At 68.8% G+C, this 56,234-nt stretch carries 57 protein-coding genes and 3 pseudogenes (2 of these 60 running past the window's edge); 33 read left to right on the plus strand and 27 right to left on the minus strand.

Annotation, left to right across the window (positions count from 1 at the left end; genetic code table 11):
* The 4 genes from GBA65_RS03680 to GBA65_RS03695 all read left to right on the plus strand — a co-directional run.
* On the plus strand, positions 1-440 hold the 3' portion of the coding sequence (locus tag GBA65_RS03680) for a helix-hairpin-helix domain-containing protein (protein WP_166395431.1). The gene continues 604 nt to the left of window position 1, outside the view; only the last 440 of its 1,044 coding nucleotides appear in the window; the start codon falls outside the window, past its left edge; the stop codon is at positions 438-440.
* Positions 430-2,250: a DEDD exonuclease domain-containing protein gene (locus GBA65_RS03685; protein WP_166395432.1), complete on the plus strand. Its 1,821-nt coding sequence runs from the start codon at positions 430-432 to the stop codon at positions 2,248-2,250. Before GBA65_RS03680 ends, GBA65_RS03685 begins: the two co-directional genes overlap by 11 nt.
* Positions 2,251-2,307: 57 nt before the next feature.
* Positions 2,308-3,006 (plus strand): response regulator transcription factor, encoded by a 699-nt coding sequence (locus GBA65_RS03690; protein WP_166395433.1) that lies wholly within the window; start codon positions 2,308-2,310, stop codon positions 3,004-3,006.
* Positions 3,007-3,076: 70 nt separating this feature from the next.
* Positions 3,077-4,888: a sensor histidine kinase gene (locus GBA65_RS03695; protein ID WP_166395434.1), complete on the plus strand. Its 1,812-nt coding sequence runs from the start codon at positions 3,077-3,079 to the stop codon at positions 4,886-4,888.
* A gap of 146 nt (positions 4,889-5,034) precedes the next feature.
* Here the strand turns inward: GBA65_RS03695 and GBA65_RS03700 are convergent, their stop codons facing one another.
* Positions 5,035-5,712: a site-2 protease family protein gene (locus tag GBA65_RS03700; protein ID WP_166395435.1), complete on the minus strand. Its 678-nt coding sequence runs from the start codon at positions 5,710-5,712 to the stop codon at positions 5,035-5,037.
* A 155-nt stretch (positions 5,713-5,867) separates the two neighbouring features.
* Positions 5,868-6,605 carry a hypothetical protein gene (locus tag GBA65_RS03705; RefSeq protein ID WP_166395436.1) on the minus strand — a complete coding sequence of 246 codons (738 nt, stop codon included), beginning with the start codon at positions 6,603-6,605 and terminating at the stop codon, positions 5,868-5,870.
* Between the two features lie 289 nt (positions 6,606-6,894).
* Here GBA65_RS03705 and GBA65_RS03710 point away from each other — a divergent pair, with 289 nt between their 5' ends.
* From GBA65_RS03710 to GBA65_RS03755, 10 genes are all read left to right on the plus strand, one after another.
* Positions 6,895-8,067, plus strand: coding sequence for an AI-2E family transporter (locus GBA65_RS03710; protein WP_166395437.1), 1,173 nt, complete (start codon positions 6,895-6,897; stop codon positions 8,065-8,067).
* Entirely contained in the window at positions 8,064-8,579 is a 516-nt protein-coding gene (locus tag GBA65_RS03715; RefSeq protein ID WP_166395438.1) for a CDP-alcohol phosphatidyltransferase family protein, read from the plus strand. The genes GBA65_RS03710 and GBA65_RS03715 overlap by 4 nt, the downstream gene beginning before the upstream one ends.
* On the plus strand, positions 8,543-9,223 hold the full coding sequence (locus GBA65_RS03720; RefSeq protein ID WP_166395439.1) for a hypothetical protein: 681 nt from the start codon (positions 8,543-8,545) through the stop codon (positions 9,221-9,223). The genes GBA65_RS03715 and GBA65_RS03720 overlap by 37 nt, the downstream gene beginning before the upstream one ends.
* The gene (locus tag GBA65_RS03725; protein WP_166395440.1) at positions 9,220-10,032 is read left to right on the plus strand and encodes a hypothetical protein; all 813 of its coding nucleotides are present in this window, start codon (positions 9,220-9,222) and stop codon (positions 10,030-10,032) included. The genes GBA65_RS03720 and GBA65_RS03725 overlap by 4 nt, the downstream gene beginning before the upstream one ends.
* A 414-nt stretch (positions 10,033-10,446) precedes the next feature.
* The gene (locus GBA65_RS03730) at positions 10,447-12,042 is read left to right on the plus strand and encodes a C40 family peptidase (RefSeq protein ID WP_166395441.1); all 1,596 of its coding nucleotides are present in this window, start codon (positions 10,447-10,449) and stop codon (positions 12,040-12,042) included.
* Between the two features lie 165 nt (positions 12,043-12,207).
* Positions 12,208-13,104, plus strand: a complete 897-nt coding sequence (locus GBA65_RS03735) for a slipin family protein (protein ID WP_407691059.1) — start codon at positions 12,208-12,210, stop codon at positions 13,102-13,104.
* 166 nt (positions 13,105-13,270) lie between these two features.
* Positions 13,271-13,702: an ATP-binding protein gene (locus tag GBA65_RS03740; protein WP_166395442.1), complete on the plus strand. Its 432-nt coding sequence runs from the start codon at positions 13,271-13,273 to the stop codon at positions 13,700-13,702.
* A gap of 123 nt (positions 13,703-13,825) precedes the next feature.
* Positions 13,826-15,073: a glycosyltransferase gene (locus tag GBA65_RS03745; RefSeq protein WP_228281654.1), complete on the plus strand. Its 1,248-nt coding sequence runs from the start codon at positions 13,826-13,828 to the stop codon at positions 15,071-15,073.
* Positions 15,074-15,113: 40 nt separating this feature from the next.
* Positions 15,114-16,613 carry an alpha,alpha-trehalose-phosphate synthase (UDP-forming) gene (locus GBA65_RS03750; protein ID WP_166395443.1) on the plus strand — a complete coding sequence of 500 codons (1,500 nt, stop codon included), beginning with the start codon at positions 15,114-15,116 and terminating at the stop codon, positions 16,611-16,613.
* Between the two features lie 9 nt (positions 16,614-16,622).
* Positions 16,623-17,096 (plus strand): hypothetical protein, encoded by a 474-nt coding sequence (locus GBA65_RS03755; RefSeq protein WP_166395444.1) that lies wholly within the window; start codon positions 16,623-16,625, stop codon positions 17,094-17,096.
* Here GBA65_RS03755 and otsB read toward each other — a convergent pair.
* The 12 genes from otsB to GBA65_RS03810 form a co-directional block, all read right to left on the minus strand.
* Complete coding sequence (otsB, locus tag GBA65_RS03760; protein WP_166395445.1) at positions 17,093-17,881, minus strand: trehalose-phosphatase; 789 nt, start codon at positions 17,879-17,881, stop codon at positions 17,093-17,095. The two genes, GBA65_RS03755 and otsB, sit on opposite strands and share 4 nt — an antisense overlap.
* Positions 17,882-18,023: 142 nt before the next feature.
* Positions 18,024-18,224: a DUF2273 domain-containing protein gene (locus GBA65_RS03765; protein WP_166395446.1), complete on the minus strand. Its 201-nt coding sequence runs from the start codon at positions 18,222-18,224 to the stop codon at positions 18,024-18,026.
* An 8-nt stretch (positions 18,225-18,232) separates the two neighbouring features.
* Entirely contained in the window at positions 18,233-18,805 is a 573-nt protein-coding gene (locus GBA65_RS03770; RefSeq protein WP_166395447.1) for an Asp23/Gls24 family envelope stress response protein, read from the minus strand.
* Complete coding sequence (locus GBA65_RS03775; protein ID WP_166395448.1) at positions 18,805-19,383, minus strand: Asp23/Gls24 family envelope stress response protein; 579 nt, start codon at positions 19,381-19,383, stop codon at positions 18,805-18,807. The genes GBA65_RS03770 and GBA65_RS03775 overlap by 1 nt, the downstream gene beginning before the upstream one ends.
* A complete protein-coding gene (locus GBA65_RS03780; RefSeq protein WP_207956119.1) occupies positions 19,370-19,672 on the minus strand; it encodes a Rossmann-fold NAD(P)-binding domain-containing protein in 303 nt (100 codons plus the stop codon). Before GBA65_RS03780 ends, GBA65_RS03775 begins: the two co-directional genes overlap by 14 nt.
* A 29-nt stretch (positions 19,673-19,701) precedes the next feature.
* Positions 19,702-20,184, minus strand: a complete 483-nt coding sequence (locus GBA65_RS03785; protein WP_166395449.1) for an Asp23/Gls24 family envelope stress response protein — start codon at positions 20,182-20,184, stop codon at positions 19,702-19,704.
* 63 nt (positions 20,185-20,247) lie between these two features.
* Positions 20,248-20,508, minus strand: coding sequence for a GlsB/YeaQ/YmgE family stress response membrane protein (locus tag GBA65_RS03790; protein WP_166395450.1), 261 nt, complete (start codon positions 20,506-20,508; stop codon positions 20,248-20,250).
* 136 nt (positions 20,509-20,644) lie between these two features.
* Complete coding sequence (locus GBA65_RS22740) at positions 20,645-20,869, minus strand: hypothetical protein (protein ID WP_207956120.1); 225 nt, start codon at positions 20,867-20,869, stop codon at positions 20,645-20,647.
* Between the two features lie 11 nt (positions 20,870-20,880).
* Positions 20,881-22,002 (minus strand): NCS2 family permease, encoded by a 1,122-nt coding sequence (locus GBA65_RS03795; RefSeq protein WP_207956121.1) that lies wholly within the window; start codon positions 22,000-22,002, stop codon positions 20,881-20,883.
* A gap of 194 nt (positions 22,003-22,196) precedes the next feature.
* On the minus strand, positions 22,197-23,063 hold the full coding sequence (locus tag GBA65_RS03800; RefSeq protein ID WP_166395451.1) for an ABC transporter permease: 867 nt from the start codon (positions 23,061-23,063) through the stop codon (positions 22,197-22,199).
* Complete coding sequence (locus GBA65_RS03805) at positions 23,053-24,138, minus strand: ABC transporter ATP-binding protein (protein ID WP_207956122.1); 1,086 nt, start codon at positions 24,136-24,138, stop codon at positions 23,053-23,055. Before GBA65_RS03805 ends, GBA65_RS03800 begins: the two co-directional genes overlap by 11 nt.
* A gap of 35 nt (positions 24,139-24,173) precedes the next feature.
* On the minus strand, positions 24,174-24,854 hold the full coding sequence (locus GBA65_RS03810; protein ID WP_166395452.1) for a hypothetical protein: 681 nt from the start codon (positions 24,852-24,854) through the stop codon (positions 24,174-24,176).
* A 217-nt stretch (positions 24,855-25,071) separates the two neighbouring features.
* On the opposite strand from GBA65_RS03810, the gene GBA65_RS03815 reads away from it, so the two are divergent.
* The 8 genes from GBA65_RS03815 (at position 25,072) to GBA65_RS03850 (ending at position 31,519) form a co-directional block, all read left to right on the plus strand.
* Positions 25,072-25,716 (plus strand): hypothetical protein, encoded by a 645-nt coding sequence (locus GBA65_RS03815; RefSeq protein WP_166395453.1) that lies wholly within the window; start codon positions 25,072-25,074, stop codon positions 25,714-25,716.
* Positions 25,717-25,733: 17 nt separating this feature from the next.
* Positions 25,734-27,098 carry a cytochrome ubiquinol oxidase subunit I gene (locus GBA65_RS03820; RefSeq protein WP_166395454.1) on the plus strand — a complete coding sequence of 455 codons (1,365 nt, stop codon included), beginning with the start codon at positions 25,734-25,736 and terminating at the stop codon, positions 27,096-27,098.
* Between the two features lie 29 nt (positions 27,099-27,127).
* Positions 27,128-27,811, plus strand: coding sequence for a QcrA and Rieske domain-containing protein (locus tag GBA65_RS03825; protein WP_207956123.1), 684 nt, complete (start codon positions 27,128-27,130; stop codon positions 27,809-27,811).
* Positions 27,812-27,826: 15 nt separating this feature from the next.
* The gene (locus tag GBA65_RS03830; protein ID WP_166395455.1) at positions 27,827-28,633 is read left to right on the plus strand and encodes a cytochrome b; all 807 of its coding nucleotides are present in this window, start codon (positions 27,827-27,829) and stop codon (positions 28,631-28,633) included.
* A gap of 86 nt (positions 28,634-28,719) precedes the next feature.
* Positions 28,720-29,202 (plus strand): cytochrome b family protein, encoded by a 483-nt coding sequence (locus GBA65_RS03835; RefSeq protein WP_166395456.1) that lies wholly within the window; start codon positions 28,720-28,722, stop codon positions 29,200-29,202.
* A gap of 13 nt (positions 29,203-29,215) precedes the next feature.
* Positions 29,216-30,595: a cytochrome ubiquinol oxidase subunit I gene (locus GBA65_RS03840; RefSeq protein ID WP_166395457.1), complete on the plus strand. Its 1,380-nt coding sequence runs from the start codon at positions 29,216-29,218 to the stop codon at positions 30,593-30,595.
* Between the two features lies 1 nt (position 30,596).
* Positions 30,597-30,743, plus strand: a complete 147-nt coding sequence (locus GBA65_RS03845; RefSeq protein ID WP_166395458.1) for a hypothetical protein — start codon at positions 30,597-30,599, stop codon at positions 30,741-30,743.
* Between the two features lie 143 nt (positions 30,744-30,886).
* Positions 30,887-31,519 carry an LON peptidase substrate-binding domain-containing protein gene (locus tag GBA65_RS03850; protein WP_166395459.1) on the plus strand — a complete coding sequence of 211 codons (633 nt, stop codon included), beginning with the start codon at positions 30,887-30,889 and terminating at the stop codon, positions 31,517-31,519.
* A 6-nt stretch (positions 31,520-31,525) separates the two neighbouring features.
* Here the strand turns inward: GBA65_RS03850 and GBA65_RS03855 are convergent, their stop codons facing one another.
* From GBA65_RS03855 to GBA65_RS03875, 5 genes and pseudogenes are all read right to left on the minus strand, one after another.
* Positions 31,526-32,542: a mechanosensitive ion channel family protein gene (locus GBA65_RS03855; protein WP_166395460.1), complete on the minus strand. Its 1,017-nt coding sequence runs from the start codon at positions 32,540-32,542 to the stop codon at positions 31,526-31,528.
* A gap of 1 nt (position 32,543) precedes the next feature.
* Entirely contained in the window at positions 32,544-33,581 is a 1,038-nt protein-coding gene (locus GBA65_RS03860) for a D-alanine--D-alanine ligase family protein (protein WP_166398319.1), read from the minus strand.
* A gap of 76 nt (positions 33,582-33,657) precedes the next feature.
* Positions 33,658-34,220 (minus strand): annotated as a pseudogene (locus GBA65_RS03865) (HD domain-containing protein).
* 115 nt (positions 34,221-34,335) lie between these two features.
* On the minus strand, positions 34,336-35,025 hold the full coding sequence (locus GBA65_RS03870) for a uracil-DNA glycosylase (protein WP_166398320.1): 690 nt from the start codon (positions 35,023-35,025) through the stop codon (positions 34,336-34,338).
* Positions 35,022-36,230 carry a 2,3-bisphosphoglycerate-independent phosphoglycerate mutase gene (locus GBA65_RS03875; protein WP_207956125.1) on the minus strand — a complete coding sequence of 403 codons (1,209 nt, stop codon included), beginning with the start codon at positions 36,228-36,230 and terminating at the stop codon, positions 35,022-35,024. Before GBA65_RS03875 ends, GBA65_RS03870 begins: the two co-directional genes overlap by 4 nt.
* Before the next feature lie 139 nt (positions 36,231-36,369).
* Here GBA65_RS03875 and GBA65_RS03880 point away from each other — a divergent pair, with 139 nt between their 5' ends.
* Together GBA65_RS03880 and GBA65_RS03885 are read left to right on the plus strand one after the other, a co-directional pair.
* Positions 36,370-36,741 (plus strand): VOC family protein, encoded by a 372-nt coding sequence (locus tag GBA65_RS03880; protein WP_166395461.1) that lies wholly within the window; start codon positions 36,370-36,372, stop codon positions 36,739-36,741.
* Positions 36,742-36,798: 57 nt separating this feature from the next.
* Complete coding sequence (locus GBA65_RS03885) at positions 36,799-37,707, plus strand: MBL fold metallo-hydrolase (RefSeq protein ID WP_166395462.1); 909 nt, start codon at positions 36,799-36,801, stop codon at positions 37,705-37,707.
* Between the two features lie 79 nt (positions 37,708-37,786).
* On the opposite strand, the gene GBA65_RS03890 is transcribed toward GBA65_RS03885, so the two are convergent.
* The 3 genes from GBA65_RS03890 to GBA65_RS03900 are packed head-to-tail and all read right to left on the minus strand — an operon-like array spanning position 37,787 to position 40,819.
* Positions 37,787-39,196: an NAD(P)(+) transhydrogenase (Re/Si-specific) subunit beta gene (locus GBA65_RS03890; RefSeq protein WP_166395463.1), complete on the minus strand. Its 1,410-nt coding sequence runs from the start codon at positions 39,194-39,196 to the stop codon at positions 37,787-37,789.
* Between the two features lie 3 nt (positions 39,197-39,199).
* Entirely contained in the window at positions 39,200-39,505 is a 306-nt protein-coding gene (locus tag GBA65_RS03895) for an NAD(P) transhydrogenase subunit alpha (RefSeq protein ID WP_166395464.1), read from the minus strand.
* On the minus strand, positions 39,506-40,819 hold the full coding sequence (locus GBA65_RS03900; protein WP_166395465.1) for an NAD(P) transhydrogenase subunit alpha: 1,314 nt from the start codon (positions 40,817-40,819) through the stop codon (positions 39,506-39,508).
* Between the two features lie 181 nt (positions 40,820-41,000).
* On the opposite strand from GBA65_RS03900, the gene GBA65_RS03905 reads away from it, so the two are divergent.
* Positions 41,001-41,624: a class E sortase gene (locus GBA65_RS03905; protein ID WP_228281656.1), complete on the plus strand. Its 624-nt coding sequence runs from the start codon at positions 41,001-41,003 to the stop codon at positions 41,622-41,624.
* A 146-nt stretch (positions 41,625-41,770) separates the two neighbouring features.
* Positions 41,771-42,373 carry a class E sortase gene (locus GBA65_RS03910; protein ID WP_166395466.1) on the plus strand — a complete coding sequence of 201 codons (603 nt, stop codon included), beginning with the start codon at positions 41,771-41,773 and terminating at the stop codon, positions 42,371-42,373.
* A gap of 136 nt (positions 42,374-42,509) precedes the next feature.
* Here GBA65_RS03910 and GBA65_RS03915 read toward each other — a convergent pair whose 3' ends face one another.
* Complete coding sequence (locus tag GBA65_RS03915) at positions 42,510-42,968, minus strand: (2Fe-2S) ferredoxin domain-containing protein (RefSeq protein ID WP_166395467.1); 459 nt, start codon at positions 42,966-42,968, stop codon at positions 42,510-42,512.
* A 138-nt stretch (positions 42,969-43,106) separates the two neighbouring features.
* Here GBA65_RS03915 and GBA65_RS03920 point away from each other — a divergent pair, with 138 nt between their 5' ends.
* The 5 genes and pseudogenes from GBA65_RS03920 to GBA65_RS03940 all read left to right on the plus strand — a co-directional run bounded on the left by GBA65_RS03920 (position 43,107) and on the right by GBA65_RS03940 (position 48,617).
* Positions 43,107-43,997, plus strand: a complete 891-nt coding sequence (locus GBA65_RS03920; RefSeq protein ID WP_166395468.1) for a Ppx/GppA phosphatase family protein — start codon at positions 43,107-43,109, stop codon at positions 43,995-43,997.
* A 30-nt stretch (positions 43,998-44,027) separates the two neighbouring features.
* Positions 44,028-46,116, plus strand: a pseudogene (gene ppk1, locus GBA65_RS03925) (polyphosphate kinase 1).
* Between the two features lie 272 nt (positions 46,117-46,388).
* Complete coding sequence (locus tag GBA65_RS03930; protein WP_166395469.1) at positions 46,389-47,075, plus strand: CYTH domain-containing protein; 687 nt, start codon at positions 46,389-46,391, stop codon at positions 47,073-47,075.
* Positions 47,003-48,100, plus strand: a complete 1,098-nt coding sequence (locus GBA65_RS03935; protein ID WP_166395470.1) for a CHAD domain-containing protein — start codon at positions 47,003-47,005, stop codon at positions 48,098-48,100. The genes GBA65_RS03930 and GBA65_RS03935 overlap by 73 nt, the downstream gene beginning before the upstream one ends.
* 4 nt (positions 48,101-48,104) lie before the next feature.
* Positions 48,105-48,617: a SixA phosphatase family protein gene (locus GBA65_RS03940; protein ID WP_166395471.1), complete on the plus strand. Its 513-nt coding sequence runs from the start codon at positions 48,105-48,107 to the stop codon at positions 48,615-48,617.
* Between the two features lie 3 nt (positions 48,618-48,620).
* Here GBA65_RS03940 and GBA65_RS03945 read toward each other — a convergent pair whose 3' ends face one another.
* The 3 genes and pseudogenes from GBA65_RS03945 to GBA65_RS03950 all read right to left on the minus strand — a co-directional run bounded on the left by GBA65_RS03945 (position 48,621) and on the right by GBA65_RS03950 (position 50,407).
* A complete protein-coding gene (locus GBA65_RS03945) occupies positions 48,621-48,863 on the minus strand; it encodes a hypothetical protein (protein ID WP_166395472.1) in 243 nt (80 codons plus the stop codon).
* A gap of 124 nt (positions 48,864-48,987) precedes the next feature.
* Positions 48,988-49,092: pseudogene (locus tag GBA65_RS26060) on the minus strand (hypothetical protein); the annotation flags it as partial.
* A 505-nt stretch (positions 49,093-49,597) separates the two neighbouring features.
* Positions 49,598-50,407 (minus strand): enoyl-CoA hydratase/isomerase family protein, encoded by an 810-nt coding sequence (locus tag GBA65_RS03950; protein ID WP_166395473.1) that lies wholly within the window; start codon positions 50,405-50,407, stop codon positions 49,598-49,600.
* A gap of 126 nt (positions 50,408-50,533) precedes the next feature.
* On the opposite strand from GBA65_RS03950, the gene GBA65_RS03955 reads away from it, so the two are divergent.
* Entirely contained in the window at positions 50,534-51,226 is a 693-nt protein-coding gene (locus GBA65_RS03955) for an MBL fold metallo-hydrolase (protein ID WP_166398323.1), read from the plus strand.
* A 120-nt stretch (positions 51,227-51,346) separates the two neighbouring features.
* Positions 51,347-54,754 carry a pyruvate carboxylase gene (locus GBA65_RS03960; protein ID WP_166395474.1) on the plus strand — a complete coding sequence of 1,136 codons (3,408 nt, stop codon included), beginning with the start codon at positions 51,347-51,349 and terminating at the stop codon, positions 54,752-54,754.
* Positions 54,755-54,966: 212 nt separating this feature from the next.
* Here GBA65_RS03960 and GBA65_RS03965 read toward each other — a convergent pair whose 3' ends face one another.
* Positions 54,967-56,234, minus strand: partial view of a PAS domain S-box protein gene (locus GBA65_RS03965; RefSeq protein WP_166395475.1) — the end only. 1,693 nt of this gene lie beyond the right edge of the window; 1,268 of the gene's 2,961 nt are visible here — the last part of the coding sequence; its start codon lies beyond the right edge, outside the window; it ends in the stop codon at positions 54,967-54,969.

Raw genomic sequence — 56,234 nt, forward strand, 5'->3', positions numbered from 1 at the left:
CCGCCCGTGCCCGCGCTTTGGGCGACCCCGACCCGCTCGGCCCCAACGAGCCGCCGGGGCACACGACGCTGCGCAACGCGAACCTCCTGCACCCGGTGCCGATGACGCCGTCGCTGATGGGCCGGAGCGTCTACTACCCGGAGCAGGTGGCGCTCTTCGCGGATACTTTGAAGCGCGTGCTCGTCCGGGGCGAGAAGCTCGCCGGGGTGCGCGCCCTGCGCATACACCGCGGCAAGATCTTCCACATGGTCAAGCTCCCCGGGGTGGGGGAGAAGACGCGCGCCCGGGTGCTCGCCAGCGGGCTGCTGGATCACGAGTACACCTACGGGAACCTCGTCGCGGTCGAGGGGGTCACGGAGACGCAGGCCCGCACGATCGCCGAGGCCGCGATCAACGAAGGCATGGTCAACGGCAACGGGACGGAGGTCCGTGCCTCCTAGCTTCTACGGGTTCGTCAAGGACCGTGGACCCGTGGGGGCGGAGGAGATCTCCACCGAACTGCTCCGCCTCCCCGAACTCAACGGCGACGCCCGCGCGCACGTCGAGAAGCTCGTGGAGGGGGACCCGAGGTTCCGGTGGGACGCCACGGGCGCCCTCCGCACGGTCGACGCAGAGTCGCTCCCGTTGGACGAGGCCCCCTACGTCGTCTTCGACGTGGAGACGACCGGCTCCTCCGCGGGGAAGGGCGGCATCACCGAGATCGGGGCCGTCAAGGTGCAGGGCGGGCTCGTGGTGGACAGGTTCTCCTCCCTCGTCAACCCCGAGCGCCCCATCGAGCCGTTCGTGGTCCGGCTCACCGGCATCACAGACAGGATGGTCTCGGGCGCGCCGACCTCGTCGGAGGTGATGCCGCTCTTCGAGGAGTTCGTCGAGGGGGCGGTGGTGGTCGGGCACAACGTCCACTTCGACTGCTCCTTCGTCGCCGCCGCGCGGGGCGGGGAGCCCCTCCCGAACCCCATCCTCGACACCCTCAAGCTCTCGCGCACGCTCGTGCCCGGGCTCAAGCGCTACCGGCTCGCCTCCCTCGTCTCGCACTTCGGGATCCGGACGGTCCCCAACCACCGGGCGCTAGCCGACGCCGCCGCGACGGCCGAGGTCTTTTTGAAGCTCCTCAAGCTCTTGAAGTCCGCCGGGGTCGGGAGCGTCGGCGAGGCGGTCGGCTTGAAGGCGTCGCGCACGCGGGTGAAGCCGCAGAAGGGGCACCTGGCCGAGCCCTTGCCGCGCACGCCCGGGGTCTACTACTTCGTGGACAAGGACGAGACCGTCCTGTACGTGGGGAAGGCGAAGGACCTCAAGGCGCGCGTGAGGACCTACTTCAACGGCGGCGACGGGCGGCGCAAGATCGGGCGCCTCGTCCAGGAGGTCGCGGAGGTCCGCTACACGGAGACCGAGACGGAGCTGAAGGCCCTGATCTTCGAGGACCGGGAGATCAAACGCCTCCTCCCCCGCTACAACCGCGCCGGGCGCGGCCAGAAGGCGTCGTGGTTTCTGGAGCTCGACGGGAACGAGCCGTACCCCCTCCCGAAGAGGGTCCCCCGCACAGAGGAGGCCCGCGAGGGCGTAGTACGCCTCGGCCCGTACCGCAGCGCCGGCGTGCTCGATACCTGCGTGGAGGCTTTGGGCAGGATCTTCCCCCTCAGAAGGTGCGACGGGGACGCGGGGGGCGAGGCCTGCTTCTACGGCCAGATGGGCCGCTGCGCCCCGTGCATGGGGATGGGCCGGGATGAGTACCGCGAGGCCGTGATGGAGCCACTCGTGGCGCTGCTGCGCGGCGAGGGCGGCGAGGAGCACCTGAAGGCCCTTGTCGCCGAGCGCGGCAAGCTCGCCGCCGCCCTTGAGTTCGAGGGCGCGGCGCGCCTGCGCGACCTTATAGCAGGCATACAGCGCATCCGGCTCGCCCGCTCCATCGTGAGCGCCGAGGGGGTGCAGGCGGTCGTGGCCCCCTCGACCGAGCCCGGCGTCGTCGAGGTCTTCGTCCTCTCGAACGGGCGCCTCGTCGCCCACGGGGGGTTCGAGCCCTCGGACGCGGAGGGCCTCGAGCTCTTCGCCGCGGAGGCTCTCGACGGCTACGACGACGAGATCGTCGGCCCCCGGAAGGCCGACGAGGCGCGGGTGGTCGCCTCCTACCTCAAGAGGCAGGGCCAGCCCGTGGAGGCCGTGCGCCTCTCGGCGGCCGGAGACCTCGCCGCGACCGTGCTCCGGGTGGCGGAGTTGGCCGAGGCGGCGGCCGGGGATTCCGCGGGGGCATGATAGAATAAGCGCCATATGCTAGGGATTTTTAAGGTACGACGAAGGACCGGTTAGGGCATGGCGCAGGGTGTACAGGGGGCGACGCGCAGGATACTTCTGGTGGACGACGAGCCGTCCATCCAGAAGATGCTCGTACACGCCCTGGAGCGAGAAGGCTTCGCGGTACACGCGGTGGGGGACGGGGAGGCGGCGCTCGAGGCGTTCTCCTCCTACGAGCCGCACCTCATGATCCTGGACATCATGCTGCCGAAGATAGACGGGACCGAGGTGTGCCGCAGGATACGGTCCCAGAGCGAGGTCCCGATCATCATGCTCACCGCCAAGGACGACGAGATCGACCGGGTGGTGGGGCTGGAGCTCGGGGCGGACGACTACGTGACGAAGCCGTTCGCGGTCAGGGAGCTCGTGGCGAGGGTGCGCGCCATCATGCGCCGCGTCTCCGTGCCGGCCGGCAAGAGCCAGGAGGAGCTCTCCTACGACGGCTTGAGGATCCACCTGCCCAGCCGCCGCGTGAACGTCGCCGGGAACGACGTGGACCTGACCTACACGGAGTTCGAGCTTCTGGTGACGCTCGCCTCCAGCCCGGGGCGCGTCTTCTCCCGGAGCACGCTGCTGACGCGCGTGTGGGGCGACGAGTTCCGCGACGAGCGCACCGTCGACGTCCACATACGCCACCTGCGCGAGAAGATCGAGCGCGACCCCCGAAACCCCGAGTTCATCCACACCGCACGGGGTGTCGGATATGTCTTCCGTTAAGGACCGACTCTTTACCGTCAATAAGCGCGCGGAGAGGGGGCTCTCCGCAAGAAACGGGAGCAAGGGGGTCTTGGATCCCCTGACCGGGCTCCGGCGGAGGCTCGGGGCGCTGAGGCTCGGCAAGAAGCTCCAGCGCCCCCGCGTAAGCATCCAGGTCTGGCTTACGGCGCTCTTTCTGTTCGTCACCGCGCTCGCCTGCGTGACGGCGTACTCCATCGTCACCGGGACCATCGGGGAGATCCTGGAGCGCTCGGCGGAGCGCAGCTTCGAGCAGGCCGTGGGGAACCAGTTCGAGGACCAGACGCAGCCGGGCGACCCCTCGATCACCGAGCAGAGCATAGCGAGGTTCGCGGCCAACCGCGGCGTGAGCTGGGGCATCGTGCGCGGTGAGACGGGGGAGCGCGTGAGGGGCAACCTCACCGACTTCGACCGCGGCGTCGTGACGGAGGCGCTGGCGGCGCGGCAGTCCGAGACGGGGCTGATGGCCATCGGGGGCAACGAGAGCGGGGACCGGACGCTCGCCACCTACGCCTCGCCCATAGAGGTGACGGGCGAAGAGAACGCGGCCCTCGTCTTCTCCAGGGTCTACACCGAGAGCGACCTGAACGTGGACACGGCCCTGCAGAGGATCAACCGGCTCGCCCTCCTCGCCGGCACCCTCGCCCTGCTCATCTCCGGCTTCTCCGGCTACGTGGTGGCGAACCTGATCTCGCGCCGCCTGAACCGCCTCGACGGCGCCGCCCGCCGCCTGGCGTCGGGGAACTTCGACGAGCGCATCACGACCCGCGTGGAGGACGAGGTCGGCTCCCTGGGCGCCACGTTCAACGCGATGGCCTCCTCCCTCAAGGGCGCCTTTCGCCAGCTCCAGCAGGAGAAGACGCGAAGCCAGGCGATCCTCGACGGCATGACCGACGCTGTGGTGGGCGTCGACCGCGACCTGAACGCGACCTTTTTGAACCCCCGCGCCCGCGAGCTTCTGGAGAACTCGGAGCCGGCCTTCCACGAGCGCTTGCAGGAGGTCCTCGCCAAGAGCCGCTTCTCCGGCGGCCCCGTCGCGGAGCCGGAGGTCGAGGCGGGGGATCGGATCATCGAGGTCCGCGCCGCCCCCCTGGAGGACGGGGCGCTCGCGATCCTGCGCGACGTCACCGAGGAGCGCCAGGTCGAACGGGCGAAGGCCGAGTTTATCGCCAACGCCTCCCACGAGCTCAAGACCCCCCTCTTCGCCCTCTCGGGCTACCTGGAGATGATGGAGGACGAGGAGGACGAGGAGACGCGGCGGGACTTCCTCAAGGCCATGCGCGGCGCCACGGAGCGCCTGCAGAACCTCGCCAAGACCCTCCTCGACCTCTCGCGCCTCGACGCGAACGCCGTCACCTTCCGGCTCGAGGAGGTCGACCTCGAAGAGCTCCTGCACGGCCTCAAGCGGGACTTCGCCTACACGGGGCGCGAGATCCGCCTCCACCTCGAAGGGGACGTCCCGCCGGTGAGGACGGACCCGACCCAGCTCCACCGCATGCTCGCCATCCTCCTGGACAACGCCCTGAAGTACTCGGGCGGGCCGGAGGGCACGGCGCCGGTGGACGTCCACCTCCGCCGCGAGGACGGGCACGCTACGGTCAGCGTCCGCGACCGCGGCTGCGGCATCCCGCAGACCGAGATCCGGCACATCTTCGAGCGCTTCTACCGCGCCCAGGGCTCCTCCCGCGCCGACGGCACCGGCCTCGGCCTCGCCCTCGCGTGGGAGATCGCGCAGCACCTCGGCGGGGACATCTGCGTCGAGAGCGAGCCCGACGTCGGCAGCACGTTCACCGTCGAGCTCCCCCTCGACGACGGGGCCGAAGGGCTCGAGGAACGGGCGCCGCAGCGCTCAAACGTCTCCTAGACCGCGCCCGTATTTCCTCTACCGCAAACTAACCTTTGGATGTAAAATAGGTTTCGGGGCAACCCTTGGTTCGTGGATTCTCCCCCCTCCCCGCGGACCGGTGTTGCCCCACTTTCGTCCCTTGATTCTCCCTTACGAACCGCACCCTAGAACAGCGGCGGCGGGGGGACGGGCACCCCCAGCAGCGCGAGGGCCAGGTAGAGCGGCTGCAGCATGGACGAGATGATGAAGCTGAGGGGGGAGACGTAGAACGGCGGCACCCTCGACAGGAAGTAGCCGAGCAGCACCAGGCCCAGCAGGACGTACGGGCCGTACTCGTTCATAAAGCCCACGAAGCCGTTCAGGGCGCGCGGCAGGAACGGGTAGAGGATCTTGGAGCCGTCCAGCGGCGGGATGGGGATCAGGTTGAACACGAACAGCAGGGCGTTCGTGAACGCGAAGGCCGCTATCGTGACGAGCAAGAACCCCTCCTGAAAGACCGCGAGCCTGTACAGCGCCGCGCAGACCACGAGCACGGCGAGGTTCGAGGCCGGACCGGCGAACGCCACCGCGACCGGGCCCCACACGCCGCCCCGGATTCTGGAGGCGTCCACCGGGACCGGCTTCCCCCAGCCGAAACCCGCGACGACGAGCAGCACGCTCCCCAGCGGGTCGAGGTGCTCGGCCGGGTTCAGGGTGACCCGCCCCTGCCGGTAGGCCGTGCTGTCGCCGAGCCGCCAGGCCGTGAACGCGTGGGCCGCCTCGTGCACCGTGATCCCCAGCACGAACCCCATGATCAACATCACCGCGAAGAGCGGGCTCAGGTTGAAGGCGCTCAGCAACACGAGGCGTACCCCACGGCTTGGCGAGACGGCGGAAGCGTCGCAGCGAGCCCCAGAGAGTAGGCCCTCGGGACGCGAGCGAGCTCTCTACCCGCAGGAGAACCGGGAGGCCGAAGTGTCGAGGGGCGTGGTCGCGGAAGCGGCTTCCGCAAGCCGCTCTAGTCGACCCTGGAGGCCGAGACCGTGACGTGGTTGCCCGAGCCTGAGGTGTACTCCGCGAGCTGGGGCTTGAGGACCTCCGCCGAGTCGGCCACGCTCCCGAGCGCGGTGATACCGGCCGTCACCGGGGCCTTCGGACCGACCTCGGCGTCGATATCCCCCACAAGTGAGACGGAGACGCGGAGATCCGGCGCGTCCACCGGCTTTATCTCGACGACCTTCGCCCCGTCCTGGAGCACGGGGTCCGGGCGTATCGCGACCACGGTCCCGTTCACCGGGGAGTAGACGGTCGTGCCGGCCTCGGCCCCTACGTCAAGGGCGCCGGTGCGCGAGCCCAGCCTGGAGGCCGGGGGCATGACGTGGTAGCGCAGCTTCTCCGGCGTCGAACCCGTCGTCACGAGCCCCAGAAAGACGTTCGCCGAGAGGTTCTCCCCGCGCGGGGACATCTCGATGAGGCTCTCGCCCTCCGGGTGGTAGCCGAGGCCCGTGATCTCCTCCGGGCGCACCGGGCTCGAAATCGGGAGCCCCGCCGCCTCGGCGAGGACCGTGTCCGTCTCGGCGCTGTTCGGGTCTATGGGGAGGGCCTGGTTCTCGGCCCCCGAGGTCTGGGCGAACGCGGCGACCACGACCGCCAGCGCGGCCAGAACGGCGAGGCCGACCGCGAGCAGCCTCCGGCGCCTGTATACCTTCGGGTCGCGCGTGCGCCGCGGTACGCGCCTCCCCGCGGGACGCGGCACGGGAGACCTGGAGCCCTCGGGGGCTCGGCGGGCACGCACGGGGCGCCGCCGGCTCTCTTCCAGAACCGACGCGCCCGTGTACCCAAACCCAACATGTTGGGCACGTTTTGTGTTGCCCCCTCGCATACTGGTGCGGCACTATACGTAATTTGGGCCATCGTGTAAAGGGACTTGGCACTTTCTTGTTATCCGCTTGGCACCCACCGGTATCTATATAGAAGTCGAGAGGGGCCACCCGGGACGGGAAGGCATATACTCAGGGGACGTCTCGCGGAGGTTTAGGAGCCGGGTGCCTACGACGAAGAAGCTGGTCGTCTCGACCTACCTACAGTACATCTTCATCGCGGTGGGCGCCCTGCTGCTCTTCACGTTCGTCCGCCAGATCGGCGGCGTCCTCCTCACCTTCCTGCTGGCCGGGGTTCTGGCCTACGCCCTGAACCCCCTCATACGCCGCCTGGAGACCTTGGGCGTCCCCAGGGTAGTGGCCGTGCTCGGGGTGTTTCTCGGGCTCACGGCGGCGGTGCTCCTCGCGGCGCTCGTCCTCATAATCCCGGCGGTCGGGCAGATACAGGCCCTCGTGCGCGACCCGACGGCGTTCGCGGACGGGGTGGCGGGGCTCGTGGAGCGTGCGCGCGAGCTGCCCTACGTCGGGGAGCGCGTCTCCTCCATAGACCGGGAGAGGCTCGTCGAGCTCGCGAGCAGCAACGCGCCGTCGGCAGGACAGATCCTGAATGGCGCTCTCGGCTTCATAGGAGGGGTTTTCGGGGTCTTCGGCACGCTGCTCAACCTGCTGCTCATGCTCATCATCTCCATATACCTGCTGCTCGACCGCGAGAGGATCTCGCGCGCCACCCTGCGCGCGGTGCCCCGGACGGTGAGGAGCCAGGCGGCGGGGCTCTTCCGCGCCGTGGAGGGGGCGCTCGTCAAGTACCTCAGGGCGCAGCTTCTGCTCTGCGCGATCATGGGCGTGCTCGGCTGGGCCATCGTCTACTTCACCGGCGGGCGGTTCGCGCTCCTCATCGGTCTGTGGGTCGGCCTGACGGAGATCATCCCCGTCCTCGGCGCTTTTCTGGGCGCGATCCCGGCCGTCCTGATCCCGCTGTTCATGGGCGACTTTACCCAGGCCCTGATCGTCGCGGCCCTCTTCCTCGTCGCCCAGCAGCTGGAGGGGAACGTCCTCGTGCCGCGCGTCATGGGCGGCACCACCGGCGTCCATCCACTGTGGGTGCTCTTCGCGACCCTCGCCGCCACCGCCCTCTACGGGATCGTGGGCGCCGTCTTCGCGGTCCCCATCGTCGCCATAATCTCCGCGGCCTGGCGCTACCTCCGCGAGACGCTCGTCTTCGAGCGCTGGGGCAAGGCCCCCGTCCAGGTGCTCGCCGGGGGACCCGACGAGGCTCGCGAGGCCGTGCCGGCGGGCGAGGGGCAGCGGAGCCCCGCGGAGACGGAGGATCCACGATGAACCTGCCGCACCGGGAACCGGGTCAGCCCTACCCCTACAAGGCCGCCCTGCGGGGCCTCCTGCACCCGCTCGTCAGGCTGCTCGCGGCGCTCAGGGTCGGGCCGGACCAACTGACGGTCGCGGGCTGGGCGTTCTCCCTCGTGGCGGCGACGCTCTTCGCGACGGGGTACGTGAGGGTCGCCGGGGCCGTCATGCTCTTCGCCGGCCTCTTCGACGCCCTCGACGGCGCGGTCGCCCGCGAGTCCAACCGGATGAGCCGCTTCGGCGCCTTCCTCGACTCCTCGCTGGATCGCCTCTCCGAGTCGGCGGTCTTCGTGGGCATCATCTTCTACTTCGCGTCCGTCGGCACCCCCTACGAGGCCCTGCTGGCCGGGGTCGCCATGACCTTCTCCCTGGGCACCTCCTACACCCGCGCCCGCGCGGAGGGCCTCGGCATTCCCTGCGAGGTGGGCCTCCTCGAGCGCGCGGGAGGGTCGTGCTCCTCTCCTTCTCCTCCATCGCCGGCTTCCTGACCGTCGGCCTGGTCCTCGTGGCCGCGGGGCCCTCGTCACCACGGTCCAGCGCATCCTCCACGTCCGCCGCGCGACGAGGTAGGGCCTCCCGGCGTGCCAAGGAGCAGACGCGCCCCCAGCCCCGCCAGCAGCCCCGCGGCGCCGCTCCCGACTACGGGGGCAAGGTCTCGCACGAGACGGAGGCGACGGCCCGGCGCGCCGCCCGCCCGGACCTCCCGTACCCCTCGGGCGACCCGCTCTCCGGCGTCGCGCTGGTCGCGCACCCCGCGCCGAGCACCGCCGGCTCCGCGCGGCTCGCCGACGCCCTGCGCCGCAGCCTCGCCGCCGTGGGCCTCGACGCCGCGTACCTCACCTGGTCGCCCTCCGGCCCCCTGCGCGAGGAGCTGCTCTCCCTGGAGCCCGCGGTCCTCGTGGCGGTGGGGCCCGGCGCGGCGCGCACGATCGACGAAGCGGGCCACGCGCTCGTCAAGACCCCCTTCCTGCGGGCCACCGAGGGGGCGTACTTCCCCTGGACCAGGGGCACGACGGGCCTCCTGCTCCCCGACCTCGCGCCCGCCCTCGAGGACGATGAGGCGAAGCGCCGCTTCTGGCGGGCCTTCCTCGCCCTCCGCGACCTCGCCCCCGACGGAAGCGCCCGCGCGTGACTACCGCAACCCCCGGCGAGCGCCCGCGCGCGACGCCCTTCGCGGCGGTACCCGGCCTCCCCCTCGCGATCCTCGGGCTCGTCGGCCTCGCGGCCGTCGTTGGGCTGCTCCCCTTACTCGGCGACGAGGACGTCACCTTCCCGGAGCAGATCCTCTCCTACGTCCTCGCCATCGTCCCCTCGGGCGCCCTCGTCTACGGCCTCCTGGCCTCCCTCGACGCGCGCCTCCGCACGCCTCTTCTCCTGCTGGCAGGCGCCGCGGCAGGAGCCGGGGGCGCCCTCGCCGCCTACCTCGGGGGCCGGCCGGAGGACCTCGGCGTGCCCGCGGCCCTGCCGCTCGCGCTGCTCCTCCTCGCAAACGCCCTCAGGATAGCCGCCGCCGTCTCGCTCGCCCTCGCCCTCGCCCGCCAGGTCACCTCCCTGGGGGCGGCCCTGCTCGTCGCCGTCGCCGCCTCCGCCTCCGACCTGTTCAGCGTCTTCGCCGGCCCCACGAAGGCCCTCGTGCGCGAAGACGCCCCGATCCTGGACTTCCTGCTCCTGATCTACCCGACCTTCGGCTACCCCCTGGGGTTCGCCCTCGGCGTCGCGGACTTCGTCTTCCTCGCCCTCTTCGTCGCCCTCGCCGGGTACCTCGCCCTGAAACCCCTCGCTACCCTCTTGCTGGGTTGCATCTCGGTGCTTGCAGCCATGCTGACCGGCCTGCTCCTCGGCACCGCGCTCCCCGCCCTCCCGTTCGTCGCCGTCTCCTTCCTGGCCGCCAATGCTTCGCCGCTTTGCAGGGCTTTCTTCACCGACCGTAAGCCCCGCTGACGCCCCCCTCGGGGGTTGACACGGAAGACGGTTTCTTGCGCGTCCGTTAAGAGTATTAAGATTTATTAAAAAACCGTTTCGGCAGGGAAACAAGAATTCCCTTTATCTAAGCCACGTTCTCCTTCTACGTCATTTGTACCTATGCAAAGTCGGCGTTGCGCAAGGCGGGGGCTTCCCTAAAGTGCCGAGCTTAGGAGGGGGGATACGAATGGATCCCCTTTAAACACAAATTCATAAACATTGCGAAGGGGAAGGAGCCCGTACGCCATGCTTCGAAGGGTTAACTTGGTGGTGCTTCTAGGTCTTATGGTGGGCGCGGTGTTCGCGTTCGGGCTTACAGCCGGTGCCGCGCCGGGCGCCGATGGCGCGCAGGATGAGGTCGCAGAGGCCCAGCAAAGGCTCGCGGAGTTACGAATGGATGCGGGCACCGCTTACGAGGCACACGGCAACGCCGTCTACCAGCTCGGGGAGCTCGACGAGGAGATAGCCGCGACGACGGAGGACCTGAGCGTCACCGAGGAGGATCTCGTGGAGGCGCAGGCCCGACTCGAGGACCGGGCCTCCACGATGTACAAGAGTGGCAACGTCGGCTTCGTCGACGTGCTCGTCGGGGCCGAGAACTTCTCCGAGTTCTCCAACAGGCTCGAGCTCTGGGTGCGTCTCCTGGCCCGGGAGCGGGCCGAGTTCGATCGGGTCCGCGAGATCCGGGACACGCTCGCCGAGAAGAAGGCGCTCCTCGAGGCGACGCGGGATCAGCGCGTCGAGGCCCTCGGCGAGGCGGACGCCCAGCTCGACCGGGCCTCCACCCTGGAGGAGGACGCGCAGGCCTACCTCGACGGCCTGAACGCCGAGCTCCAGGCGGCCCTGGAGGCCGAGCAGGCCCGCCGGGTCGAGGAGGCGCGGGCCGCCGGCGAGAGGTTGCGGGCCGAGATCGCCGAGGCCGAGCCCGAGGCGGTGCAGGCGGTTCAGCCCATCCGCCAGCCGGAGCCCGTCCGGATCGAGGACGTCCCCGCCGAGGCGATCCCCGCCGGCGTCGTGACCGAGGTCCCCGAGAAGACCGTCGAGGCCGAGCCGGTCGCCGCGACCGTCCCCGAGCCCGTCGAGACCCCCGAGGTCGACCTCGCCGCCCAGGATGCGGCCGAGAGGCAGGCCGCCAGGGCCGCAAGGCTCGCCGCCGAGCAGCGTGCCGCCGAGCAGGCCGCCGCCGAGCGTTACGCGGCTGAGAAGGCCGCCGCCGCCGAGGAGGCCAGGCTCGCCGCCGAGCAGGCCGCCGCCGCCGAGCAGGCCGCCGCCGAGAGGCAGGCCGCCAGGGCCGAGCGCCGGGCGGAGCTCGCCGCGCAACGCGCCGCCGCCGAGCAGGCCGCCGCCGAGCAAGCGGCTGCCCAGCAAGCCGAGGCCGAGCGCCTCGCCGCCGAGCAGCAGGCCGCAGCAGCGCAGGACGCCGCGGCGCAGCAGCAGTACGAGGCCGAGCAGGCCGCCGATCAGGCCGCGGCCGACCAGTACGAGAACGAGAGGCCCGGCAACGTGGGCGGCGGGATCACGGCCGGCGATCAGTACGACGGCGGCGGCACCGGGGCGGGCGCGGGTCTCCAGGCCTCGCCGCAGCAGCCGGCTCCGGCGGCCCCTGCGGCCCCGGCTTCCGCCTCCGGCAGCGCGGTCGTCGCCGAGTCGGCGAGCCACATGGGCACCCCGTACGTCTTCTCCCCTCCGGGCCCCTGCTCCGCCAACGTCGCTGAGGACTGCTCCTGCCACACGATGCTCGTCTACCAAGCCTTCGGGATCTCGCTCCCCGACGATCCGGTCGCGCAGTTCGGCATGGGCGTCCCGGTCTCCGGGCCTCCGCAGGCCGGCGACCTGGTCTTCTGGGCCGAGGGCGGCGCCGGCATCACCCACGTCGGCATCGCCACGGGCAACGGCACGACGATCCACGCATCGACGTACGCCGGCTACGTGACGGAGACCCCGATAGACAACATCCCGGGCTACGCGGGCGCGAGGAGGCTCCTCTAGCGCGAGACGCCACGACGAGGGACCCCGAAGGGGGGCGGGCCGGACGGCCCGCCCCCCTTCCCGTTCGCCGAAGAGCCGGCCGGCGATGGTACAATTCTTTCAAGTGATGGTTTAGTTTCCAGCCGGGGTTTTGTGGCAAGGGTGGTCTCTTTGGGTCTTTTGCAGGTGGCCGGGTTCGGTTCCTTGATCGTGGTAGGCGTCGTCGTGCTGGTCGTACTCTTCCTGTTGAGTTCCTCCATCCGGATCGTCAGCGAGTACGAGCGCGGCGTGATCTTCAGGCTGGGCAGGGTGCAGGGGCGGGCCAAGGGGCCGGGGCCCTTCGTCCTCATCCCCGTAGTCGACAGGATGGTGAAGATAGACCTCAGGACCGTCACGATGGACGTGCCGCCTCAGGACCTTATCACCCGCGACAACGTCCCCGCCCGCGTCAACGCCGTCATCTACTTCCGGGTCCTCGACCCCAATAAGGCCGTCATCGAGGTCGAGAACTACGTGCTCGCGACCAGCCAGATCAGCCAGACGACCCTCAGGAGCGTGCTGGGGCAGAAGGACCTCGACGACCTGCTCACCAACCGCGAGTCCATAAACGAGGAGCTCCAGTCCATCATCGACGAGCAGACCGACCCGTGGGGGATCAAGGTCAGCCACGTCGAGGTCAAGGACGTGGAGATACCGCAGGGGATGCAGCGCGCGATGGCGCGCCAGGCCGAGAGCGAGCGCGAGCGTCGCGCCAAGATCATCTCGGCCGAGGGCGAGTACCAGGCCTCCCAGCGCCTCCGCCAGGCGGCCGACCGCCTCGAGAGCCCTACCGCCCTCCAGCTCAGGCTCTTCCAGACCCTCGGCGAGATCTCCACGGAGAACAACTCCACCGTCATCATCCCCGTCCCGATGGACCTCTTCCGCCCCTACCTGCAGGGGGGCAACGGCTCGAACGACGGGTACGCCCGCCAGCAGGCCGCCGCCGCCCGCCGCATGGAGGAGGACGAGGCCGAGCGGCTCTACGAGGAGGCCGTCGGCGAGAGGCCCGAGGAGGAGGACGGCAGCGGGGAGCGGCCCGCCTAGGCGGCCCCGTTGTTCGGCCTCGCGACAATCCCCACGGCCCCACGGGTTAAAGACCATTGGGGCTGGGTAGGGATGTGCGCGGAGACAAGGAGTTGGGCACGCGGTCGCCACGTACTGCGACGCCTTGCCAGGCTTCTGGAGGCGAACTCAGATGACTTGTGAAACCATGAGAGAACAACAGGAGAAAAAGTTCGGTAGCGCGGAGCCCATCGTTCTCGAGATCCCGAGCGGCGCGGAGTACATCCTGCTCGGGAGGCTCGTCGTTTCTTGCGTGGGCCAACTCGCGGGCTTCGGTCCGGAGGACGTCTACGATCTGAAGCTGGCCGTCACCGAAGCCGCCACGAACGTGGTGCGCCACGCGGAGGTGGGCTCCTTCCAGATCGAGTACCGGGTCTTGCCGGGCGCGGTCGAGGTGACGGTCACGGACGCGGGCGGTGGTTTCGACCTCGGTGAGCTCTCGGGCAAGCCCGGCGAGCACGGCGGGTTCGGCCTTACCGTGATCCGCGGCCTCGTCGACGACGTCGTCGTGGACTCCACCGCCGAGGGCACGCGCCTGAAGATGGTGCGCCGCTCGACCTCCGCCACCGCCACCACCTAGTACAGCGGGCCGAACTTCCGCGGCGACCCTTCCGTACAGCCCCTCGTGGCTTGCGCGGCCGTACCGTCTCAATATACTCTGTGACGTACGTGACGCGCTCGTCTACTATGGATTGGAAGGGTCTTGCTCCAGCAGGTAAACGCGGGCCATAAGTCTCTAGCCGACTACCGTAGCATCATCCGCCGGGATCTCTACGAAGAGATCCAGGACCTCTCCGAGCGCGTCAAGGGCGCGCGGGTCTTACACGTCAACGCCACGGCCTTCGGCGGCGGGGTCGCGGAGATCTTGTATACCCTCGTACCGCTCATGCGCGACGCTGGGGTGGAGGCGGAGTGGGGCGTCATGCTCGGGGCGGAGCCCTTCTTCAACGTCACCAAGGGCTTCCACAACGCCCTGCAGGGGGCGCCCTACGACCTGACCATAGAGAGCCGCGCGATCTACGAGGAGTACAACCGCGAGTCGGCGGCGGCCCTCGAGCGGTCGGGCAAGGAGTGGGACATCGTCTTCGTCCACGACCCCAGCCCGCCCTCCTCAAGCACTTCACCGGCGGGCTCGGGCCGAAGACCAAGTGGATCTGGCGCTGCCACATCGACACCTCGACCCCGAACCAGGGGTCCTGAACTACCTTTTTCCGTACATCCGCGACTACGACGCCCAGATCTACACGATGAAGGAGTACACCCCGCCCGACGTGGAGCTCCCGGGCCTCGTCATCATCCCCCGGCGATAGACCCCTTGAGCCCCAAGAACATGGCCCTCTCAACCGACGACGCCCGCTTCATAACGAACCAGTTCGGCGTCGACCCAGAGCGGCCGTTCCTCCTTCAGGTCTCGCGCTTCGACCCTTGGAAGGACCCGTTGGGCGTCATCGACGCGTATCGCATGGTCAAGGAGGAGATTCCGGAGGTCCAGCTCGTCCTCGTCGGCTCGATGGCCCACGACGACCCCGAGGGCTGGGACTACTGGTACAAGACGGTCAACTACGCGGCGGGGGACAGCGACATCTTCCTCTTCTCGAACCTCACGAACGTGGGCGCCATAGAGGTGAACGCCTTCCAGAGCCTCGCCGACGTCGTGATCCAGAAGTCCATCCGGGAGGGCTTCGGGCTCGTCGTGACGGAGGGTCTGTGGAAGGCCCGCCCGCTCGTCGCCGGCAGGGTCGGCGGCATCCCGATGCAGGTGGACCAGGGCGGAGGGATCCTCGTGGACAACGTCCCGGAGGCCGCGGCGGCCTGCACCAAGCTCCTCAAGGACCCCGAGTTCGCCCGCCGCATGGGCCGCCACGGCAAGGAGCACGTCCGCGAGCACTACCTCACCCCACGCCTGCTGCGCGACGACCTCAAGCTCTTCGCCGAGCTTCTGAACGTTTAACGAGCACGGACGAGAACCAGCCTAGCGGGAGGTCCACGAGATGGTCGCACACGGCGCCGAGGGCGGCGGAGGAAGGGACGGCTCCCCGATCGTGATCGTCTCGAACCGTGGCCCCGTGACGTTCTCCCTGGACGGCTCCGGGGACCGCACCTACTCCCGGGGCGCCGGCGGCCTCGTGACGGCCCTGAACGCCGTCTCACGGCGTCAGGAGGGGGCGGTCTGGATCGCCTCTGCGACCTCCGACGAGGACGCCCGCGTCGCCGCCGAGAGCCGCGAGGAGCCGTACGAGGTCGAGGACCTGCGCGTGGCGCTCGTCGAGCACGACGCGGACGCCTACGACCTCATGTACAACACCCTCGCCAACCCCCTGCTCTGGTTTGTCCAGCACGGCCTCTACGACCTCCCCTACGCCCCCGCCCTCGGTGACGATACCCGGCGGGCGTGGGAGGAGGGCTACCTCCCCGTAAACGAGAACTTCGCCGCGGCCGTCGAGCGCGTGCTGGAGGGGAACCCGCAGGGTGGGGGAGAGCCCATCGTCCTCGTCCACGACTACCAGCTCTACATGGTCCCGCACTTCCTGCGCGAGCGCCTCGGGGAAGGGCCGTTCGTCTCGCTCTTCGTCCACATCCCCTGGCCGGACCCCGAAGGGTGGCGCGTCCTGCCCCGCTACGTCCGGGAGGGCGTCTTGCAGAGCCTCCTCAGGGCCGACGTCGTCGCGTTCCACACCGACCGCTACGCGCGCAACTTCGTCCGCACCGCCCGCGAGGTACTCGGGGTGGAGGGCGACGAGGAGAAGGGCGTCGTCCGCTACGAGGGCCGGGAGGTGTGGGCCCGCGCCTACCCCATCTCCATAGACCCGGGCGAGTTCGAGGAGCTGGCCGCGAGCGACGCCGTCCGCGAGCAGGAGGGCCCCGTGAGGGACCTCCCCGGCAAGCTCCTGCTCCGCATAGACCGCACGGACCTCTCCAAGAACGTCCTGCGGGGCTTTCAGGCCTACGGGCGCATGCTCGAGCGCCACCCCGAGATGAAGGGGGAGGTGACCTTCCTCGCCGGCCTCCAGCCCTCCCGGGGCGACATCCCCGAGTACGCAGCGTACGCCGAGGCCATCCACAAGGCCGTCGAGGAGGTCAACGAGGAGCACGGCACCCCCTCCTGGACGCCCATCGTCCTCTCCATGGAGGACAACTTCCCCCGCTCCGTCGCCGCCTACAAGGCCTACGACGTCCTGCTCGTCAACGCCGTCCGCGACGGCATGAACCTCGTCGCGAAGGAGGCCGCCGTCGTCAACGAGAAGAACGGCGTCCTCGTCCTCTCCGAGACCGCCGGCGCCCACGAGGAGCTCGGGGAGTTCGCCGTCACCGTCAACCCGTTCGACCTCGACGAGGGCGCAGACGCGATCCACGCGGCCCTCACCATGCCCGAGGAGGAGAAGAAGCGCCGCGCCGAGGCGCTGAAGCGGCAGGTCCGGGAGAACACCATAGAGGAGTGGGTGGAGGCGCAGCTGGAAGACATTACCGCGTACCGGAAGGCACGGGGTTAGGCGGGGCCGATGGGCGTGGCGGCCTTCCTGAGAACTGCCGCGCTGCTGACGGGCATCGCTAACGCCACGCTGTTCTGGGCCGTCGCGTCCTCGGAGGCGCTGCTCGGCGACGACGCAGGGGAGAGGTTTTGGCCGCACGGGACCGTTCTCGTGGTGCTCTCCGGCGCGGCCGGTGTCCTCGCGGCGGAGGTGCTGCTCCGGGCGAGGCGGCCCATACACGAGAGAGGCTCCTTCGCCCGCTACCTCTTCGTGGTGCTAGGTATCGCGCTCGGTGGGGCGCTGGCCGGCCTGGCGTTGGGGGTAGCAAACCTTGCGTTCTACGTGGACCCGGCATCGGGCAACACCGTGACCGGGATGCTCTTCTCCGCTCCCATCCTCGTGGTGCTCGCAGGATTCCTGGGGCTCGTCGAGGGGCTGGTCCTCGCCCTTCCCCTGGCGGCGATCCTCGGGCTCTACGGAAGCGGGGTCGGAGGCCGACCTTAGCCGCCGGCCAGCACGCGCAGCACGTCGCCCACGCCCTCGACCCCGTCCACGACCAGGTCCGCCTCGGAGACGATCTCCGGCGGCCCCTCGTCGCTCCTCACGCCGACGCGCAGGCTCTCCCGGAGCACGCCCTCTTCCCGAAGCTCCTCGAGCGCGCGGAAGGCGTCGAGGTCGGTCGTGTCGTCGCCGATAAACAGCGCCCTCTCGGGACCGTACTCCTCGACCAGGCGACGGACGGCGGTGCCCTTGTCGGCGCGGATGGGGGGCCGCGCCTCGACGACGCCCCTGCCGACCGTTATGCGCAGCCCCAGCCGCTCGCCCTCCCGCTTCACGAAGGCCTTGGACATCTCGCCCACCTCCGGGGGGGCGTTGCGGTAGTGGATGGAGGCGGTGATGCCCTTGTCCTCGATAAAGGCGCCCCGGAGCTCCAGCACCTCCCTCGCAAGCCCCTCCAGCTCCCTGACCTTCTCCTCGTACGGCATCGCCTCCGGCACGACCTCGACCGCGCCGTCACGCAGGATCTCGAACCCGTGGTTGCCGTAGTACACGACGTCTTCGAGGCCGAGCAGCTTCTTGGCGTCGGGCGTCGCCCTTCCGCTGATGCCGGCGACTATCCGGTAGCTCTCGGCGAGGCGCGACAGCAGCTGCCGCAGCTCCTCGGGCACCTCGGATAAGTCCGGGGTCGGGACGATGGGGGCGAGCGTGCCGTCGATGTCCGTGAAGATCGCGACCCCCTCGGGCTCGCGGCTCCACTCCTTCAGCTTCTCCCACGCTTCGCTGCTCACGCGCCGAAGGATAACCGTCCGCGCCCCCACGTTCCACGGAAGCCGGGAACGAGAGCCCCTGATGCCCATGGGCTCGGGGGCAAGAGAACGGCCCCGGACGGGAGATGCTCCGTCCGGGGCCGGGAGATCAGAACCTGGGGGCCTAGCCGCCGCTCATGCGCCGCTGGGCGCGCTGCTGTATGTCCTGAACGTCGAGCTCGCCGTCCAGGAACTTGCCCACGAAGTAGCCGATGATGCCGAAGATCACCACGAGCGCCGTCTCGCCGATACCCACGAGGGCTATCGAGAACATCACGAGCGCCCCTATCAGGGCTCCCCACTGCTTGTAGGTCCAGGTGGTCATTTCTCTCCTTATCCTTGGGATGCGGTGCTACCCTGCACCGTGACTTCCACGTTGTTCAGGGGCACGCGCTGCTCCCCGAGGACCCGGCGGACGTTCTCGCGGGTTCGGGTGGCGGTCTCGGCGAAGTTGCGGGATCTCGGTACCCGGATGTCGCACGCCACGTCGTAGCGCCCGCCGGTGGACGCGAGGGAGCAGGAGGGGGACTCGGCCCCGACCTCGCGGGCGGCGCCCTCGGCGAGGTGGCGCACCGCGGTGGCCGTGATGGCGGTCTCGCGGCCCGGCGTGTCGTCCACGAGGGCCTTGCGCGCCACGGGACGGCCGAACGTCAGCTCGCGGAGGAGCAGGTAGCCGGCTATCAGCGCGAGAAGGGCGCCGACTATGGCGATGATGACCCGGGTCCCCTGCGGGAAGTTGAAGTTCGAGACCAGACCCTCCAGGCCCCTCAACCCGCTCCGATACCCGGTCACCGAGTTGATCGCGTCCGCCGAGAACACCCCGAAGGCGATCAGGAGCAGAAGCACGGGCACGGCTATGAGGAGCAGGGCCAACAGGAGCATTATGAAACGGTTGAAACCATTCATTACTTAACCCTCGTCTTCGTCTGGCGCGGATCCGACTCCGCGATGCGGACGTTGAGGTTGCTGACCGGTACCCCCACGCGACCCAGATGCTCCTGCACGGAGTTGCGAACCTCGGACTGCAAGCGGCTCGTGTCCTCGCCGCGCCGGACGCTCGCCGTGACGTCTACCTTGGCGCCCGGCCTCCTCTGGGCCGCCACGTCGACGTCCGACTGGAGCACCTCCGGGTTGTTCTCCGTCGCCGTGGAGACCTCGTCGCGCACGGCGCTCCGCGTGATGTAGGTCCCCTCCTGCATCCTGACCCGGCGGGGGGAGGGCGGCTTGAGCTCCAGGATCAGCAGGATCAGGCCGAGGAGCGCGATCGCGCCGAGTACGACGTAGTCCAGCGGGTTGAGGTTCCCGCTCTCCACGTTGCCGACAAAGGAGCTGAAGCTCTGAACCACGCCGGTGAGCCCGAGGGCGTTGGGAAGGTTGGCGAGCCGGTAGCCGGCGAGGTCGAAGGCGTAGAAGACCGTCGCGATCCCCAGAGCCACGAGGGCCGCGAGGAGCAGAACGACGATTATCCGGTTAAAGATTCTCATTCTGCTCCACCTCCAGGTCCTCGACGACGACCATCGCGGGTCGTCCTTCGGCTCGCGAGGCGACCCTCTCCCTCACGCGCTCGGCGAGGGCGGGGAGCGGTTCCGCGAGCGGATAACGGGCGACGATATGCACCCGCACCTCGTCGGGATCCACGACCACCCCGGTAACCTTCTCGCCCGCCCCGTAGGTGGCGGCCTCGGCGTAACGACCGGTGCCCATCGAGTGGACCCCGGTCGTGGCGAGGGCCGCCTCTCGCACGGCCCTCGCCAGTTGCAGGTCGTCGATCAAGACGGTCCTCTCCCAGCTCGCTTGCTTGCTTACCTGACCCGCTGCTCTTGCTGCTGCTGTTGCTGCTGCTCGATCTGGCGCTGCTGCTGCTGTTGCTGCTGCTGGCGCTCCTGCTCCGGGAAGAAGACGTCGTTGACCGTGATGTTGACCTCGGTGACCCTCAGCCCCACGAGGTTCTCGACGCGGTTTATGACGTTGCGGCGCACGGCCTCGGAGACCTGCGGGATGCTCCGGCCGTAGGCGACGGTCGCCGTGATGTCCACCGCGGCCTCGACCTCGCCGACCTCGACGGAGACGCCGCGGGACTCGCTGCCGCCGCTGCTCACCCCGGGCAGGCTGCTGAGGAGACCGCCGACGGACTGGGAGGTGCTGCCGCCCATCCGGACGCCGTCTACCTCCTGCGCCGCGATCCCCGCTATCTTCGCGACGACGCTGTCTTCGATCCTCGTGCCGCCGCGCTCGGTCTGGAGCGGGCTGCTCTGCCTCTGCTGCTGGGTGCTCTGGTCACTCAAGTTACTGCTCCTTTCGTTAGAAACGACTCTTCGCCTTCCGCCACTGCCTGCGCGAGACGGTCGCTAGACCGCTCGGCGCGTGACAAACCGGTACACGGCCAGAAGGAGGACGGCGCCAAGGGTCGCTACCAGTACGGTAGGAAGGTCGAACCCCGTCACCCCCGGACGTCCCAGGATGGCGTTGACGATCAACCCCCCGACTACGGCCCCCGCTATGCCTATGACGACGGTCAAGATGATGCCACCAGGATCCGGACCCGGCATGGCGATCTTCGCCAGTATGCCGGCAACAAGCCCCACCACGATCCAAGCTAAGATGCCCACGGTTTCTCACCTCCCCCCTACCTAATACTCTCAAGCGCAGGCCACGGCCAATATAGACCAGCACAGCGTCCCGCGCTAACCCTTCTACCCCCGCCGTATGGGAGATAAACGCGCTTACACGGGCTCTCTCTTCTCGCTACTGCTGCAGGGCCGGGACGAGAAAGGCGAGTGCGAAGAGGGCCGCCGCCACGTAGAGCAGCGGGTGTACCTCGCCGGGCTTGCCGCGGGCGAGTTTGATCAGCACGTACGATATGAAGCCGAACCCTATGCCATAGGAGATGTTGAAGGTCAGCGGCAGGGTCAGGATGGTGAGGAAGGCGGGGATCGCCTCGTCCGCCCGGTCCCACGGTATGAAGCGCACCGAGGTCATCATCAGGAAGCCGACGACGATGAGCGCGGGCGCCGTAACGGGAGAAACGAAGATCTCGGCCCCGTCCGGCCCTCCCGGGATCGGCACGCTCCCCCGATGACCGTAACGAGCGGCGAGAACGGCAGCGCGAGCAGGAACAGGATGCCCACCACCACGCTCGTCATCCCGGTGCGACCGCCCTCGGCGACCCCCGAGCCGCTCTCGATGTAGCTCGTCACGCTGCTCGCGCCCATCGCCCCGCCGCCGACCGCCGCCAGGGAGTCGACGAGCAGCACCCGCTTCGCGTTCGGCAGGCGGCCGTCTTCGTCGAGGAGCTTCGCCTCCTGGCCGACCGCGATAACGGTCCCCATCGTGTCGAAGAAGTCCGTCATGAAGAGCGCGAAGATCACGGGCAGCAGCGTGAGCTGCAGCACGTCCGGCAGCGCCAGCACCCCGCCCCCGATCGTGGAGGTGTCGAGGTTGAGGGAGGCAACGGCGGAGGGGAAGGGCACGACGCCCAGGACCATGCCGACGACGGCCGTCAGGAGGATGCCCGCGATCAGTCCGCCCCTCAACCCCCGCGCCACGAGCGCGAGCGTAATGGCGAGCCCGAAGAGGGCGAGGAGGACAGGCCCCTGCGTGAAGTCGCCAAGCGTGAGGTACGTCACTGGGTCCAGGACCACGATGCCGGCGTTCTTGAGGCCGATAAACGCTATAAAGAGGCCGATCCCCACCGCGATCGCGAACTTGAGCGAGAGCGGGATCGCGTTCAAGACCGCCTCGCGCAGGTTCGTCAGGACGAGCAGCGTCACGATCAAACCCTCCACGATCACGGCGGCCATGGCCGTCTGCCACGGTATGCCGAGGCCCAGGATCAGGGTGAACGCCACGACCGCGTTGAGCCCGAGGCCCGAGGCGAGCGCCACCGGGAAGTTGGCGACCACGCCCATCGCTATGCTCGCCGCCGCCGCCGCGAGACACGTCGCGACAAAGACGCCCTCCGCCGAGAGCCCCGTCCCCTCGGTGCTGAGGATCGCCGGGTTGACGAAGATGATGTAAGCCATCGTCATAAAGGTCGTAAGCCCCGCCACGACCTCCGTCCTTAGGTTCGTCCCCCGCTCGGAGAACTTGAAAAAACGGTCCAAGATCTTCTACTGCTCCCCTCTGGCGCCCCGCTCGACGGTCTACCTCACCCGGCACGAACTATGTGCCGAGCCAATATAGCTAGCCCGTGGCAGGGTGTCTAGCCCGGAAGCGGTAAGGACGGGGGAGAGGCCCCGGATGCATGGTCTCGGCGTGCCCGGCCCGAACACCACTCCGGTCCGGAAAGTAGCCTCTCTCAGACCTCCGCGCGTTCGAAGCGCCAGAGGCAGAGGACGACGAATACGACCGACCAGACCGCGGTTGCGGCGACCGAGATCGTGCCGGTCGCCGGCATCCAGCCCTGTTCGGAGAGGTTGTAGGCGTTCTCGAAGAAGAGCCAGGGGAAGATCGCGACGAGCCACCCGGCGTAGTTCGAGAGCAGGAAGCCGCCGACGAGGAAGCCGAACACGCTCCCGGCCACCGGTCCCCGGCTCTCGAAGATCGTGCCGAGCAGCAGCGAGAGCGCGAGGTAGAAGGCGAGGCCCACGAGCATCATCCCCACGCCACCGAGGAAGGGCAAGAGCGGCAGGGGCCGGCCCGAGACGCTCGGCAGGGAGGCGTAGACCACCACCGCCGGTATCAGAACCGTCAGCAGCGCGAGCCAGCGCGCGTTCACCACGAGCTTCGCCAGCACGAACGCCTTGCGCGAGACGGGCTTGGAGAGGACCCAAGCGGCGGTCCCGAGCTGCTTCTCCCCGATAATGGCGCCCTGCGTCCTGACGATCACCGCGATCACCGTGCTGATCGTCGCCATCACGAAGAACAGGAGCGCCGCCGTATCGTTCACGTCCTTCGGGCTCACGTCGGGGTTGATGCGGGTCCGCACGAAAGAAACCACGAGCGGCGTCCCGGCGACGAGGACGAGCCAGATCGCGGCGTGTGCCAGCCACGAGAAGTCCGAGGCCCAGTCCTTGTTCTCCTTGCCCACGAGGTTCCTGAAACCGCCGAACGTCCCCCGCGACGGGTGCAGCACGAGGGCCTCCCGGGCCGTCCCTTCGGACGCTCCCTGCCTCCCGGAGCCCTCGGCGTATCCTCCGGCCCCGGACGAACCCCTAGCCGCCATGCACGTCCCCCCCCTCCACCAGCCCAAAGAAGGCCTCCTCCAGGCTGCGCCGCTGCCGCCCGAAGCTGACGACCCGCACGCCCCGATGATCGAGCACCAGCCGCAGCAGGTCCTCCTCGGCCGCCGCCTCGGCCGTCACGCGCACGATCCACCGGAGCTCGCCCGCATCGGGCTCCTCCTCGAGCGAGGAGACCCAGGGTAGGCCGCGAACCCGCGAGCGAAGCTCCCCAAGCTTCTCCGTGGCCTCCTTGCTCGTGGCCTTGAGGAGCAGCTCGTAGGTCGCGGTGCCGCCGCTACGGCCGGAGAGGAGCTCCTCCGTGGAGGCCTGGGCGAGCAGCTTCCCGTCCTTCAAGATCGCCAACGAGTCCGAGACGCGCTGGACGTCGGAGAGGATGTGGGTCGAGTAGAAGATGGTCGCCCGCTCCTTGAAGCTCTCCATGATGGAGAGGACGTCCCGGCGGCCCATCGGGTCGAGCGAGGCTGCGGGCTCGTCCAGGATCAGAAGCTCCGGGTCGTTGATCTGCGCCTGCGCGAGCCCGAGCCTCTGGCGCTCGCCCCCGGAGAAGCCCCGGACCTTCCTGTCCGCCTTCTCCTCCAGGCCGACGAGCTCGAGCGACTCGCCGATCCGCCTCTCTATGACCTTCTCGGGGCCCTCGTAGAAGAAGCGGGCCGTGAAGCGCAGGGTCTCCCGCGCCGTCATGAAGTCGTAGAAGCGCGGCTCCTGAGCGAGGTAGCCGATACGGCTACGGATCTCGACCCCCTCGGTGGCGATGTCTCTGCCGAAGACGGTCCCCGTCCCCGAGGTAGGCCGCGTGAGCCCGAGCAACAGCTTGATGGCGGTGGTCTTGCCCGCCCCGTTCGGCCCCAGGAAACCGAAGATGGAGCCCCTGGAGACCGTGAGGTCCAGCGGCTTTAGCGCATGGACCCGCCGGTAGGACTTGGAGAGGCCCCGGGTGGAGATCACGGGCAGATCGGACGCCGCGTCGGCGTTGGCACCCCCTCCTACTCTTGCCGGCTCCCGCACGCGCACCCCCCTTCTGCGGGCGAGACCCTCGCGCGCATGCTCATCGACCACGTGGCGCTCCCAAACCCGGCGGCTTCGAGCAAAGCCTAGGCTCCGGCGATGGGTTTGTTTCTCTTCCACACCAGCCAGGCGACGGAGGCTACCCACAGCCCGATGATGGCCGAGTAGGCCGGGAAGATCTCGCGGTGGTAGTCGGGGGTCTCGCCGGTCTCTATGATCGGGACTTCGCCCCGGGTGACCAGCCCGCTCTCCCCCAACCCTCGTTGGGTGGTGTCCTGAAAGATCGCGGAGTTGACGTTGGTGAGCTGGCCGCGCCAGGTCTGCTCGCCGTCCTTCGTGACGTCCGGCGGCTTCTGGACGGTTTGTATGAGCAGGTTATCGCCCGTCTCCTCGAGGCCAAAGTAAAAGTAGGCGACGCTGTATCGCTGGACGAAGCCGATCTTGGACTCCTCGGTCCCGATCCGGCCGGCGTCCTCGCCGAAGTCCGGGGTGCCCGTGATCTCGACGAAGTCGCCGAGCCGGGTCCCGGCCGGCAGCCGGCCCTCGTTCAACTCCTCGGCCGAGAGCTGTATGGGGTTTATCTCCAGCCCGTAGGAGAAGTTGACCGCCGTGGTGGACGCCCCGAAGGAGAAGACGAGCACCATGAAAAGCCTCATAAGCAACCAGGGGTTGCGCTTGATCCAGGAGCCGAGGCCCGGCTCTTCCTGACGATCATCGGGAGAGAACTCCTCGTACCCCAACGGCTTCTTGTAGTCGCGCGTATCCACTGCTCGGAGTTTATCCGACGGAGAGGGGCGGGATAGGTGTGTTTTCACAGCGGTCCCCTCGCGGGTGCGAGGAGAATGTGACACCGGGCACCGGGTGCCCGCCGTGGGGCTGGTGCGCCAGGACTCGGCAAGGTATGCTGCGGACGTTATCGAGCAGCATCCGTTTCAGGCGACAACTAGAGAGTGCTCCTTATGAAGATGGGTTGGGGGTAGCGTTTTGGAGAGAGGGCGGGACGCATCGGAGCAGGGCGCCGAGGGGCGTAGCGACGAGTACACCGTTGTAGGGATCGTGGACGACGGCACCCCCCTGAACCGGGTGGTCAAGGAGATCCGGGAGCTCGGCGTAGGCAAGGACGACCTCACGGTCATCGTGAAGCGGCCGCACACCGACGAGCCCGAGCCCTTCCCGGAGGGGACAAGGTACATCGTCGTCCCCGACGACAGGCGCGGCCTCGAGGTACCGGTAGGCTTCGCGATCGCCTTCATCCTTCTCGGGATCTTCTTCGCGGCCGTGGTCCCCTCCATCGGGGTACCGACGTTCCTGGTCTTCATCTCCCTCGCCGCCGTCCTTATCGCCGGCTCCTTCACGAGGGTCGGGGCGCAGCCCATCCTCACGGACATGGGGGCGCCGCGCGAGGACTCGGGGGCCTGGAACGACCAGTTCGAGATAGGGAAGGTTCTGATCTTCGCCGTCACGCGGGAGCGCAGGCTGATCCGGCCGCTCCGCCAGGCCATCCAGGCCTCCGGCGGGGCTTACTTTATAGTGGACAGGCGCCTGGAGCCGCGGGCCGTGGCGCAGGCATCGATACACCGCGCGGGCCAGGGGGAGCGCCAGTCGATCGCACGCCCCACGGAAGCCTAGAAGGAGCTGTATAGCGTATGGGTTGGATCTCTTTGTCGGGCCTGGAGTTGTTTCTGGCCCAGGTGGAAGTGGCGGAGGAATTCAGGTTCCCCGGTGGCATCAGGGTCTTTACCGGCCTGACGATGCTCGTACACATGTTCTTTGCGGAGCTCTTCGTCGGCTTCGCCATCGCCGCCCCGGTCCTTCAGGCTTGGGGGGCGCGCACCGGCAGCCCCAGGATGGACCGCCTCGCGCACTCGATGGTGCGCTTCAACGTCCTGACGTTCTCGACCGGCGCGACCTTTGCGGTCCTGTTCGTGGTGCTGCTCGTCGGCTTCTATCCGCAGCTTACCGCGGCGCTCTTCACGCAGTTCTTCTACATCATCGTGCTGGCGATGCTCTCCATGTTCCTCGCCTTGTGGGGGATGTACTCCTACTACTACAAGTGGGACCGTTTCAGCGTCCTCAAGAAGCGCCGCCACGCGCTCCTCGGCTTCTCCATGGGGGCGGGTATCTGGATGTGGATGGTCTTCATGAGCGGGATCGACTCCTACATGACCAACGGCGGCGGTCCGAGCGGGGTCGCGTTGGGTTCCGGCAACATCGGTTCCTTCGGCCTGGCTCTGCAGGGCATCTTCAACCCGATGTTCGTCGAGGAGATCCTGCACCGCACCTTCGCGAACCTCTCCTGGCCGGCCTTCGCGCTCGCGGCCTGGGCGGCCTTTAACTACATCAGGGCGAAGAGCCCCGAGAACAAAGCCTTCTACGACTGGGCAACGTCCGTGGGTCTGACCTGGGGCGTGGGCTTCCTGCTGCTCCAGCCCATCGGCGGCTTCGCCATCGCCTACTCGCTCAAGGGCGGTTACTACCGCGGCGAAGGCGAGCCCCTCCCCGGCTCTGCCCGCCCCTACGAGAACCTTATGGGGATCGGCGGGGGCGCAGGCTCCACCGCCAACACGCTGCTCATCGTCCTGCTCATCATGGTGGTGGCCCTCTTCGTGCTCTCGAACATCGCGATGTACATGGGGGCCGGGAGGCACCCGGACCGCGGGAGCAGGCGTCCGATACAGATCTTCGGGCTCGTCGCAGCCGTGGCCGGGCTCTACGCGATCTCCCCGCTCGCGGACTTCCCGTTCCTGTACATGCGCTACATCATGCTGCTGGTGATGGTGCTGGCGACCTTCGGGGCGCTCCTGACCTACGTGCGGGGCAGGCTCCGCTTCAGGTACGGGAGCCCGGGGACCGCCTACCGGGTCGTGCTGCTCTCGTTGGGGATCATCGCGGCGTCGACGGCGCTCGGCATGGGGTGGATGAAATCCAACTCGAGGGTTCCGTACACGGTTTATAATCAACCCGACTTCACGGTGGAGGCAGAAGAGCCGCCGAGCGGATTCGGAAGATAGCCTGACGACGGGGCTAGAAGGGGCACAGGTTGGCAGAGCTGCAGAAAGATCCGATGACCAGGGGAGACTTCCTGGGCTTCGGGATCCTGGGAACGATTGTAGGCGCGCTTCTCACGATCCCCCCGGCGGCGTTCGTGCTGGGACCGGTGATAGACGTGAACGTCCGCGGTGAGTCGGACGTCCCGGACGACTGGTACAGGGTCGGGCCGATAGGCGAGATCCCCGCCAAGGAGCCCAAGGTCTACGTGGTCGAGTTTCCGGTCAACCAGGTCTACAGCGAAGAGCAGGTCATAGAAGAGGGCGTCGAGACGCCGGGCGCGACCATCGACAACGCCGTCTGGACCTCCTGGAGGGAGGAGATAGGCGAGAACGGGGAGGCGATACACCGGATCCCGAGCTTCGTCGAGAGCGGGGTTCAGCCTCCGCTCACGCAGGAGCAGATCGACGAGGTGACGGCGAACCTCAACGTCCTCTCCAGCTCCTGCGCCCACCTCGGGTGCCCGGTGCGCTGGATCGTCAAGGAGGACGGGGGGGAGTTTCTCTGCCCGTGTCACGGCGGCATCTACGACATCAACGGCGGTTACGTCGGCGGCCCGCCTCCGCGCGGTATGTACAGCTTCACGTTCGAGGTTCGCGAAGATGCGAACATCTACGTCAAGCACGAGTTCGACATCGGGGGCGACAAGGGCCCCCAGCAGCCGTACGTGATCTAGAGAAGGGGTAGGGGCATGGGCGCGATAAGCAAGGCGAGGTCCCAGGCAGCGGACGCCGGCAAGTTCGTCGCGGACTGGCTGGAGCATCGGGCCGGGATCGTGACGATGATGGAGCACTTCCTGTACGAGCCGGTCCCCAAGAGGGGGGCCTGGATCTACACGCTGGGGAGCGCGACGCTCTTCCTGATAACGCTCCAGTTTCTCACCGGCATCCTCCTGCTCTTCTACTACGTCCCCTCCACGGACCACGCGTGGAACTCGATCTACTACATCATGAACGAGGCGTACTTCGGGACCCTCATCCGCGGCATCCACTACTGGTCGGCTAACTTCCTGCTCGCCGTGATCGGCCTGCACATGGCGCAGGTCTTCTTCAGCGGCGGCTACAAGGCCCCCCGCGAGCTCAACTGGGTCGTGGGCGTGGTCCTGCTGCTCCTCGTCGTCATCATCGCGTTCACGGGCTACGCGCTCCGCTGGGACCAGGACGGCGTCTGGGCGACGGTCGTGGGGATGAAGATCGGGTCCTACTCCCCGTTCGTCGGGGCGTACACGATCCAGTTCCTCATGGGCGGCGACACGATCGGGCCGGCCACCGTCTCGCGCTTCTTCGCGATCCACGTCTGGCTCCTCCCGGCGGCGCTCGCGCCGTTTATCGGCATCCACCTGTACCTCCTCAGGCGCCACGGCGTCTTCGGCGACGAGATGGAGTACCGCGAGCGCCTCGCCAAGCTCCAGGAGCGGCAGCGTCTGGAGGAGTACGAGCAGTACGAGGACGACGGCGAGCCCTACGTGGGCCGCAGGGATCGGGCGGACAGAGACTAATTCGACCCGAGTAAAAGGGTTTACCGTACCCGAAACAGCCCCGCTGTTAGTATGCGGGCAGGGATTCATAGAAGAGAGGTGCAAAGATGTACGCTCCGGCTACAGGGAAGCAAAAGCCAGTAGAGCAAGAGGTCATCACCGAAGAGAACGTCTTCGAACGGCCCGACGAGACCATAGCTTTCTTCCCCAAGCAGGTCCTCTATGATCTGTTCGTCTCCACGCTGCTCCTTCTGGCGTGCTGCGCCCTCTCCTACGTGTCTCCGGCGCCGCTGACGGAGCCTGCGGACACGGCGACGGTGACGTACGTGCCGAGGCCGGAGTGGTTCTTCTTCTTCTACGAGCAGATGCTCATGTTCTTCCCCGGCTACGCCCTGATCTCCTTCGGCGCCGTGGTGGTGCCGACCGTGTTCGTGGTGCTCTTGTTCGCGGTGCCGTGGCTGGACCGCGGCCCGAGGGCTTCTTCGACGCGGCGGCCGTTCGCCACGGTGATAGGGGTCCTGGTGGTCGTGGTGGTGCTGCTGAACATGCTGATGGCCGTCAGCCGGATCATCAACTTCCCGGGACAGTAGGGGGATTTAGAGTATGCCGATCGGCGATCTCCAGGTCCCCATAATCGGGAAGAACGTCGTTATCGCGGCGCTCGTCCAGACGCACATCCTCTTCGCCGCGTTCATCATCGGCGCGGTCCTTATCGCGGCGACGAGCGAGTACCTCGGGATGGTGACGAAGGAGCCGAGGTACGAGCGTTTCGCCCGCAACCTCGCTCGCTTCGTGGTGCTGCTCTTCGCCTCGGGCGCCGCGCTGGCGATCACGTTCGTCCTCGCGCTCGTGACGCTCTTCCCGGTGTTCTTCTCTTACTTGCAGAACATCTTCTTCTGGGTCTTCCTCGTCGAGGCGTTCATGTTCCTCGGCCAGATCATCATCGTGTACGCCTGGTACAACGTCTGGGACAAGCTTGCCTACCGCAAGACCCTGCACGTCACCTTCGGTTTTATCGCCGGCTTCTTCGGGCTCATGGCGATGACGATGATCGACGCGGTCGCCTCTTACATGCTGACGCCCGCCGAGGCGCCGGTGACCAACGTCGCTCGTACCTTCCTCAACCAGACGATGGTTCCGCTGAACATGCACCGCTTCGTCGGAAACTTCTCCTACGCCGGCTTCCTTATCGCGGGCTGGGGCGCGTGGAAGTACCTCAGGAGCACGCGCGAGGACGACAGGGACTACTACGACTGGATGGGCCACTTCGGGCTGCTCTGGGGCTTCGGGTTCCTTATCTTGCAGCCGGTGATCGGCTACGGGTACCTCAAGGGTATCCGCGAGAGCTCGCCCGAGGCGTTCAACACCATCATGCTCGGCGAGAGGGCCTGGGTCTTCAACCTGCTGGCGATCTACCTCGCGATCATGAGCATCGCCGCCACCGCCTACTTCGTGCACAAGCTGAGGTTCGCGGTCAAGCCGATGCCGACGCTCCGTAACATGGCGGTCGGGGCGCTCGGGTTCACGGCGCTGTTCACCGTACTCAACGTGATACCGGCCGACGCCGACATCTTCCCGGGCGTGTTGTCCTTTGCGGGCGGCGAGAACACGGATATACCGCTCGGCGGCATGTACCCGTGGAAGTACATCGGGCTCATCGGGCTGATGATCGTCGGGTTCTTCGTGGTGGCACTGTATCTGAAGGCCACGGCGGCAGGGTTCCACTGGGGCAGGGCGAGCCGTTGGAGCCAGTACGCGCTCCTGATCTGCGCGCCAACCGTGATCATCACGATGATGACGATGGGCTACACGCGCGAGTCCGCGAGGCGCGTGGACTACCAGCCCGAGGGCGGGTACCTGATCTACAACTGCGTCACGCTGCAGCAGAACGTCGTCAACGAGAACTGCCCGGCCGTGGTCGAGAACGAGGACGGCACGAGCACGAACACCATCAACGGCGCGCGCGTCGGGGGGGGCGAGTAGGATGCAGGATCTCGCCCTGGCCCTGCTGCAGGAGCAGGTGTCGTACACCACGGGCGGCGTCCTCCGCTTCTTCGCCGGTGCCTTGCTGGTGCTGACGATCTACGCCGGTGCGTGGCTGTTTACCTACTGGATCAGCAAGGACGAGTAGCCCCGTAACAAGCCCACGTTAACGGGTCGCACGATCTTGGGGAGGCGCTCATCGAGTGCCTCCCCGGCTTTTATGGGGCGGCCTCGGGGTACGTCTACCCCCGAGGAGGCGCCGAGGTCCGAGCGAGAGGGAGGTGATGAGGGGTGCCGGAGATACCGCTATTCCCCTTGAACGTGGTGCTGATGCCGGGGGCGCCGATGCCCCTGCACATCTTCGAGGAGCGCTACAAGCAGATGGTCAACGAGTGCCTCGAGGACCGCTCGGAGTTCGGGATGGTGCTCGCGGACGAGGGGGGGACCCGCAACGTCGGGTGCACGGCCCGGATCGTCGAGCTCGTGCAGCGCTACGAGGACGGCCGGCTGGTCATCCTCGTGGAGGGCTCGCAGCGGTTCAAGCTGAACAACATCCTCACCGGCAAGCCCTACTACGTGGGAGAGGTCGAGTATCTGGAGGACGAGACGTCCGAAGAGGACATCTCCGGCCTCGCCGAGGAGTGCGTCGCGCTGCTGGAGCGCGTGATCGAGGCCGCGACGGAGGGCGAGGTGGGCATAGAGGTCGAGCCGCCCTACCGCAACCTCTCCTTCGCCATCGCCGGACGGATCGAGTTCGACCTGGAGACGCGGCAGCGCATCCTGGAGCTCCCCTCGGAGGGGGGGCGCCTGCGCAAGGTCAAGGAGCTGCTCACGGAGACGGCCGAGAAGCTGGAGCGGGACAAGCAGGCCCGCGAGAAGGCGGAGACCAACGGCCATCTCAGGGGCGACTGGAAGCCCAAGTAGGGGAGGCTAACCCTTCTCGTCGTCCTCGTCGGGGATGAGGCTCCTTATCTTGGCGAGGTTCGCCTGGTCCACCTTGTAGATCAGCGGCTCGGCCGCCAGGGCCTCCTCGCCCGCCGCGGCCTTGATCCGCTCCACGAGGTTCTCTTCCACGAGCCAGGCCATGGAGGGCAGGACCCCGGCCAGGATCCGCAACCGCGTCCTGCCGTCCGTCTCGTCCCTCCCCACGAGGCGCGGGGGGAGGAGGTAGAGGTTCGAGGCCTCCTTCAAGGAGCCCAGCACCTTCTCGACCGCGCTGGCCTCGGAGAGCTGCACCTCGATCGTGAAGCGCTGCTCGCCCGAGACGTAGTTGCGGACGCCCATGATCGTCCCGTTCGGGATAAAGATCAGCTCCCCCGAGAGCGCCCGGATCTTGGTCGTCCTCAGGCCCAGCTCCTCCACGAGACCGGCCGCCTTCGTCGGCTCTACCTCGATAAAGTCCCCGACGCTGTACTGGCCCTCGAAGACGATGGAGAAGCCCGCGATGATGTCCCGGAGGAGGCTCTGCGCGCCGAAACCGACCGTGGCGACGAAGACGGTAGCACCCGCGGTGGCGGGGAGCGGGTTGCCGATAAAGATGCTCAGAACGAAGAGGGCGATGCCGAGAGCGATCATGTACCGCAGGGCGTTGCGGCCGAGGGTTATGGCTGTGTTCTGCCGCTTGAGCCGGGCCACCGCCTCGGCGTCGAGGGTCCTCCGCCTGTGGCGCCTGCGCCAGCGCAGGACGCGCGGGACGCCGTGCGTCAGGAGCCGGTAGAAGAGGATGCCGAGGGCCACCACCACGATGGAGGCGATGATCTTGGCGAAAAACTCCGGGCTGGTGACGTACGCGCCGATGCTCTCGAAGAAGGCGCGCACCGTATCCAGGCTTCTCGAGGTCTCCTGGTTGAGCTGACCGGCGGCCTGCTCGGCCTGCTCGACGACGCCGGTCGTCTCTCCCATCGTCTCCTGCAGCAGGAGGACGAGCCCGTAGACCGGCGCCGCCACCCTAGGCTGTCGCCCCGTGGCGTTCGAGGGCGAGTTGGATGAGGCGGTCGAGGAGCCCCTCGTAGGGGAGGCCGCTCGCGGACCAGAGCTTCGGGTAGACGCTGGTCGGGGTGAAGCCGGGGATGGTGTTGATCTCGTTGAGGAGAAGCCGGCCCGTCCCGCGTTCGAGAAAGAAGTCGACCCGGGCCATGCCGGCCGCGTCGATGGAGGTGTACGCGAGGCGGGCCACGCGCCCTATCTCCTCAGCGACGTCCCCCGTCACGTCGGCGGGGGCGACAAGCTCCATGCGGCCCTCGGTGTACTTCGCCTCGTAGTCGTAGAAGCCCTCGCCGGAGACCACTATCTCCCCCGCCAAAGAGGCGTCCGGCTCCTCGTTCCCGAGGACGGCGACCTCGATCTCGCGGGCGTCCACGCCCTCCTCGACGATGATGCGCCGGTCGAGCGCGGCGGCCTCGTCGAGGGCGGAGGCCAGTTCCTCGGCGCTATCGGCCCTGTTTATCCCGACGGACGAGCCGAGGTTGGAGGGCTTGACGAAGCAGGGGTAGCCCAGGGAGGCCTCGATCTCGCGCGTCCACCGTCCCCGGTCCCCCTGCCATTCCCCGCGGGTGAGGCCGAGCCAGCGGACCTGCGGGAGCCCGTGGTAGGCGAAGACCTTCTTCATCGTCACCTTGTCCATGGACGCGGCGCTGGCCAGTACGCCGGAGCCCACGTACGGCACGCCCAGAAGCTCGAGCATGCCCTGGACGGTGCCGTCCTCCCCGTACGGCCCGTGCAGGACGGGGAAGACCACGTCGACCTCGCCGAAGATGCCCGGGGGGAGCCGGTCCGAGGCCGCCACGCCCGCGCTTCTCGCGGGCTTCTCACCGGCCCGGTCCCGTAGCTCGCGCATGGGATCTCCGGTGTGCACCCAGGCCCCCTCGCGGGAGATCCCGACGGGGACCACCTCGTGCCGGCCGCCCTCGCGCAGGGCGTCCATTATGGCGCGAGCCGAGGCGAGGGAGACCTCGTGCTCCCCGCTTCGCCCGCCGAAGACGACCATGACCCGCACCAGTGCGCCGCTCCTCCCTAGCCTCCGAACGCGTCCATCCTAGCAGAGGGACGGGCCGCGATTTCCCCTAGGCCGCCCCCCGCGAGAGCCCCAGGGAGCCCGCGTTCTCCCTGAGGGCCGCGACGACGAAGTCTATGTGCTCGTCGAGGTCCACGCCGAGCTCCTCCGCCCCCTCACGATGTCCTCGCGGCTCACGCTGGCGGCGAAGGACCTCTGCTTCATCTTCTTCTTGACGCTCTTCGCCTTGAGCCCGTCGAGCTTCTCGGGACGGACGAGGGCGCAGGCCGTGACGAAGCCCGAGAGCTCGTCCACGGCGTAGAGCGTCTTCGCCATGAGCGACTCGCGCGGCACGTCCAGGTAGTCGGCGTGGCCCTTGATCGCCTCCAGCACGTCCCCGGGGTAGCCCCTTCGCTCCAGCTCCCTCACCCCGACCATGGGGTGCTCGTCCGGGGTGGGATGCTTCTCGTAGTCCATGTCGTGCAGCAGGCCGGTTACGCCCCACTTCTCCTCGTCCTCGCCGAACCTGCGGGCGTAGGCCCGCATCGATGCCTCGACGGCGAGCATGTGCTTGAGCAACCCATCGCTCTCCGTCCACTCGCGCAGCAGCTTGTAGGCTTCGTCCCGATCCACCGGCTCCTCCAGGATTCGTCGCTCTTCCAAGGCCGGTTATTCTACAAGCGTGCGAGGGGGGCACGCGAAGAGCGGCGGGACAGGTCTCCGGGAGCGGCTCGCTCCGCCGGGCGGCTTATCCCGTCGCTAGTTGCCGGGCCCTGAGGAGCACGGCGTCGAGCATCTCGGGCTTGAGGACGCCGGTGAAGGTGTTCTGCTGGGAGGGGTGGTAGCAGCCGAGGAGCGTCGGGCCGCCCGGGACGCGGTGCTCTGCGCCGTGGCCGAATTTTGGTTTGGGGCGCACCCCATGCAGGCGAAGGGCCCCGTCCCAGGCGATGGCGCCCAGGCAGACGACGACCCTGGCGGGCAACAGGCCGAGCTCGCGGGCCGCGTAGGGGAGGCAGCGGTCGCGCTCATCTGGCGTGGGCTTGTTCTGCGGCGGGGCGCAGCGCACGACGGCGGAGATCCAGAGGCCGCTGACGGTCGCGTCTCCTATGCGCCGCGAGACCGCGCTATCGGAGAAGCCCGCGCGGTGGAGGGAGGCGAAGAGGAAGTCCCCGGATCGGTCGCCGGTAAAGTACCGTCCGGTGCGGTTCGCCCCGTGGGCGGCCGGCGCGAGGCCGAGGACTACGACCCTCGCTCGCGGGTCGCCGAACCCGGGGACGGGCCGGCCCCAGTAGGTCTCGTCCTTGTAGGCGGCCTTCTTCTCGCGGGCGACCTCCTCGCGCCACGCGACGAGCCTCGGGCAGCGGCGGCAGGAGGTTATCTCCTCTTCGAGCTCGGCGAGCCCGGCGGGGCTCGCCCCGTGTCGGCCCTCTTCGTTCAGGCGCCGTAGCGGTTCAGCTTAAGGGCGTGGCCCATGAGGAGGCCCATGATCTCCTCGGCCGGGAAGGCGCCCAGGGAGCCGCCCGCGCACGCCCGCTCCCCGAAGGTCTCCGCCGTCGGGAGGGTGTAGGGCGATCGGAGCAGGAAGGGCACCCCGTGCCAGGAGTGGCTCTTCATCTTGGCGGGGGTTGCGTGGTCGCCGGTTACGGCGAGGGCCGCCGGACCGAGCTCCAGGAGGCGCGGCAGCAGGCCGTCGACCTCCTCTATGACCCCTCGCTTGCGCTCGAAGTCCCCGTCCTCGCCGGCGGCGTCCGTCGGCTTCACGTGGACGAAGAAGAAGTCGTGGTCGTCCCAGGCCGCCTCCAGGGTGTCGAACTCCCCAGAGATGCCCTCGCCCTCCTTCAACAGGTCCATCCCGGCGAGGCGCGCGAGGCCCTTGTACATCGGGTAGCTCGCTATCGCCGCGGCGCGCAGCCCGTACGTCTCCTCGAAGGAAGGCAGCGCCGGGTGCATCCCGAAGCCCCTGAGGAGGACGGTGTTGGCCGGGTGCTGGTCCTTCAGAACCTCGTTCGCCCCCTCCACGAAGGCGTTCGCAAGAGATGCGGCCTTCTCCGTCCCTTCGGAGGGCTCGGTCGGTTTCACGGGGAGGGGTTCGAGGCCCACCCGCTGCGGGTCGGTGTCCGAGAGGGAGCCCGAGAGGCCCGGGGCCCGGAAGACGACGACGGCCCGGTACTCCTTCTCGTGGATGACGAAGACCTCGGCGCCGTCGATCCGTACGTTCTCGTTCAGCAGGTCGACGAGCTCCGCGCCCTTCTCCGAGGGGATGCGGCCCGCGCGGCGATCGGAGATCTTGCCCTCCCCGTCCAGGGTGGCGAAGTTGATCCGTGCCGCGAGGTCGCTCTCCCCGAGGTCGAAGCCGACGCCCAGGGCGCTCAAGACGCCGCGCCCGACCTGGTACTCCAGCGGGTTGTAGCCGAAGAGGGCGAGGTGCCCGGGCCCGCTACCGGGGCTGACGCCGGCGGCGACGGGCCTGCTCAGACCCAGGTCGCTGGAGGCCGCGAGACGGTCGAAGTTCGGGGTGCTCGCGGCCTCCAGCTCCGTCCGGCCGCCCGCTTCCATGGGGAGACCTCCGAGGCCGTCGAGGATGAGCAGCACGATCTTGGAGTCCGTCGAGACCGACAACTCGCGCATGAGATCCAGGTTCAAACTCGTCCTCCTCGTCTGGGTGCCCCGCGGTGGGCGCAGTCTAGCAGATGAGCCCGAGAGACCGAGCCGGCGGTGTGCGGAAGAAGGGCAGACCGTATATTCGTCTCGACGCGGCAAACGGGGTAGGAGGGAGACGCGAATGATTCGGGGCTTGAGGACGGCGATCTACCGCACCGCAGATCTCGGGCGGGCAAAGGAGTGGTACGCCGGCGTGCTGGGCTTCGGCCCCTACTTCGACGAGCCCTTCTACGTCGGGTTTGAGGTGGGCGGTTTCGAGCTCGGCCTCCAACCGTCGGAGCCCGGCGCCACACCCGGCGGCGGGGGCGTCGTCGCCTACTGGGGGGTGGGGGACGCCGACGAGGCGCTCGGGAGGCTGCTGGGGATGGGGGCCACGGTTCACGAAGCAGTCCAGGACGTCGGCGGGGGTATACGGGTCGCCACCGTGCTCGACCCCGACGGCAACGCTTTCGGCATCATCGAGAACCCGCACTTCTCCGCCGGCGCGTCGTAGGGTCCCCGTCTTCTGCTACGCTTCTTCGAGCCTGGGACAGAGAAGATGGGTGCGCAGATGAAGATAGAAACGATAGACCTTGGTTTCATGGGGACGGAGGAGATCATCGCCTCGTTCCTTCTCGTGGGCGAGGGCTCGGCCGCGATCGTCGAGACGGGCCCGACGACCTGCATGGAGAACCTCATGCGCGGCCTCGAGGGGCACGGCGTCGCCCCCGAGGACGTCGCGCAGGTCCTCCTGACCCACGTCCACCTCGACCACGCCGGCGCCTCCGGGAACCTCGTGGAGGTGCTGCCGAACGCCACCTTCTACGTCCACGAGGTCGGCCGTCCGCACGTGGTCGACCCCTCCAAGCTCGTCAAGAGCGCCACGCGCATCTACGGCGAGAGGATGGAGGAGTTGTGGGGTGAGATCCGCCCCGTCCCCGAGGACCGGCTCGTCTCCCTGAGCGGCGGGGAAGAGATCGAGGTCGCCGGCGGCCTCCTCACCGCCCACTACACCCCCGGCCACGCCTACCACCACCTCGCCTTCCACGAGCCCGACTCCGGCGCGCTCTTCGCCGGGGACGTGGCGGGGATACGCCTCCCCGGACAATCGTACGTGCGCCCGCCGACGCCCCCACCCGAGGTCGACATCGAGGCGTGGAGGAGGAGCATAGGGGAGATCCGCGAGCTCGCCCCGACCAGCATCTGCCCCACCCACTTCGGCCGGTTCGAGGACGTGGAGCGCCACCTCTCCGAGCTGGAACAGCGCCTCGAGCACTGGCTGCTCTTCGTCGAGGAGCGGATGGACGAGGGCGCGAGCCGCGATGAGATCTCCTTCGAGCTCGAGAACATGGGCGACGAGGAGCTCCTCCGCGAGGGCGCGTCACCGGGGGACACGGACCGCTACAGCCTCTCCGGCAACTACGAGATGCTCGTCGCCGGCATCATGCGCTACGTGCAGCGGCAGCAGGAGAAGAAGTAGCACGGACGAAGTGGCCCCTCGCGGAGGACCCGCGGCCCGGCCGGGGTAGCCCTGGGCTACCCCGGCCGGAAGGGTTCGCTCAGCCGTTCTTGACGGCCTCGTTGATCTGCTGAAGGCCTGCCTTGGCGTCGGAGAAGACCATCATGGTCTTGTCGGTGTCGTAGAACAGCGGGTTGTCCACGCCGGCGAAGCCGGGGCTCAGGGAGCGCTTGACGAAGATGACCCTCTCGGCCTTCTCGACCTCGAGGATCGGCATCCCCGAGATCGGGGTGTCCTGGTCCGGGTCGTTCGCCGCCGGGTTCACGACGTCGTTGGCGCCGACGATGATCACGGCGTCGGTGTCCTCGAACTCGGGGTTTATGTCCTCGAGGTCGTAGAGCTTCTCGTAGGGGACGCCGGCCTCGGTGAGCAGGACGTTCATGTGCCCCGGCATGCGCCCGGCGACGGGGTGGATGCCGAAGAGCACCTCCTTGCCCTGCGACTCCAGCGTCTCCATCAGGTCGTGGAGGGGGCTCTGGGCCTGGGCCACGGCGAGCCCGTAGCCCGGCACGATCACGACCTTCTGCGCGTCGTCGGCGAGGTAGCCCCCGGCCTCCTCGGGGCTCGCGTCGTTGACCTCGCGGTCCTCGTCGCCCCCGCCCGAGGGCCCGGTCCCCGTCGCGGCGAGGCCGGCGAAGATGATCTTGCGCAGGGGACGGCCCAGGGCGCTGGACATCTGGCGCGTCAGGATCGTACCCGAAGCGCCCACGATGATGCCGCCGATGATCAGGATGTAGTTGTTCAGCACGAACCCGGACGCCGCGGCGGCGATGCCGGTGAACGCGTTCAGCAGCGAGATGACGATGGGCATGTCCGCCCCGCCGATCGGGATGACGAGCAGGACGCCCAAGAGCGCCGAAGCGGCGAGGATGCCGACCACGGACGCCACCGGCGAGAGGAACGGGAGGATGGACCCGTCCAGGATCGCGTTCGCCGCCAGAACGAGGATGCCGACGAAGAGGACGGCGTTGATCACCTGCTGCAGCGGGAAGACGACGGAGCCGGAGAAGGCGAGCTCCTGGAGCTTCAGGAAGGCGACGATGCTCCCCATGAAGCTGACCGTCCCGATAAGGATCGTGAGCGGCACCGTTATGGAGGCGACGATGTTCTCCTCGCCCCCGGTCTGCAAGTGGTAGAACTCCGAGAGCGCGATGAGCGCCGCCGCCCCGCCGCCGACCCCGTTGTAGGCGGCGACCATTTGGGGCATCGCCGTCATGGGTACGCGCTGCGCCGAGACCGCCCCGAGCACCGCCCCCAGCAGCGTCGCGATGCCTATCAGGAGCAGGCTCTCGAACTCGATGACGAAGAGCGTCGTTATCAGGGCGATCGCCATCCCGACGCCGGCGATCGTGTTGCCGGATCTAGCCGTCTCCGGTTTGCGCAGGCGGCGGATGCCGACGATGAACAGCGCGGCGGCCAGGAGGTAGGCCAGAAAAGTCGCGACCTGCAAGGGTTACCTCTTCCTCTTCTTGACCTTGGGGACCGGGGGCCGGAACATGCCGAGCATCCGGTTCGTCACCCAGAAGCCGCCGACGACGTTCAGGGCTCCGAAGAAAACGGCCACGAAGCCCACGATCTGCGTGAAGACGTCGTCCGACGCGGCGAGCGCGATCATGCCGCCCACGAGGATGACGCCGTGGATCGCGTTCGTCGCGCTCATCAGCGGGGTGTGCAGCAGGTTCGGGACGCGCGAGATCAGCTCGAACCCCAGAAACGCCGCGATCACCAGGATCGCGAGCTGCGCGAGTAGTTGCTCCATCTAGCGTGCCTCGCTTTCTTTGGAGGCATTCTCCAGGGCCTCCCGGGTCGGCTCGTGCCGGACCTCGCCGTCGTGCGCGATGCACGTCTTGTCTATGATCTCGTCCTCGAAGTCCAGCGCGAGGGTTACGTCCTTCTCGTCCTTCTCCTCGGCCTGGTCCTCCGTTATGTGCCCGATGAGGTTGTACATGTTGCGCGAGAGAAGCTGGCTCGCGTGGATGGGCATCTCGCTCGGCAGGTTCACGGGCCCCAGGATCCTGACCTCCTGGTGCTCCACGACCTCCCCGGGCTCCGTGAGCTCGCAGTTGCCGCCGCTCTCCGCCGCGAGGTCGACCACGACCGACCCGGGCTTCATGCTCTCGACCATCGCCTTGTCCACGAGCTGCGGGGCCTTCCTGCCCGGCACGAGCGCCGTGGTGATGACTATGTCCATCTCCTTCATGCGCTCCCGGATAAGCTTCTGGTCCTCCTCCAGCTTCTCCTTGGACCAGCCCTCATCCTCTTCCTCGTCTTCGTCCTCCTCGTCCTCTTCCTCGCCCTCAACGATGTACTCGTCGCGCGGCGGCTCGGCGAAGGAGTAGAAGCCCAACGACGCCATGAACTTGCGGAAGCCGGTGGGACGGTACTCCTCGTACTCGTCCTCCTGCCCGTCCTCCTCCTTCTCGTCCTCGGAGTCGATAAACGTCGCGCCCAGGGACTGGGCCTGCTCCTTGGTCTCGGGCCGGATGTCGTAGGCGAAGACCTCGCCGCCCAAGCGGTTCATGATCGCGATGGCCTGCAGCCCCGCCACCGCGACCCCGAAGATCATGACCTTCGCGGCCTTTGTGGTGCCGGCGGCGGTCGAGAGCATGGGCACGTACTTGCCCAGGTTGTTCGCCGCTATAAGGGCGGTCTTGTAGCCCGCGATCGAGCCCATCGAGGAGAGCGCGTCCATCGCCTGCGCGACGCTCGTGCGCGGGATGGCCTCGTTGGAGAAGACGGTCACGCCCGCGTCGGCGAGCGCCTTGACCACCTCCGCGTTCTGCGGCCCGTTGATAAAGCAGACGAGGACGAGGCCCTCGTGCATCTTCCCGATCTCGTCCTCCGTCGGCCTCGCCACCTTGACGACGAGGTCGGCCTCCCCGTAGATCTCCCCAACGCCGTCGACGACCCTGGCCCCGGCGTCCTCGTAGTTCTCGTCGAGGTTGTAGTCTCGCCCCGCGCCCGTCTCCACGAGGACCTCGAAGCCGTCTTTGACGAGCTTGGCTACGGTCTCGGGCACGATCCCGACCCGGCGCTCGCCCTCGGCAATCTCCTTTGGCACCCCTACCTTCACGCACTCTCCTCTTACATGGTCCCCGCATTTAAGGGCCGGATTATATAGGCGCCCGCCTCACGCGCGCAAAAGCCGCACCGTCGCCGAAGCCTGGCCGTTTTGTTATTGCAACGTAATTTTTGCGGGTTATGCTCTCCGGCGTGCAGTACCAAACGTTTCTGAACGGAGGGGAGGTGGCGGTTTGAAGAAGTTCGAGAAGAGGCGCTCACCCCGGCGCGTGGGCTCGGGGCTCGCCCTGCTCGTGGTCTTCGTCGGGCTCGGCCTCCTCGGCTACGGGCTCTGGGCCGAGGTGGCGCCGATGCTCCAGGCGTACACAGCCCCGGAGGAGAGCCAGGCCCCCGCGGACGGCACCACGATGACGCTCGACATCCCCAAGATGGAGCTGGAGGACGTAGAGGTCCGCAGCACGCCGGTCTCGGACTCCTCGGCGCTTGACACCGGCGCCCAGCACGTCGACGGCACGGGCTTCCCGTGGGAGGAGGGATCGAACGTCTACGTGGCCGGCCACCGCATCGGCTACCCCGGCACCGGGTCCTACCTCGTCTTCTACGACCTCGACGCGCTGGAGAACGGCGACGAGGTGATCCTGACCGATGCCGACGGCACGAGGTACACGTACGCCGTCTTTACCAGCTTCGTCGTCGGACCCTCCGACTACGAGGTCACCCGTCCCGTCCCCGGCAAGAGCGTCGTCAGCCTCCAGACCTGCACCCTCCCGGACTACTCCGAGAGGTTCATAGTCCAGGCCGAGCTCGTCAGCGTCTCGGGGGAAGACGTGCAGGCGCAGTACCAGTACGACACCTGAGATCGGGGCATGCAAACGCCGCCCAAGCGGCAGAACGCACGGCTCCGGGAACCGTGGCCGAAGCGTTGCGCGAGCGTAATCGTCCTGTAATCCGTACCTCTTACAGTATCCGTAGAGCAGGGCGGGACGAAGAGAAGGAGACGAAGATGCGTTTGAAGAGCTCGATACTGGCGGTTATCGCCTCGCTTATGGTCCTGACCCTCGCCTCGTGCGGCGGGGGCTCCGGTGACAGCGCCAACGCCCCGGCCGCCCCCCAGGAGCCCGAAGAGCGCGCCGAGCCCGCCGCCCCGGCCGGCGACGAGACGCAAGCCGAGGTGCCCGAGGACAAGACGCTCAGGCTCACCATCCCCAAGATGGCCCGCATCGAGGACGACGTCATCCCCACCACCGCCGGAGACGACGAGGCCGCCCTCAAGGACCACGCCGCCATACACCTCGAGGGGACCGGCTACCCGTGGGAGGAGGAGGCCAACGTCTACGTGGCCGGCCACCGCCTGGGCTACCCCAACACCGACTCGTTCCTGGCGTTCTGGGACCTCGACGCGCTGGAGAACGGGGACAGGATCAGGGTGAAGGACGCCAACGGCAAGGAGTACGTCTACGAGGTGTTCAAGGAGTTCGACGTGGCGCCCACCGACCTGTACGTGCTGGACCCGGTGGCGGGCAAGAACGTGCTGACGCTGCAGACGTGCACCTTGCCGGACTACTCGAGGCGGCTCATCGTCCAGGCCGAGCTCAAGCAGGGCTAGCCCAAAAACGCACGGGGTCGCGGGGCGACCCGCAGACGAAAAGGAGAGGGGGCCGGGTTCTGTGAACCCGGCCCCCTCTCCTTGCTCTCCGTGGCGACGATTCGGGTAATTACCGGCTGAGGAACCACGTCCCCGGTTACTTCTTTGCGGCTTTCCGCGGCCGGCGTTCGGCGGCGAGGCGCCGGACCGGGGTACCGTTCGCGAGGTGCTCCTCGACGACCTCCGGGACGTCCTTCTCGCGAAGGCCCAGGTACCAGGTGCCCTTGGTCTCCGCCCCGTCGTAGACGACGGCGTTGGGGCCGTGCTTGCAGAGGCCGAGGCAGCCGACGGCGTCGGTGCGGACCTCCCCGAGGAGGCCGGAGGCTCGCAGTTCGCCCTTGAGCGTCTTTCTCACGTCCTTCGCGCCGCGCTTCTTGCAGTCGCCGCCGGTGCAGATCAGGACGTGCGACTCGTAATCTCTTACCTTCGCCGCAGGCCTTGCATCAACGACCGCGACGGCGCCTTCGTGACCCTTCTTGGACTTCTTCTTCTTGGAGATGGTCGCCTCCGTACTCGGCCCCGGCCCGCGCGGGCCGGGGATGTCCTCTATCGCCAATTGAGAATCGTTCCCAGTAGGCGACTTATACCACGATCCGGGCGCGGGCGGTAAGATGGGGCGTGAGGTAGAACACGCTGCGTGGTCGGAGGGTGGAGGACGTTTGATCTGCAGGGTTGTGGCATGGGAGGGCGGGTTTTGAGCCCGCAGGCCGTTATCGACGTGGGGTCCAACACGATCCACCTTCTCGTCGGGGAGGTGGAGAACGGGGCGGTCCTGCCGGTGACGGGGAGAAGTTCTCGGCCCGTCTCGGGCGGGGTGGACAAGACAGGGAGGATCGAGGAGCGGCGCATACCGCTCGCCGCCGAGGCGATCAAGCTCTTCGGCATGGTGGCGAAGATGAACGGGGCGCCCGAGCCGACGGTGTTGGCGACGAGCGCCGTGCGGGATGCCGAGAACGGCGGGGAGCTCGTGGAGGAGGTGCGCAGGACGTCGGGGCTCGAGATGCGGCTCATCTCGGGCGAGGAGGAGGCGGATCTCGGGTTCCGCGGGGCCGTCTCGGCGCTCGGGGAGGGCTACGTCTGGGAGGCGCCCGCGCTCGTCGTGGACCTCGGCGGCGGGTCCGCGCAGCTTATCCTCGGAGACGCGACGGAGGGGGCCCAGAAGCAGGTCTCGCTGCCCCTGGGGTCCAACCGCACCACCGAGCGCTTCTCCGCCGGCGACCGGCCCAACCCCAAGGAGCTCAAGGCCCTGAGGAAGGCCGCGCGCGAGATGCTGCCCGACTGGAAGCTGTCCAAGCGGACGGCGGTCGTTGCTATCGGGGGCTCTGCGCGGGCGGTACTCAAGGTGACGCGGGACGAGTTGACGGCCGAGAAGCTGAAGAAGCTCGCGGAGGAGCTCTCCGGCAGGCCCGCGGCGGTGCTGGCGCGGGAGGAGGGGCTCACGCCCGAGCGGGCGCGGGTGCTCCCCGCGGCGGCGGCGACGCTGGCCGCGATCCTGCAGCGCTACGAGAAGCCGTCCCTGACCGTCGCGCGCGGCGGTATCAGGGAGGGCGCGATCCTCGCGCTCGCCGAAGAAGCGGGCGGATAAAGATAGGAGACCCGAACGGGGGGAAGTAGATTGAGCATCGCCGAGAAGACCACGAGCCTTTCCGATCCGTCGCTGTACATCAACCGGGAGCTCTCGTGGCTCGGCTTCAACGAGCGGGTTCTGGCCCAGGCCAGGGACGAGCGGCACCCGCTCCTCGAGAGGGCGAGGTTCGTCTCGATCTCAGAGACCAACCTCGACGAGTTCTTTATGATCCGGGTCTCGGGCCTCCAGCAGCAGGTCCTCAACGAGCTGCCGAACCCGGTCCCGGACGGGATGACCCCGGAGGAGCAGCTCGGCCGCGTCTACGAGCACACCGAGCGCTTCCTCGCCGAGCAGCGCGAGATCCTGAGGGACGAGCTCCTGCCGGCGCTCGACGAGCAGGGGATAAGGCTCGTCCCCTACGGCAAGATCGGCAAGAAGGAGAAGCGGGAGCTTCGGGCGATGTTCGCCCGGGACATCCTGCCGATCCTGACGCCCCTCGCCATAGACCCGGCGCACCCCTTCCCCCACATCTCCAACCTCTCCCTGAACCTGCTCGTCGTCATAGGCGACGGGGGGAGGGAGCTTATGGCGCGGATAAAGGTGCCGACCACGATCCGCCGCTTCTTGAAGGTCCCGCCGACGGAGGAGCCGGAGGCCGCACCGGCGCCCGGGACGCACGAGGAGATAAAGCTCGTGCGCGTCGAGGAGGTTATCGCGGCCAACCTCGACGAGCTCTTCCCGGGGAAGGAGATCCTCTCCAGCCACGTCTTCCAGGTGACGCGCAACGCCGACCTCGTGATAGAGGAGGACGAGGCGAGCGACCTCCTGCAGGCGATAGAGGACGAACTGGAGGGCCGCTGGTTCGGCCAGAGCGTCAGGCTGATGGTCGCCGACTCGATGCCCAGGGAGCTTCGGGAGTGGCTGACGGAGAACCTGGAGGTGGACGCGGGCTCCGTCTTCGCGGTGCCGGAACCCCTTGGCCTCGGGACCTCGACGAGCTCACGCACCTCGACCGCGGGACCTGCTCTACCCGCCGCCCACGCCGAGGGTGCCGCCGGAGATCCGGGCGGCCCGCTCCATCACCTCGGCGATCCGGGAGGGGACGTCCTCCTCTACCACCCCTACGACTCGTTCGCCCCGGTGGTGGAGTTCGTGCGGGCGGCGGCGGCCGACCCCGACGTCCTCGCCGTGAAGCAGACCCTCTACCGGGTGGGATCCAACTCGCCGATCATCGAGGCCCTGAAGGGGGCGCGCGACGAGCAGACGCAGGTCGCCGTCCTCGTGGAGCTGAAGGCGCGCTTCGACGAGGAGCCGAACATCGTCTGGGCGAGGCAGCTCGAGGCCAGGGGCGTGCACGTGGCCTACGGGATCGTGGGCTTCAAGACGCACGCGAAGATGTGCCTCGTGGTGCGCCGGGAGGGCGGCGAGAAGCCGGGGCTGAGGCGCTACGTCCACATGGGGACGGGCAACTACAACCCCGGGACCGCCCGCGTCTACACGGACTTCTCGTACTTCACCGACGATCCCGGCATGGCCGAGGACGGGACGGACCTCTTCAACTACCTCACCGGCTACTCGGAGCAGGAGGATTTCCACGAGCTGCTCGTCGCCCCGCTGACGATGCGCCGCAGGTTCGTGGAGCTTATCCGGGAGGAGGCGGAGAAGGCGAAGGGGGGCGAGCCCGCCCGGATCTCCTTCAAGATGAACAACCTCACGGACCCCGCATCATCGAGGAGCTCTACCTCGCCTCGCAGGCGGGGTGAAGATAGAGATGATCATCCGCGGCATCTGCTGCCTGAGGCCGGGGCTCCCGGGATAAGCGAGAACATCCGCGTGGTCTCGCTCGTCGGGCGCTTCCTCGAGCACGCGAGGGCGTTCGCCTTCGGGCCGGGACGAGCGGATCTACCTCGGCTCGGCCGACCTGATGCAGCGCAACCTCGACCGCAGGATTGAGACGATGTTCCCCCTGCGCGAGGCGCGCCACCGCGAGAAGATACGGCGCCTCTTCGACCTCCAGCTCGCCGACACCGCGAACTCCTGGGAGCTCAAGCCGGAGGGCTCCTACGAGCGCCTCTGCCCGAGCGAGGGGGAGGAGCCCCTGGACAGCCAGGCACTCCTCCTCGAAGAGCCGCTCTAGGGCGCCCCGGGGGGCGGTGCGGCCCTCCGAAGAGACCGGAGAGTGCTACAGTCCGCACAGTTGAGAGACCGGCCGAAGCAGAGGGGAGCAGGCGTGGCAGAACGGACCTCCGAACGGGACCGCGGGGCGGACGAGGGCAAGGGAGCGCGCCGCGCCCCGCGGAGAAGGGGGCCTCGGGCAAGGGAGCCTCGAGCTCGCGGCGGCGGTCTGAGGACCGGGGCAAGGACCATCAGGAGGTCGAGTGGCAGTTCGACGCCGACGACCTCGGGCGTGTGGAGGGCTGGCTCGGGGAGAGGGCTCCCGGCTCCGGGTTGGCCCTGGGCCCCGGCTCCACGGACGACCTCGTGGACGGCTACTACGACACCGGGGACTGGCGCCTCTACCGGGCCGGCTACGCCCTGCGCATCCGCGAGGCGGAGGGCGGGGCCGAGGCGACCATGAAGTCCCTCGCCACCTCCGACGGCGGGCCCCGGCGGCGGCGCGAGATCTCCGAGCCCCTGAAGGACGCGAAGGTCGCCACGCTGCGCGCGGCCAAGGGCCCCGTCGGGGAGCGCCTGCGCCTGCTCGTCGGCGGGCGCGAGGTCGGGCGGATCTTCGAGGTCCGCACCAGCAGGAAGACCTTCGCCCTGAACCTTGCCCAGAGCGACGGCGCTACGCCCGACGGTGCCACGCCCGACGGCGTGGCGGACGGCGAGGTCGTCGAGGACGCGGCGGGAGAGGTGCGCCAGGCGTCCGGGGGGGAGGAGAACCGGGTGGGCGAGGTCGTCCTCGACTCCACGCGGATACCCCTCGGCGAGGGCGACGAGTCGGCGGGGCTCACGCGCGTCGAGGTGGAGGTGGAGGCCGGGGCCGCGTCCGATCCGCGGGTCGGGGGTTCGTCCGGGAGATGGAGGGCGCCCTGGGGCTGCGCCGGGCCAGGATCTCCAAGTACGAGGCCGGGATCTTCGCTACGGGGTTGAGCCCGGAGGGGCCGGAAGACTTCGGGCCCACGAGGGTGGACGCCTCTCTCTCGCTCGGGGAGATGGCGTTCGCGGTGCTGCGCCGCCAGTTCGGCGTGATGAGGGCGCACGAGCCGGGCACCCGGCTCGGCGAGGACCCGGAGGAGTTGCACGACATGCGCGTGGCGACGCGCAGGCTGAGGGCCGCCATGAAGCTCTTCCAGGACGCGCTGCCGGAGCGATCTCGTTGGCTGCGCGAGGAGCTGCGCTTCTTCGCGGGCGTGCTGGGCGACGTCCGCGACCTCGACGTCCAGATCGAGGAGGTGCAGGGGCTGACCGGCAACGGGGATCTCGAGGAGGACGAGGCCCTCGCCGCGATCGTCTCCGCCCTCGGGGAGAGGCGCGTCGAGGCGCGCGGGCGCATGCTCGAGGCCCTGGACTCCGAGCGCTTCGAGCGTTTCGAGGCTTCTTTCGCCGAGATGCTCCGTCGCGGCCCCCACGGCGCCGGGAGCCCGGAGGCAACCAGGAACGGCTCCTCCGGCGCGGACGTCCCCGTGCTGGAGGCGGCCCCGGAGATCCTCGGCCGGCGCTACCGCAGGTGGCGCAAGGCCGCGGCCGGGCTGGACGAGGGCTCGCCCCCCGAGGAGTTCCACGACCTGCGGAAGAAGGGCAAGCGCCTGCGCTACGCCCTCGAGTTCTTCTCCGGGGTCTACGGTGAGGAGGCCACCGGCTCGCTCGTCGGGCCGCTGAAGTCCGTGCAGGACTCCCTGGGACGGCACCAGGACGTGATCGTCGCGGCCGATCTGCTGCGCGAGATCGCCGTCGGAACCCCGCGCATGCCCAAGCGGACGGTCTTCTCGCTCGGCCTCCTCGCCCAGCGCTACCTCACCGAGGCCGCAGAGCTCAGGGCCTCCTCGATCTCCGCCAAGGAGTACCGCTCGTTGAGCGGGGGCAAGGCCTGGAGGGGCTTCGAGAAGGCGATGGCGGGGGAGCGCCGGGCGGCCGGGAAGGCCCGCAAGGGGTCCGGCAAGAAGAAGGGCAGGTAGCGGCTTGGAGCTCTACGTGGTGCGGCACGCCGTCGCCTTCAAGCGGGACGCGCAGAGGTGGCCGGACGACGGCGAGAGGCCGCTCACGCCCGAGGGGAAGGCCGAGTTTCGGAGGGCCGCCCGCGGCCTCGGACACCTCGCGCCGTCCGTGGACGCGCTGCTCAGCAGCCCGCTCGCGCGGGCGTGGCAGACGGCGGAGATTCTCGCCGGCCTGGAGGGCTGGCCCGAGCCCAAGGCCTTTCCAGCCCTCGAACCGGAGGTGCCTCCGGAGGACGCGGCGCTCGCGCTCGAGGACTACGCCGGCGCGGGCTCCGTGGTCATCGTCGGGCACCGGCCCGGCCTGCACGAGCTGACGTCGTACCTTCTGACCGGCGACGCGGAGGCCGACGTGAGGATCAAGAAAGGCGGCGCCCTGCGCCTGAGCTTCGACGGCCCCACGGGCTCCGAGACGGCCGCGCTTCGCTGGCTCCTCACGCCCGCCCTGCTCGGCTCCTGCGCGCCCCCTGACTACTCCTGAGTCTTACAACGGACGGCTCGCGGGCCGTCCGCCCAGAGGGAGCGCGGCGAACGTCTCGGGCTCGGGGTACTCCTCGTCGAGGCCGAGCAGGGTGAGCTCGACGCGGTCCACCCGGAGCTCGCCGACCGGCGCGTCGCGGAAGCGCTCGATCTCCCGGACGAACGCCTCCGGGGCGGGAGTACCGTCGGGGGCTTGTATGTAGGCTACGGTCAGGTGGGGCGGCCCAGGGGCTCCGAGAGCCCGCACCGCTTCCGAATGGCCTCCCGCAGCTCCCCCAGCTTCCCTCCGTCGTGGATCTCGACGAAGACGGCCCGGGGAACGCGTTCAGGTTTCGGAGCTCCGCCGTGAAGGGCGAAAAGTCGGCGAGTACCTCCCGCGCCTCGGACGCCAACTCCTTTAAACGTCCCCGGGACACCTCGTCCTCTGCCTCCGGCTCGGGGACCACGAAGCCGGGGAGCAGGAGCGTTACGTGCATGAAGTGGTCGGGGTGCAGCGAGATGAACGGGAAGGGCCGGAGCGCTTCCCGCAGGGGCTCCAGACCTTCGCGGAGGCCCCCCGCCTCCGCGGGGACCAGGAAGGAGGCGGAGAGATCGTGGCCGTTCTGCCACTCGGGGTCCGTGTGCCCCCCGAACTCCAGACGGCGCTCGTCCCTGAACCTCTGCCACAGCTCCTCGTACCCCTGCACCGCCCGAACTGTAACAGAAAGAGCATCGAGCCCCGCCCGGGGCGCTAGTTCCCTAACTCTTCTTTCTGCGCTTCCTCTTGGGGGGCGAGATCGGCAGGGTCGTCGAGGTACGCAACGCCGGAAGCATCGGTACCTTGGTCCTGGTGTTCACCTTCAGGGCTCCGGCCTTTGTCAGGCTCGTCGTAAAAGAAGTCTTGATGCGCATGGTGCCGCTCCTTCCGCGCCTCGGTCTCCGACGGAGTCTACCCTTCACATGCGGTGTCGAACCGGCGACGGCGGCTCGCGGGGAGCGGCGTCAGGTGACGCGGCGGGCGGAGAGCGGGGGGAACTCGGGTTGCTTTTTCTCCGCAAAGGCCGCGAGGCCGATCCGGTAGTCCTCGGAGGCGAGGGTCGCGCGGATGGCGGCGGTCTCGTAGCGCAGGCCCTGCTCGATGGCGGTCTCGGAGGCCAGGTCCACGGCGGCCTTGGCGTAGGCGAGGGCGAGGGGGCTGTTCGCGGCGATCTCGCCGGCTAGAGACCGCGCCGCCTCCATGAGCCCCTCCGCGGGGACGACCTCGCCCACGAGGCCCATCTCGAGGGCGCGCTCGGCGTCTATCCTCCTGCCGGTCAGGATCAGCTCCTTGGCGTGGGTGGGCCCGACGAGGCGGGGGAGGCGTTGCGTGCCGCCCGCGCCCGGGACGATGCCGAGGCCCACCTCGGGGAGCGCGAATCGGGCGCCACGGGCGGCGATGCGGAAGTCGCAGGCCAGGGCGATCTCTAGGCCGCCGCCGAAGGCGAGGCCGTTGAGGGCGGCTATCGTGGGGGCTTGAAGGCGGGCCAGCCCCTCCGCGAGGGCGACCATCGAGCGGTTGTGGGCCCACCGCTCGTCGTCGTCCATCCCGGCGCGCTCCTTGAGGTCCGCGCCCGAGCAGAAGGCTTTGTCGCCCGCGCCGGTCAGGATCATCGCCCGCACCTCGCCGGAGCCCTCGATCTCCTCCAGCGCCTCCCGAACCTCTCCGACGATGCGCACGCCGAGGGCGTTGTAGCGCTCGGGACGGTTCAGCGTCACCGTCGCCACGCCCCCCTCCGAGGAGACCCCGATCTGCTCCCAGTCCCTGGCCTTCATCCCGTCCCCTTCCCGGTTCCGCATACATCGAGACGGCCATTCTCCCCGAGTCGGGACGCCCGCACAATCGACGCGCGGCGGGGGCGTAAATCGCGCGCGGCGGCCCCGCGCGGGTACAATCCTCCGATGGACTTCCTGACCATCAGGGCGGAGAACCCCGGCCCGCTCACGCTCGAAGGCACGAACACCTACGCCGTCGGCGGCACGGTCGTGGACCCCGGCCCGGACGACGAGGGGCACCTCCGAGCCATCCTGGCCGCGGGACCGGTGGAGCGCATAGTCCTCACCCACCGCCATCCGGATCACGCCTCGGGGGCCGCGCGGCTCTCGGACCTCTCCGGGGCCCCCGTGCTCTCCCACGGCGACGGCCTCGGGGACGGGGACGAGGTGGCGCCGGGGCTGGTCTGCGTCCACACGCCCGGGCACGCCCCGGACCACCTGTGCTTCTGGCGGCCCGAGAGCGGCACCCTCCTCTCCGGCGACCTCATCGCCGGGCGCGGCAGCATCATGATCTCCCCGCCGGAGGGGGACCTCGCGGCTTACATGGATTCTTTGGAGAAGGTCAGGGCCCTGTCCCCGAAGCGCATCCTGCCGGGTCACGGCCCGGAGGTCGCGGAGGCCGTCGCGAAGATAGACGAGTACCTGGCGCACCGGCGGGAGCGCGAAGGGCTCGTCGTCGCGGCGCTGAGGGAGGGGGCCTCGACGGTGGGGGAGGTGGTGGAGCTGGCCTACCGGGATACGCCCCGCGAGATGCACCCCTACGCCGCGCTCGCGGCCCGGGCGCACCTCGCCAAGCTCGGGCGGGACCTGCCGGGGTAAGGCGTCGGGGCGCGAGCTTGCGCGGTAGACGCATTGACCCAAAACACGGGAGTGTGCGACCCTAGCGGCGGGCGTAGAGCTCGTTCCGCCCCCGTGGGCCAGAGACCGAAGGGAACGTCGATGTTAAAGAAGGTGCTGGTTGCCAACCGGGGCGAGATCGCGATCCGCGCGTTCCGGGCCGCGTACGAGCTCGGCATCCGCACCGTCGCCGTCTACACGCCGGACGACCGGGACTCCCTGCACCGCCAGAAGGCCGACGAGGCGTACGAGATCGGGGAGGTCGGCCATCCCTTGAGGGCCTACCTCGACGCCGCCACCCTCGTGGAGACCGCGAGGCGCGTCGGGGCGGACGCGATCTACCCGGGCTACGGCTTCCTCTCCGAGAGCCCGGCTTTCGCGCGGGCGTGCGAGGAGGCCGGCATCGTCTTCGTGGGGCCGCCGCCCGACGTCCTCGCCCTGACCGGCAACAAGCTGGAGGCGCGCAAGGCGGCCGGGGCCGCGGGCGTCCCCGTGCTCAGCGCCTCCGAGACCGTCTCCGACCCCGAAGAGGCCCGCGAGAGGGCGGGGGAGATCGGGTTCCCCGTCTTCGTGAAGGCGGCGAGCGGCGGCGGGGGCAGGGGGATGCGCCTCGTGAAGGAGCCCGAGAACCTCCCGGGCGCGGTCGAGACGGCGATGCGCGAGGCCGAGGCCGCCTTCGGGGACGCCACGGTCTTTCTGGAGCAGGCCATCGAGAGGCCGAGGCACATCGAGGTCCAGGTGCTCGCGGACGCCGGGGGCGAGGTGATCCACCTGTACGAGCGCGACTGCTCCGTGCAGCGCCGCCACCAGAAGGTCCTCGAGATGGCCCCCGCCCCGAACCTCGACCCCGAGCTGCGCGCCCGCCTCTGCTCGGACGCGGTCCGGTTCGCCAAGGAGGTCGGCTACCGCAACGCCGGCACGGTCGAGTTTCTCGTCGGGGAGGACGGCGAGGAGTACGCGTTTATCGAGATGAACCCCCGCATCCAGGTCGAGCACACGGTCACCGAGGAGACGACGGACGTGGACCTCGTCCACGCGCAGCTGCGCATCGCCGGCGGCGAGACGCTCGCCGACCTCGGCCTCTCCCAGGAGGACGTCCGCCAGCGCGGGGTGGCGCTCCAGTGCCGGGTCACGACGGAGGACCCGGCCGACGGGTTCCGGCCGGACACCGGGCGCATCTCCGCCTACCGCTCGCCGGGCGGCGCCGGCATCCGTCTCGACGGCGGCACCACCTACTCGGGCGCCGAGGTCAGCCCGTACTTCGACTCGCTCCTGGTGAAGCTCACGGCGCGCGGTCCGGACCTGCCCGCCGCGGCCCGCCGGGCGACGAGGGCGCTGGCGGAGATCCGGGTGCGCGGCGTGGCGACGAACGTGGCGTTCTTGCGCGCCGTCCTCGCCGACGAGGACTTCCTGGCCGGCCGGGTGAGCACCTCCTTCGTGGACGAGCGCCCGCACCTCACCTCGGTCTCGACCGGAAAAGACCGGGCGAGCCGCCTCCTCAGCCTGCTCGCCGACGTCACGGTGAACCGCCCGCACGGCCCGCCGCCGTCCGCCCCGGACCCCCGGACGAAGCTTCCTCCGCTCCCGGAACCCGAGGCCCCGGCCGGGACGAAGCAGCGCCTGCGGGAGCTCGGCCCGGAGGGCTTCGCGCGGTGGATGCGCGACTCCGAGGCCCTGCTCGTCACCGACACGACGATGCGCGACGCCCACCAGTCCCTCCTCGCCACGCGCATGAGGACCTTCGACATGCTCGCCGCGGCCCCGCACGTCGGGAGGGGGCTGCCGGGCCTCCTCTCCGCCGAGGCCTGGGGCGGGGCGACCTTCGACGTGGCGCTGCGCTTCCTGCACGAGGACCCGTGGGAGCGCCTCGCCCGCCTCTCCGAGGCCCTCCCGAACGTCTGCCTGCAGATGCTCCTCAGGGGCCAGAACGCCATCGGCTACACGACGTACCCCTCCGGCGTCGTGCGGGCGTTCGTGGCTGAGGCGCACCGGACCGGGATGGACATCTTCCGCATCTTCGACGCCAACAACGACGTCGACCGGATGCGCCCGGCGATAGAGGCCGTGCGCGAGACCGGCGCCCTGGCCGAGGGGGCCATCTCCTACACCGGCGACCTCTCGGACCCCGGGGAGAAGCTCTACACCCTGGACTACTACCTCCGGCTCGCCGAGGAGTTGGTGGAGGCGGGCTCGCACGTCCTGTGCATAAAGGACATGGCGGGGCTCCTGCGGGCGCCCGCGGCGAGCAGGCTCGTCTCGGCCTTGCGGGGCGAGTTCGACCTGCCGGTGCACCTGCACACCCACGACACCTCCGGGGGCCAGCTCGCCACCTACCTCGCCGCCATCCAGGCGGGGGTGGACGCCGTGGACGGGGCGGCGGCCCCGCTCTCGGGGATGACGAGCCAGCCCTCGCTCTCGGCCATCGTCGCCGCGACCGACCGCACGGAGCGCGAGACCGGGCTCTCCCTGGATTCTCTGGCGGACCTCGAGCCCTACTGGGAGGCGGTCAGGACGCTCTACGCGCCGTTCGAGGCGGGCCTCAGGTCGCCGACGGGGACGGTCTACCGGCACGAGATCCCGGGCGGCCAGCTCTCGAACCTCCGCCAGCAGGCGCTCGCGATGGGCCTCGGCGAGCGCTTCGAGGAGATAGAGAAGGCCTACGCCCGGTGCGACGATCTGCTCGGCCACCTCGTCAAGGTGACCCCGACGAGCAAGGTGGTCGGCGACCTCGCCCTCTACCTCCTTTCCTCGGACGTCGACCCGGACGAGCTGGAGAAGGACCCGTCCTCCTACGACCTCCCCGACAGCGTCTTGGGCTTCCTGCGCGGCGAGCTCGGGGAGCCGCCGGGCGGGTGGCCCGAGCCGTTCAGGAGCCGGGCGCTCGAGGGGCGCGACGGCGACGAGGAGGCCGAGAGCGGCGCCGAAGGCCCCCAGGGGGAGGAGCTGGCGGCGCTGGCCTCCGCGAGCGAGGGGCCCGAGCGGCGCCGGGCGCTCGACGGGATCCTGCTGCCGGGGCCCACGGCCGAGAAGGAGAAGGCGGAGGAGAGCTACGGCGACGTCTCCGTCGTGCCGACCCGCGCCTTCCTCTACGGCCTGGAGACGGGGGAGGAGCTCGCCATCGACCTGGAGCCGGGCGTCAGGCTCTACCTGGAGCTGGAGGCCATCACCGGGGCCGACGAGCGCGGCATCCGGACGCTCATGGTCTCCCTGAACGGCCAGTCCAGGCCCGTCGACGCCCAGGACCGCTCACTGGAGCCCGAGGTGCCCGTCCGCGAGAAGGCGGATCCGAACGACCCCGGCCACGTCGCCGCCCCGATGAGCGGCGTGGTGACGATGGCCGTCGAGGAGGGCGAGGCCGTCGAGGCGGGCAAGCAGCTCGGCACGATGGAGGCGATGAAGATGGAGTCCTCCATCAGGTCGCCCTCGGCCGGGACCGTCGAGAAGCTCGCCGTCCAGTCGGGGACCAGGGTCGAGCCGGGGGACCTCCTGATCGTCCTGAAGACCGGCTGAACCGGGTGCGCCCGTGTGGCGGAGGGGCGGACGAGCCGCGGCGATCCCGCTCGGGCTCGACCGGTCGGGCGCGGGCGGTGCGTGCCGGGGGCATGCCTCCTCCCGCAGACCATGACGGCGCTCGATGGGTATGGTCGCGGTGCAGCACTGGTTTTCGCGGGCCGTTTCGGCCGGGACGTGAACGTTCGGGCGGTGTTGGGGACCGTGCTCGTCTAGCCTATTTCGACGGCGCCGTAGCGCAGGGCGAAGACCAGGGCTTGCAGGCGGGAGTGGACGCCGAGCTTGGCGAGGATCCTGGCCATATGGTTGCGCTCGGTGGTGACGCTTATGCGCAGCCGCTCGGCGATCTCGCGGCCGTCGAGGCCCTCGGCCAGGGCCTGCAAGACCTCGCGCTCGCGGGGGGTGAGCTGCGAGAGGGCGTGGCGGGCCTCGTGCTCTTCTTTTCTGCGGGTGCCGGCGAAGCGCAAGAGCTCCACGATCTCCGAGAGGGGCAGCAGCGTCTCGCCCGCCCTGAGGCGTCTGACGGCTTCGACGACCTCGCTCATGCCGACCGTCTTGTGCATCACCCCCGCGGCCCCGTACTCGACGGCCCGGGCGATCTCGGACCGGTCCAGGCTGGCGCTCAGGACCAGCGCCTGCGCGTCGGGGTTGGCGTCGCGCAGCTCCTTGATGAGCTCGCCGCCGTAACCGTCGGGGAGCCCGAGGTCGACGAGGGCGACGTCGACAGGCTCCGCCCCGAGCCTCTCGCGGGCCTCCGCAAGCGAGCCCGCCTGCCCCACCACCTCGAACTCCGGCGCCCGGTCCAGGACCGAAGCGATGGCCTGGCGGAAGGAGGCGTGGTCCTCGACGAGCAGGATGCGGGCCACGTTCTCCTCGGCGTCGTCGTCCCCGAGGGGCATCTCGAAGCGCACCGTCGTCCCCTCCCCGGGCCGGCTCTCCACCTCCAGGTCCCCCCCGAGCGTCCGGGCCCGCTCCCGCATGTTCCTGACGCCCATGCCGAGGGCTTCTTCCGCGTGGAAGCCCACCCCGTCGTCCGAGACCTCGGCGCGGAGCGTGTTGTTGGAGGCCTCGACCGTCACGGAGACGGTCCGGGCCTTCGAGTGGCGCCGGGCGTTCGTCAGGGCCTCCTGGATGATGCGCAGGAGCTCTACCTGCCCGTCCTTGTCCAGCGGCAGGTCGGCGCCCACCGAGGCCTCGATCTCCTGCCCCGGCGCTCGGCGGCGGTTCATCTTCGCCAGGGACGAGAGCATCTCGGGGAAGGTCTGTTCGTGGTGGCCCTCGAGCCTCAGGTCGTAGATGGCGCCGCGCAGGCCCTCGACCGAGCGTTTCAGCGCCGCGGAGACCTCGTCGAGCTCGGCGGTGTTCGTCCCTTCCCTGGCGAGGGCCTTTCTCAGCTCGATCTGCTGGAGGGCGTGGACGATGTCTTGCAGGGCCTCGTCGTGTATGTCGCGGGCGATCCGGGCCCGCTCGGCCTCCCGCA

Origin of the sequence: Rubrobacter marinus (genome assembly GCF_011492965.1) — a bacterium.
Lineage (GTDB): Bacteria > Actinomycetota > Rubrobacteria > Rubrobacterales > Rubrobacteraceae > Rubrobacter_F > Rubrobacter_F marinus.

What these genes read in the sequence shown, in the direction of transcription:
- GBA65_RS03690 (WP_166395433.1), top strand. Translation starts at nt 2,308, where the DNA reads ATGGCGCAGGGTGTACAGGGGGCGACGCGCAGGATACTTCTGGTGGAC.
- GBA65_RS03715 (WP_166395438.1), top strand. Translation starts at nt 8,064, where the DNA reads ATGAACCTGCCGCACCGGGAACCGGGTCAGCCCTACCCCTACAAGGCC.
- GBA65_RS03730 (WP_166395441.1), top strand. Translation starts at nt 10,447, where the DNA reads ATGGATGCGGGCACCGCTTACGAGGCACACGGCAACGCCGTCTACCAG.
- GBA65_RS03740 (WP_166395442.1), top strand. Translation starts at nt 13,271, where the DNA reads ATGAGAGAACAACAGGAGAAAAAGTTCGGTAGCGCGGAGCCCATCGTT.
- GBA65_RS03750 (WP_166395443.1), top strand. Translation starts at nt 15,114, where the DNA reads ATGGTCGCACACGGCGCCGAGGGCGGCGGAGGAAGGGACGGCTCCCCG.
- GBA65_RS03755 (WP_166395444.1), top strand. Translation starts at nt 16,623, where the DNA reads ATGGGCGTGGCGGCCTTCCTGAGAACTGCCGCGCTGCTGACGGGCATC.
- GBA65_RS03765 (WP_166395446.1), bottom strand. Translation starts at nt 18,224, where the DNA reads ATGACCACCTGGACCTACAAGCAGTGGGGAGCCCTGATAGGGGCGCTC.
- GBA65_RS03770 (WP_166395447.1), bottom strand. Translation starts at nt 18,805, where the DNA reads ATGAATGGTTTCAACCGTTTCATAATGCTCCTGTTGGCCCTGCTCCTC.
- GBA65_RS03775 (WP_166395448.1), bottom strand. Translation starts at nt 19,383, where the DNA reads ATGAGAATCTTTAACCGGATAATCGTCGTTCTGCTCCTCGCGGCCCTC.
- GBA65_RS03800 (WP_166395451.1), bottom strand. Translation starts at nt 23,063, where the DNA reads ATGGCGGCTAGGGGTTCGTCCGGGGCCGGAGGATACGCCGAGGGCTCC.
- GBA65_RS03820 (WP_166395454.1), top strand. Translation starts at nt 25,734, where the DNA reads ATGGGTTGGATCTCTTTGTCGGGCCTGGAGTTGTTTCTGGCCCAGGTG.
- GBA65_RS03830 (WP_166395455.1), top strand. Translation starts at nt 27,827, where the DNA reads ATGGGCGCGATAAGCAAGGCGAGGTCCCAGGCAGCGGACGCCGGCAAG.
- GBA65_RS03835 (WP_166395456.1), top strand. Translation starts at nt 28,720, where the DNA reads ATGTACGCTCCGGCTACAGGGAAGCAAAAGCCAGTAGAGCAAGAGGTC.
- GBA65_RS03840 (WP_166395457.1), top strand. Translation starts at nt 29,216, where the DNA reads ATGCCGATCGGCGATCTCCAGGTCCCCATAATCGGGAAGAACGTCGTT.
- GBA65_RS03845 (WP_166395458.1), top strand. Translation starts at nt 30,597, where the DNA reads ATGCAGGATCTCGCCCTGGCCCTGCTGCAGGAGCAGGTGTCGTACACC.
- GBA65_RS03860 (WP_166398319.1), bottom strand. Translation starts at nt 33,581, where the DNA reads ATGGTCGTCTTCGGCGGGCGAAGCGGGGAGCACGAGGTCTCCCTCGCC.
- GBA65_RS03880 (WP_166395461.1), top strand. Translation starts at nt 36,370, where the DNA reads ATGATTCGGGGCTTGAGGACGGCGATCTACCGCACCGCAGATCTCGGG.
- GBA65_RS03885 (WP_166395462.1), top strand. Translation starts at nt 36,799, where the DNA reads ATGAAGATAGAAACGATAGACCTTGGTTTCATGGGGACGGAGGAGATC.
- GBA65_RS03895 (WP_166395464.1), bottom strand. Translation starts at nt 39,505, where the DNA reads ATGGAGCAACTACTCGCGCAGCTCGCGATCCTGGTGATCGCGGCGTTT.
- GBA65_RS03910 (WP_166395466.1), top strand. Translation starts at nt 41,771, where the DNA reads ATGCGTTTGAAGAGCTCGATACTGGCGGTTATCGCCTCGCTTATGGTC.
- GBA65_RS03935 (WP_166395470.1), top strand. Translation starts at nt 47,003, where the DNA reads ATGGAGGGCGCCCTGGGGCTGCGCCGGGCCAGGATCTCCAAGTACGAG.
- GBA65_RS03950 (WP_166395473.1), bottom strand. Translation starts at nt 50,407, where the DNA reads ATGAAGGCCAGGGACTGGGAGCAGATCGGGGTCTCCTCGGAGGGGGGC.
- GBA65_RS03955 (WP_166398323.1), top strand. Translation starts at nt 50,534, where the DNA reads ATGGACTTCCTGACCATCAGGGCGGAGAACCCCGGCCCGCTCACGCTC.
- GBA65_RS03960 (WP_166395474.1), top strand. Translation starts at nt 51,347, where the DNA reads ATGTTAAAGAAGGTGCTGGTTGCCAACCGGGGCGAGATCGCGATCCGC.